The organism is Salinarimonas ramus (assembly GCF_014645695.1).
GTDB lineage: Bacteria > Pseudomonadota > Alphaproteobacteria > Rhizobiales > Beijerinckiaceae > Salinarimonas > Salinarimonas ramus.
In genome coordinates, this window is sequence record NZ_BMMF01000007.1 from 224,671 (window position 1) to 278,714 (window position 54,044).

Annotated in this window: 47 protein-coding genes, 2 tRNA genes and 1 pseudogene (1 of these 50 running past the window's edge); 28 read left to right on the plus strand and 22 right to left on the minus strand. The window is 69.2% G+C overall.

The window, feature by feature from the left end; genetic code table 11:
* On the plus strand, nucleotides 1-1,483 hold the end of the coding sequence (locus IEX89_RS13555) for a hybrid sensor histidine kinase/response regulator (RefSeq protein ID WP_188913766.1). The gene continues 2,078 nt to the left of window position 1, outside the view; the window shows 1,483 of its 3,561 coding nt (coding positions 2,079-3,561); its start codon lies off the left edge, out of view; the stop codon is at nucleotides 1,481-1,483.
* A gap of 112 nt (nucleotides 1,484-1,595) precedes the next feature.
* On the opposite strand, the gene IEX89_RS13560 is transcribed toward IEX89_RS13555, so the two are convergent.
* From IEX89_RS13560 to IEX89_RS13575, 4 genes are all read right to left on the minus strand, one after another.
* Nucleotides 1,596-2,711 carry a S1C family serine protease gene (locus IEX89_RS13560; RefSeq protein WP_188913767.1) on the minus strand — a complete coding sequence of 372 codons (1,116 nt, stop codon included), beginning with the start codon at nucleotides 2,709-2,711 and terminating at the stop codon, nucleotides 1,596-1,598.
* A gap of 128 nt (nucleotides 2,712-2,839) precedes the next feature.
* The gene (gene speC / locus IEX89_RS13565) at nucleotides 2,840-5,023 is read right to left on the minus strand and encodes an ornithine decarboxylase (RefSeq protein WP_188913768.1); all 2,184 of its coding nucleotides are present in this window, start codon (nucleotides 5,021-5,023) and stop codon (nucleotides 2,840-2,842) included.
* Nucleotides 5,013-6,377 (minus strand): MFS transporter, encoded by a 1,365-nt coding sequence (locus IEX89_RS13570; RefSeq protein WP_188913769.1) that lies wholly within the window; start codon nucleotides 6,375-6,377, stop codon nucleotides 5,013-5,015. Before IEX89_RS13570 ends, speC begins: the two co-directional genes overlap by 11 nt.
* On the minus strand, nucleotides 6,307-7,734 hold the full coding sequence (locus IEX89_RS13575) for a radical SAM protein (RefSeq protein WP_188913770.1): 1,428 nt from the start codon (nucleotides 7,732-7,734) through the stop codon (nucleotides 6,307-6,309). Before IEX89_RS13575 ends, IEX89_RS13570 begins: the two co-directional genes overlap by 71 nt.
* Before the next feature lie 447 nt (nucleotides 7,735-8,181).
* On the opposite strand from IEX89_RS13575, the gene IEX89_RS13580 reads away from it, so the two are divergent.
* From IEX89_RS13580 to IEX89_RS13590, 3 genes are all read left to right on the plus strand, one after another.
* The gene (locus IEX89_RS13580) at nucleotides 8,182-10,338 is read left to right on the plus strand and encodes a malate synthase G (RefSeq protein WP_188913771.1); all 2,157 of its coding nucleotides are present in this window, start codon (nucleotides 8,182-8,184) and stop codon (nucleotides 10,336-10,338) included.
* Between the two features lie 196 nt (nucleotides 10,339-10,534).
* Nucleotides 10,535-11,422, plus strand: coding sequence for an RsmD family RNA methyltransferase (locus IEX89_RS13585; RefSeq protein ID WP_188913772.1), 888 nt, complete (start codon nucleotides 10,535-10,537; stop codon nucleotides 11,420-11,422).
* A complete protein-coding gene (locus tag IEX89_RS13590) occupies nucleotides 11,419-12,243 on the plus strand; it encodes a TrmH family RNA methyltransferase (protein ID WP_188913773.1) in 825 nt (274 codons plus the stop codon). Before IEX89_RS13585 ends, IEX89_RS13590 begins: the two co-directional genes overlap by 4 nt.
* Here the strand turns inward: IEX89_RS13590 and IEX89_RS13595 are convergent.
* From IEX89_RS13595 to purL, 4 genes are all read right to left on the minus strand, one after another.
* The gene (locus tag IEX89_RS13595; RefSeq protein ID WP_188913774.1) at nucleotides 12,204-12,794 is read right to left on the minus strand and encodes a hypothetical protein; all 591 of its coding nucleotides are present in this window, start codon (nucleotides 12,792-12,794) and stop codon (nucleotides 12,204-12,206) included. The genes IEX89_RS13590 and IEX89_RS13595 overlap by 40 nt on opposite strands.
* 136 nt (nucleotides 12,795-12,930) lie before the next feature.
* Nucleotides 12,931-13,266: a Grx4 family monothiol glutaredoxin gene (grxD, locus tag IEX89_RS13600; RefSeq protein ID WP_188913775.1), complete on the minus strand. Its 336-nt coding sequence runs from the start codon at nucleotides 13,264-13,266 to the stop codon at nucleotides 12,931-12,933.
* 55 nt (nucleotides 13,267-13,321) lie between these two features.
* Nucleotides 13,322-13,558, minus strand: a complete 237-nt coding sequence (locus tag IEX89_RS13605) for a BolA family protein (RefSeq protein ID WP_188913776.1) — start codon at nucleotides 13,556-13,558, stop codon at nucleotides 13,322-13,324.
* Nucleotides 13,559-13,573: 15 nt separating this feature from the next.
* Nucleotides 13,574-15,790, minus strand: a complete 2,217-nt coding sequence (gene purL, locus IEX89_RS13610) for a phosphoribosylformylglycinamidine synthase subunit PurL (RefSeq protein ID WP_188913777.1) — start codon at nucleotides 15,788-15,790, stop codon at nucleotides 13,574-13,576.
* Between purL and IEX89_RS13615 the strand changes: the two genes are divergently transcribed.
* Nucleotides 15,765-16,991, plus strand: coding sequence for a pilus assembly protein TadG-related protein (locus IEX89_RS13615; RefSeq protein WP_188913778.1), 1,227 nt, complete (start codon nucleotides 15,765-15,767; stop codon nucleotides 16,989-16,991). The genes purL and IEX89_RS13615 overlap by 26 nt on opposite strands.
* 22 nt (nucleotides 16,992-17,013) lie before the next feature.
* On the opposite strand, the gene IEX89_RS13620 is transcribed toward IEX89_RS13615, so the two are convergent.
* From IEX89_RS13620 to rpoN, 4 genes are all read right to left on the minus strand, one after another.
* Nucleotides 17,014-17,400 carry a DMT family protein gene (locus tag IEX89_RS13620; protein ID WP_373290585.1) on the minus strand — a complete coding sequence of 129 codons (387 nt, stop codon included), beginning with the start codon at nucleotides 17,398-17,400 and terminating at the stop codon, nucleotides 17,014-17,016.
* Nucleotides 17,401-17,424: 24 nt separating this feature from the next.
* Complete coding sequence (gene ptsN / locus IEX89_RS13625) at nucleotides 17,425-17,889, minus strand: PTS IIA-like nitrogen regulatory protein PtsN (protein ID WP_188913780.1); 465 nt, start codon at nucleotides 17,887-17,889, stop codon at nucleotides 17,425-17,427.
* A gap of 126 nt (nucleotides 17,890-18,015) precedes the next feature.
* Nucleotides 18,016-18,609 (minus strand): ribosome hibernation-promoting factor, HPF/YfiA family, encoded by a 594-nt coding sequence (hpf, locus tag IEX89_RS13630; protein WP_188913781.1) that lies wholly within the window; start codon nucleotides 18,607-18,609, stop codon nucleotides 18,016-18,018.
* A 148-nt stretch (nucleotides 18,610-18,757) separates the two neighbouring features.
* Complete coding sequence (gene rpoN / locus IEX89_RS13635; RefSeq protein WP_188913782.1) at nucleotides 18,758-20,305, minus strand: RNA polymerase factor sigma-54; 1,548 nt, start codon at nucleotides 20,303-20,305, stop codon at nucleotides 18,758-18,760.
* A gap of 249 nt (nucleotides 20,306-20,554) precedes the next feature.
* Between rpoN and IEX89_RS13640 the strand changes: the two genes are divergently transcribed.
* Both IEX89_RS13640 and IEX89_RS13645 read left to right on the plus strand, forming a co-directional pair.
* Complete coding sequence (locus tag IEX89_RS13640) at nucleotides 20,555-21,100, plus strand: Fur family transcriptional regulator (protein WP_188913783.1); 546 nt, start codon at nucleotides 20,555-20,557, stop codon at nucleotides 21,098-21,100.
* A gap of 95 nt (nucleotides 21,101-21,195) precedes the next feature.
* Complete coding sequence (locus IEX89_RS13645; protein WP_188913784.1) at nucleotides 21,196-21,987, plus strand: tellurite resistance TerB family protein; 792 nt, start codon at nucleotides 21,196-21,198, stop codon at nucleotides 21,985-21,987.
* Nucleotides 21,988-21,999: 12 nt separating this feature from the next.
* On the opposite strand, the gene IEX89_RS24450 is transcribed toward IEX89_RS13645, so the two are convergent.
* A complete protein-coding gene (locus IEX89_RS24450; RefSeq protein WP_244645405.1) occupies nucleotides 22,000-22,239 on the minus strand; it encodes a DUF2798 domain-containing protein in 240 nt (79 codons plus the stop codon).
* A 201-nt stretch (nucleotides 22,240-22,440) separates the two neighbouring features.
* On the opposite strand from IEX89_RS24450, the gene IEX89_RS13655 reads away from it, so the two are divergent.
* The 9 genes from IEX89_RS13655 to IEX89_RS13695 all read left to right on the plus strand — a co-directional run bounded on the left by IEX89_RS13655 (nucleotide 22,441) and on the right by IEX89_RS13695 (nucleotide 34,923).
* Nucleotides 22,441-23,142, plus strand: coding sequence for a thiamine phosphate synthase (locus IEX89_RS13655; RefSeq protein WP_244645407.1), 702 nt, complete (start codon nucleotides 22,441-22,443; stop codon nucleotides 23,140-23,142).
* Entirely contained in the window at nucleotides 23,139-24,236 is a 1,098-nt protein-coding gene (locus IEX89_RS13660) for a tetratricopeptide repeat protein (protein WP_244645408.1), read from the plus strand. The genes IEX89_RS13655 and IEX89_RS13660 overlap by 4 nt, the downstream gene beginning before the upstream one ends.
* Before the next feature lie 268 nt (nucleotides 24,237-24,504).
* The gene (locus IEX89_RS13665; RefSeq protein WP_188913787.1) at nucleotides 24,505-28,797 is read left to right on the plus strand and encodes an SEL1-like repeat protein; all 4,293 of its coding nucleotides are present in this window, start codon (nucleotides 24,505-24,507) and stop codon (nucleotides 28,795-28,797) included.
* Nucleotides 28,798-28,934: 137 nt separating this feature from the next.
* Complete coding sequence (locus IEX89_RS13670; RefSeq protein ID WP_188913788.1) at nucleotides 28,935-29,873, plus strand: sulfite exporter TauE/SafE family protein; 939 nt, start codon at nucleotides 28,935-28,937, stop codon at nucleotides 29,871-29,873.
* The gene (locus tag IEX89_RS13675) at nucleotides 29,870-30,664 is read left to right on the plus strand and encodes a TIGR02186 family protein (protein ID WP_188913789.1); all 795 of its coding nucleotides are present in this window, start codon (nucleotides 29,870-29,872) and stop codon (nucleotides 30,662-30,664) included. The genes IEX89_RS13670 and IEX89_RS13675 overlap by 4 nt, the downstream gene beginning before the upstream one ends.
* A gap of 53 nt (nucleotides 30,665-30,717) precedes the next feature.
* Nucleotides 30,718-32,136, plus strand: coding sequence for an HD-GYP domain-containing protein (locus tag IEX89_RS13680; protein WP_188913790.1), 1,419 nt, complete (start codon nucleotides 30,718-30,720; stop codon nucleotides 32,134-32,136).
* An 87-nt stretch (nucleotides 32,137-32,223) separates the two neighbouring features.
* Entirely contained in the window at nucleotides 32,224-32,673 is a 450-nt protein-coding gene (locus IEX89_RS13685) for a DUF3429 domain-containing protein (RefSeq protein ID WP_188913791.1), read from the plus strand.
* Nucleotides 32,674-32,751: 78 nt separating this feature from the next.
* Nucleotides 32,752-33,270, plus strand: a complete 519-nt coding sequence (locus IEX89_RS13690; RefSeq protein ID WP_188913792.1) for a PRC-barrel domain-containing protein — start codon at nucleotides 32,752-32,754, stop codon at nucleotides 33,268-33,270.
* Between the two features lie 222 nt (nucleotides 33,271-33,492).
* Complete coding sequence (locus tag IEX89_RS13695; protein WP_188913793.1) at nucleotides 33,493-34,923, plus strand: MFS transporter; 1,431 nt, start codon at nucleotides 33,493-33,495, stop codon at nucleotides 34,921-34,923.
* A gap of 81 nt (nucleotides 34,924-35,004) precedes the next feature.
* Here the strand turns inward: IEX89_RS13695 and IEX89_RS13700 are convergent.
* Nucleotides 35,005-35,081: transfer RNA gene (locus IEX89_RS13700), tRNA-Pro, on the minus strand.
* Nucleotides 35,082-35,261: 180 nt separating this feature from the next.
* Between IEX89_RS13700 and IEX89_RS13705 the strand changes: the two genes are divergently transcribed.
* The 8 genes and pseudogenes from IEX89_RS13705 (at nucleotide 35,262) to IEX89_RS24690 (ending at nucleotide 41,684) form a co-directional block, all read left to right on the plus strand.
* Nucleotides 35,262-35,336 (plus strand) — tRNA-Gln (locus IEX89_RS13705).
* A gap of 147 nt (nucleotides 35,337-35,483) precedes the next feature.
* Nucleotides 35,484-37,736 (plus strand): DUF6538 domain-containing protein, encoded by a 2,253-nt coding sequence (locus IEX89_RS13710; RefSeq protein ID WP_188913794.1) that lies wholly within the window; start codon nucleotides 35,484-35,486, stop codon nucleotides 37,734-37,736.
* 457 nt (nucleotides 37,737-38,193) lie between these two features.
* Nucleotides 38,194-39,045 (plus strand): hypothetical protein, encoded by an 852-nt coding sequence (locus IEX89_RS13715; RefSeq protein WP_188913795.1) that lies wholly within the window; start codon nucleotides 38,194-38,196, stop codon nucleotides 39,043-39,045.
* A gap of 180 nt (nucleotides 39,046-39,225) precedes the next feature.
* A complete protein-coding gene (locus tag IEX89_RS13720; protein WP_188913796.1) occupies nucleotides 39,226-40,191 on the plus strand; it encodes a site-specific integrase in 966 nt (321 codons plus the stop codon).
* A 230-nt stretch (nucleotides 40,192-40,421) separates the two neighbouring features.
* Nucleotides 40,422-41,012 (plus strand): annotated as a pseudogene (locus IEX89_RS13725) (potassium-transporting ATPase subunit KdpA); the annotation flags it as partial.
* Nucleotides 41,013-41,038: 26 nt separating this feature from the next.
* Nucleotides 41,039-41,380, plus strand: a complete 342-nt coding sequence (locus IEX89_RS24780; RefSeq protein ID WP_373290586.1) for a potassium-transporting ATPase subunit KdpA — start codon at nucleotides 41,039-41,041, stop codon at nucleotides 41,378-41,380.
* The gene (locus IEX89_RS24625) at nucleotides 41,266-41,559 is read left to right on the plus strand and encodes a potassium-transporting ATPase subunit KdpA (protein WP_373290584.1); all 294 of its coding nucleotides are present in this window, start codon (nucleotides 41,266-41,268) and stop codon (nucleotides 41,557-41,559) included. Before IEX89_RS24780 ends, IEX89_RS24625 begins: the two co-directional genes overlap by 115 nt.
* On the plus strand, nucleotides 41,556-41,684 hold the full coding sequence (locus IEX89_RS24690) for a hypothetical protein (protein WP_308423836.1): 129 nt from the start codon (nucleotides 41,556-41,558) through the stop codon (nucleotides 41,682-41,684). The genes IEX89_RS24625 and IEX89_RS24690 overlap by 4 nt, the downstream gene beginning before the upstream one ends.
* 226 nt (nucleotides 41,685-41,910) lie before the next feature.
* On the opposite strand, the gene IEX89_RS13735 is transcribed toward IEX89_RS24690, so the two are convergent.
* Genes IEX89_RS13735 through IEX89_RS13745 form a run of 3 tightly spaced genes read right to left on the minus strand, consistent with a single transcriptional unit; the run spans nucleotide 41,911 to nucleotide 45,298 of the window.
* A complete protein-coding gene (locus IEX89_RS13735; RefSeq protein ID WP_188913798.1) occupies nucleotides 41,911-43,920 on the minus strand; it encodes an AAA family ATPase in 2,010 nt (669 codons plus the stop codon).
* 57 nt (nucleotides 43,921-43,977) lie between these two features.
* Complete coding sequence (locus IEX89_RS13740) at nucleotides 43,978-45,021, minus strand: hypothetical protein (protein ID WP_188913799.1); 1,044 nt, start codon at nucleotides 45,019-45,021, stop codon at nucleotides 43,978-43,980.
* A complete protein-coding gene (locus tag IEX89_RS13745; protein WP_188913800.1) occupies nucleotides 44,990-45,298 on the minus strand; it encodes a hypothetical protein in 309 nt (102 codons plus the stop codon). Before IEX89_RS13745 ends, IEX89_RS13740 begins: the two co-directional genes overlap by 32 nt.
* A 438-nt stretch (nucleotides 45,299-45,736) precedes the next feature.
* On the opposite strand from IEX89_RS13745, the gene IEX89_RS24260 reads away from it, so the two are divergent.
* Nucleotides 45,737-45,880: a hypothetical protein gene (locus IEX89_RS24260; RefSeq protein WP_210317633.1), complete on the plus strand. Its 144-nt coding sequence runs from the start codon at nucleotides 45,737-45,739 to the stop codon at nucleotides 45,878-45,880.
* A 37-nt stretch (nucleotides 45,881-45,917) separates the two neighbouring features.
* Here IEX89_RS24260 and IEX89_RS13755 read toward each other — a convergent pair whose 3' ends face one another.
* From IEX89_RS13755 to IEX89_RS13775, 5 genes are all read right to left on the minus strand, one after another.
* The gene (locus IEX89_RS13755) at nucleotides 45,918-46,271 is read right to left on the minus strand and encodes a molybdopterin-binding domain-containing protein (RefSeq protein ID WP_244645409.1); all 354 of its coding nucleotides are present in this window, start codon (nucleotides 46,269-46,271) and stop codon (nucleotides 45,918-45,920) included.
* 161 nt (nucleotides 46,272-46,432) lie between these two features.
* A complete protein-coding gene (locus IEX89_RS13760) occupies nucleotides 46,433-48,391 on the minus strand; it encodes a DUF3732 domain-containing protein (protein ID WP_188913801.1) in 1,959 nt (652 codons plus the stop codon).
* Nucleotides 48,388-48,873: a three component ABC system middle component gene (locus IEX89_RS13765; protein WP_188913802.1), complete on the minus strand. Its 486-nt coding sequence runs from the start codon at nucleotides 48,871-48,873 to the stop codon at nucleotides 48,388-48,390. Before IEX89_RS13765 ends, IEX89_RS13760 begins: the two co-directional genes overlap by 4 nt.
* Nucleotides 48,870-50,087 carry an ABC-three component system protein gene (locus tag IEX89_RS13770; RefSeq protein ID WP_188913803.1) on the minus strand — a complete coding sequence of 406 codons (1,218 nt, stop codon included), beginning with the start codon at nucleotides 50,085-50,087 and terminating at the stop codon, nucleotides 48,870-48,872. Before IEX89_RS13770 ends, IEX89_RS13765 begins: the two co-directional genes overlap by 4 nt.
* 115 nt (nucleotides 50,088-50,202) lie before the next feature.
* A complete protein-coding gene (locus tag IEX89_RS13775) occupies nucleotides 50,203-50,367 on the minus strand; it encodes a YegP family protein (protein WP_188913804.1) in 165 nt (54 codons plus the stop codon).
* A gap of 263 nt (nucleotides 50,368-50,630) precedes the next feature.
* On the opposite strand from IEX89_RS13775, the gene IEX89_RS13780 reads away from it, so the two are divergent.
* From IEX89_RS13780 to IEX89_RS13790, 3 genes are read left to right on the plus strand one after another with little or no spacing between them, the layout of a single operon-like run.
* A complete protein-coding gene (locus IEX89_RS13780) occupies nucleotides 50,631-51,185 on the plus strand; it encodes a restriction endonuclease subunit S domain-containing protein (RefSeq protein ID WP_188913805.1) in 555 nt (184 codons plus the stop codon).
* Nucleotides 51,185-52,744 carry a type I restriction-modification system subunit M gene (locus IEX89_RS13785; protein WP_188913806.1) on the plus strand — a complete coding sequence of 520 codons (1,560 nt, stop codon included), beginning with the start codon at nucleotides 51,185-51,187 and terminating at the stop codon, nucleotides 52,742-52,744. The genes IEX89_RS13780 and IEX89_RS13785 overlap by 1 nt, the downstream gene beginning before the upstream one ends.
* A gap of 17 nt (nucleotides 52,745-52,761) precedes the next feature.
* Nucleotides 52,762-53,946 (plus strand): restriction endonuclease subunit S, encoded by a 1,185-nt coding sequence (locus IEX89_RS13790; protein ID WP_188913807.1) that lies wholly within the window; start codon nucleotides 52,762-52,764, stop codon nucleotides 53,944-53,946.
* The last annotated feature ends 98 nt before the right edge of the window (nucleotides 53,947-54,044 follow it).

Below are 54,044 nucleotides of genomic sequence, written 5' to 3' on the forward strand. Positions count from 1 at the left end.
CTACGACCTCCCGCCGGAATTCGTGCGGGTCGGCGTCTCGCTCGACGAGATCGTGCGCTTCAACGCCCAGCGCGGCTCCTACGGGCCCGGCGTGATGGAGCAGCAGATCGCCGCGCGCATCCATTCCTTCGTGCACGACACGGCGCCGGTGCGCCTGCGACTCTATCCGCAAGAGCGCGTCATCGAGATCCGCACGACGCCGCTGCCCGACGGCGGCTACGTCACCACCTATACCGACGTCACCGAGGCGGTGATCGCCGAGGAGGCGCGGGCGAGGAACGCCATCGAGCTCGAGCGGCGCGTGGCCGAGCGCACCGAGGAGCTCACGCGCCTCAACGAGGCGCTCACCCGCGCCAAGGCCGAGGCCGAGGAGGCGAACGCCTCGAAGACGCGCTTCCTCGCCGCCGCCTCCCACGACATCCTCCAGCCGCTCAACGCCGCGCGCCTCTACGCCACCTCCCTCGTCGAGCGCGACCGCGAGGGCGGCGACGCGACTTTGGCCGAGAACGTCGACGCCTCGCTCGACGCCGTGGAGGAGATCCTCACGGCGCTCCTCGACATATCCCGCCTCGACACCGGCGCCATGAAGCCGCAATGGTCGAGCTTCCGCCTCGACGAGATGTTCCGCCAGCTCGCCCGCGAGTTCGAGCCCGTCGCCGCCGAAAAGGGGCTGCGCCTGCGCTTCGTCGTGCCCTCGCTGACCGTGCGCTCGGATCGGCGTCTCCTGCGCCGCCTGCTGCAGAACCTGATCTCGAACGCGATCAAGTACACGCCCTCGGGCACGGTCCTCGTGGGCGCCAGGCGCCGTAACGGGCGGCTGCGGGTCGACGTGCTCGACACCGGGCTCGGCATTCCCCAGTCGAAGCAGCGCATCGTCTTCCGCGAGTTCCACCGCCTCGACCAGGGTGCGAAGGTGGCGCGCGGGCTCGGGCTCGGGCTGTCCATCGTCGAGCGCATCGCGCGCGTGCTCGACCACAAGCTCGACCTCGCCTCCGAGAGCGGGCGCGGCTCGCGCTTCTCGGTGCTCCTGCCCGTCGTCGCTCCCCTGCCCGCGATGGCGCTGCCGGCGGAGGCGCCCGCCGCGCCGGCAATGCCGCTCGCGGGCCTGCGGGTGCTCGCCATCGACAACGAGCCGGCGATCCTGGAGGGCATGCGCACGCTTCTGGGCGGCTGGGGCTGCCGCATCACCGTCGCGGCCTCCCTCGACGAGGCGACGGAGCGCCTGCGCGCGGAGCCGAACGGGCCGGACGTCGTCATCGCCGACTACCATCTCGACGAGGGCACCGGCATCGAGGCCATCGTCGCCCTGCGCTGGAAGCTCGGCGACCTCCCCGCCATCCTGCTCACCGCCGACCGCACGCTGCCGGTGCGCGACGAGGCGGCGGAAAAGCACATCCACGTCCTCAACAAGCCGCTCAAGCCCGCGGCCCTGCGTGCCCTCCTCGCCCGCTGGCGCGCGGAGCGCCGCGCCGCCGCGGAATGACGGGGGCGGGTGGGCCGGCAGCGGGCCGTGCGGCGACCGGCTTCGGACCCCACCCCTTGCTCGCTTCGCGCGCTTTTCCCCTCCCCTTCAGGGAGGGACCGGGGCGCGCCCGTCACAACCGGCTGGAGACGTCCTGCGTCTCCACCACCACCTCCGTCGGCTCGCCGTTGCGCAGGATCAGCAGGCGCACGCTCTCGCCGATGCCGACGTCGCCGAGCGCGCGGGTGAGGTCGGGAAAGCTCGTCACGCGTTCGCCGTCCACCGCCAGGATGATGTCGCCGATCGTGCCGGTCTGCATGTCGATGCCGCGCAGGCCCGCCGCCTCCGCCGGCGAGCCGCGCACGACGCGCAGGACCACCACGCCCTCGATGCCCAGCCGCCGCGAGATCGCGTCCTCGCCCACGACGACGCCGATGCCGGGCGTGGGCACCGTGCCATTGCGGATGAGCTCGGGCACCACCTCGTTGACCACGTCGATGGGCACGGCGAAACCGATGCCCGCGGAGGCGCCGGACGGCGAGAAGATCGCCGTGTTGACGCCGATCACCCGCGCGGCGGAATCGAGCAGCGGCCCGCCGGAATTGCCGGGATTGATGGCGGCGTCGGTCTGGATGACGTCGGCGATCTCGCGCCCGCGCCCCGTGGGCAGCGTGCGCTGGAGCGCGGAGATGACGCCGGTCGTCAGCGTCTGGTCGAGGCCGAAGGGGTTGCCGATGGCATACGTCCATTGCCCCACGACGAGATCGTCCGAGGAGCCCACCGGGAGCGGCGGCGGGATGCGCGTGGGGCGGGCGAGCTGGAGGACGGCGATGTCGACGTTGGGCGCGCGCCCGACGATGCTCGCGGGCACGATCTCCCCGTCGGCGAGGCGCACCGACACCGCCTGCGCGCCGGCGATGACGTGGTTGTTGGTGACGACGTGCCCGGCCTCGTCCCACAGGAAGCCCGAGCCGGACTGCACGCCCCCTCCACGTCCGCCGAGACCTCCGCCGCCGCCCAGCCCCTGAATGGCCGCCGGTCCCTGGCCGAAGACGTGCACGACCGAGGGCGAGGCCTGCTCGAACACCTCCACCGCGTTCATCTCCGCGGCGCCGAGCCCCTCGCGCACGGCGACGGGCCGCGGCTCGTCGGCGGCGAAGATGAGGCGCACGAGATACGGCTCGGCCACGTACAGCGCGAAGAGGCCGAGAAGCGCACCGACGGCGATGCGAAAGAAGGCGGAGGTCACGGAGGCTCCTGCAGGGGGACGGCCCGCAGGGCGGGCGGGCGACGCACGGGGGAGGAACGCGGCAGTGGCGGCGACGGTTCGACCGGCAGTGGGCGTGCTCTCGGCGCAGTCGTGTGAGGCGACCGATTTCAGGCGTCCTCCGACAGCACGTGGACGTGGAGCCGCTTGCGTCCCGAGGCGTCGTCCACGGTATGCACGCCATGATAGAAGGGGGCGAAGTCCGGCGCTTCGTCGAGCAAGCGCTCGATCGCCTCGAAGAAGCGATGCACCGGTCCGTCCCAGACCTCCCCCGGCGCGATGCAGAAGATTCCCGGCGGATACGGCAGCGCGCCCTCCGCGGCGATCCGACCTGCGGCCTCCGCGATGGGGACGCGCTCGTACGCTCCTCTCACGAAGCGGTAGTGCGCATCCTGAACGCTGATACGCGCGCGCGGCAGGAACCGCGCCCGGAACATGTCGGCGAGGAGACCGGCCAAGCCCTCCTCGACGTAGAGCGCGTCGATCCGCCGGCAGAGATCCGCCAGGCCGCACGCGTAGCGTGCGGGATCGCCGGCGTGGAGCCCCGGCAGGACGAGGCTCACGGGATCGTTGGCGCAATGATGCGCCTCGAAGCGGACGAGCGCATCGACGAGCCGTTCCAGGTCCTCAGGCCGCGTTGCGGGCGTGAGCAGGAAGACGAGCGAGTAGAGGTCGCTCTTCTCCGGGACGAGCCCCTGCTCCCTCAGATAGGCCGCGACGATGCCGGCGGGCAGCCGCGGCCGTTCGACGCCTGCCGAAGGATGCGTATCGGCGGTCACCACCAGGAGCTTGCATGGATCGAGGCGCTGGACGGCGCCGTCGTAGCCGTCGAACCCGTGCCAGCGCGCGCCGACCTCGAACTCGAAGAAGCGGCGATCCGTGGCGATCTGCGCCGTGTCATGGTCCTGCCAGGCGCGCTCGCCCACCGTCGACGGCACGAACGGGCGCATGAGCCGGCAACGCTGGAGAATCCGTTTGCGGATCTCGATCCCGGTCTCCACCACCTCCGCCCACATCTGCGGGCCGATCGCGCCGTGCAGGCGCGCATTGACGTCGAGGGAGGCGAAGAGCGGATAGAACGGGCTCGTCGTGCCGTGCATCTTCAGCGCCGCATCGAAGGCAGCCTCGCCGTGCTTGTGCGTGCGCTCGCCGAGGTGGCGATCGCGGACGTGGATCTGCGACGTCTGCGAGAAGCCGGACATCTGCTTGTGGACGGATTGCGTCACGACGACGCCGGGCGCGCCGGGGCGAAGCTCCATGCGCAGCGGAGATGCGCGCTCGAGGAGCGGGATGAACTGCTCGTAGCCGACCCAGGCCGAGTCGAAGAGGACGTACTCGCACAGGTGCCCTATCCGTGAGACGATCTCATGAACATCGTAGATCGTGCCGTCCCAGGTCCCCAGCTGGAAAGCGGCCAGCCGGAACGGGCGCTCGGCCGCGGCGCGCTCGGGGTCGATCGCACGCAATCTGTCGCGAACGTAGCTCTCGTCGAAGCATCGGGATGGCACGCCTCCGATCAGGCCGAAGGAATTGCGCGTCGTTTCGAGGTAGACCGGCCGCGCGCCGGCCATCGCGAGCACGCCGTTGTAGATGGATTTGTGGTTGTTCCGATCGAAGAGGACGTAATCGCCAGGAGCCAGCAGAGCCGTGGCGACGATCTTGTTCGCCGTCAACGTCCCGTTGAGCACGAAGTACGTGCGGTCCGCACCGAAGACGCGCGCCGCGTGGGCCTCCGCCTCCGCGGGCGGCCCTTCCCTCCCGGTCATGTCGCCGAGCATGGGATCCGCGTGAGGCACGTCGAGCGCGAACAGGTTTCGCCCGACGATCTCGACGAAGCGACGCCCGACGGGGTGCCGCTCCAGGAAGTGCGAGCCCTGGTGGCCGGGGCAAGCGAATGTCGTGTTCCGGCGGGCGACGTAGCCGAGGAGCGCGGAGAGAAAAGGCGGCAGCTTCTCGTCCTCGAACCGCCGCGCCAACGTCTCGACGACACGGCCTATCTGCTCGGGTCGCATGCCGGCAGGGTCTATCGCCACGAAGGATCCATCCGCTTCGTCGGGCGGCCGGTCGCAGGCCTGGAGCAGAACCACCGGCACGTTCGGCTGCGAGAGGCGCGATCGCGCGAGAGCCGCCTCGAGAGATGCGAGGGATGCCACGACGTAGGCGGACACGGTCGCGTCCGCGGACGAGGTCTCGAGCGGCAGCAGCGGTCGAACGGTGGCGATCGCTTGGGCCGCGGCGCGATCGACCGCGATGGGTTCGATCCGGGCGTGGGAGGGCGTCGCGTCAGGCCTCATGGCTGATCTTCTTGGGCGGCAGCTTGCCGAGAACCGCGGCCGCAGCGAGCGCGATGGACGCGGCCATCGCGTGGAACGAGGCCGCACCGACGACGAACGCGAAGGCTCCCGCGACGAGCCCCGACACGGCATCGCCGGTATTCGCCACGGCCGCGTACAGACCGAAGTTGCGACCGACCTCCTCCTCTTCGGAAAGCAGCTGAATGCTCGTCATGATCGTAATGTCGACCATGGCGCCCGCGAAGCCCAAGGCGAGGAGGACGCACGCCGTCAGGTAGAGGTCGACGCTCATGGCGAGAGCGGCGCCGAGGAAGAGCACGCCGTACGCCATCCAGGCCTTCATCAGCACCGCGGTGGTCGGATCGGCCACGACGCGGGTGTAGAGAAGACCTCCGCACACGGTGCCGACGGCGATGATCGCAGACGCGTATCCGACGTAGGATTCGACCCCGTAGGTGCTCAGGACGGCCGCCGGGAACACGTAGCGAAGCACGGCGGAGGCGAACATCGCGCACACGGTCGTACCGATGATGACCGCGAAGAGCTCCGCATTCTTGCGCCGCAGGTTCACGGCGGTTGAGCGGATCTGCCTGAACGTCTCGACGAGCCCCACGCGGTCGGCGCTCTGCCGCGGGACGTGAGGGAGGAAGAGGAGGCTGATCATCGACAGGGCGAACAGCCCGGCGACGACGGCGAGGACGATCTCCCGGTCGAGCAGGGAGATGAGCGCGGCGGCCAGCAACGGCCCGAGGATGGACGACGTGTCCTCGAAGACCTGCACCGAGCTGTTGCCTTTGGGAATGTCGTTCCGTGCGACGAGGATCGGGATCGAGGCTCGGAAGCTCGGCTGATAGATGCTGTCGCCGACGGTGATCAGCATCGCCAGCCCGACGAGGACGTACACGTCGAGGAGATTTGCTTCGGCGAGGAAGTAGAGCAGAAAGAGGACACCGGCTCGGAAGCCGTCGCTGCCGATCATCACCAGCTTCTTGGAAGCCGCGTCCGCGATCGCCCCGCCGATCGGAGCCACGAACAAGTACGGGATCAGACGAAAGAAATAGACGAGGCCGATCTCGGCGATGTCGTAGTCCAGGAGCTCGATCGTGATGATCGCGAAGACGACCTCGAAAGCGAACTCGCCGGTCTTGCCGAAGAGGGTCGATGCCCACAACGGGCGCATCGCACGGTTGAATGTATCCCGTCTCACGCTGGCTCTCCACATGGTATCGCGAAGCAACCAAGAATAGAGCGGCATGTCCGCACCGCTCCAATTGTAGATTATCTTACTGAAAGACAACCTGCTCGGCAGTAACACGACGACCAGGCTGACGCAAGCTCTGCATGATGAGCGCATCGAGTATCGACTTCTGGGATGGTGGCATGGCATAGTACATCATATTGACGTACCATTCCCATCCATCCATGGTCAGCTCGTACCGAGCGCCTCGATCGACGACGAGCCCGGCCTCGATGAACTGTCCCAAGGCATCGAGGCAGTGCGTCGGCATCTCGTCCCAGCGCACGCGATCCTTCTCCAGGAAGCCGTGATACGGAAGGCGCGTGACGAGAGGACGAGACGCATCGATTTCCGGCCCGTGACGGCTCACCTGCGTGCCCGTTCCGCCATCGCGTTCGAGCATGTCCTCGATGTAGCGACCGCGATTGTTGGTGTTCGACAGTGTGAGCCGCGGGAGGATCGAAATGGCGTTGACGCCGAAGCCCACCACCGCCGTGTCGGCATGCCCATAGACGTGGTTGTGGTACTCGAAAGTGTAGGATTCCGAGACGATCGGGTTGAGCGCGAGCTGATGCTCGTCGGCACGCACGTATCCATGCCCGTTGTGCGGGAGGTATCCGTTCTCCCACATCCGGCGGCGCAGGAGGCGATTCATCTCGAAGCGCTTGTTCGCGGACGTCGGCTCCATCCCCGCGGCGATGAGCTTCCCGTGCAGCTTCACCTGAGTGACCACATTGTCGATCGGGTAGACGTCCACCAGGTCGCCGATACGCGTCGCTTCGTCGAGGTCGGCCATGAAATCATCGATCGTATGGCCGTCCATCGCGTAGAGAATATCGAACGAGGTCCGCGGGAGGATCGACCGGAACAGCTCGTTCGCCGTGTAGATCTGATCCAGCGATGCGGTCAGATCGAACATGTCACGCCAATACGGATTGAACGTCTGCAAGCCGTAGCGCGCGTTCGTGACGCCTATCTCTCGGAGGGCTAGGACCTTGTCTCGCGTCACGCTCTTCACTTCGCATTCGAACGAGAACTCGCGCAGCCGCGACAGGTCGAACGTCGCCTTCAACTTGTCGCCGAAGCGCAAGATCTCGTCAGCGGTCAGGAGCGAAGGCGTTCCTCCACCAACGAAGATCGACCGGACCGGGAGAGCATGAAGTGGAAAGACTCGGGACTTCTGCTCGATCTCGGACAGCAGCGCATCGAGATAGCGGGGGATGATCTCGCGATCTGCGAACTTACCGCGCGTGAACGGGCAAAAATTGCAGATCGTCTCGCAGAACGGAAAGTGGAAATACAAGGCGGCACTGCCGATCTCGGCAATGTCGACCTCGCGCATCGCCTCGATCGGATTGGATTGAGCCTCTTCCGAGCTCCCGTCCCACTGCATCGGATAGTAGATGTTGAAGACAGGCACCTGTCGATCGAACGCGTAACCCGGAAGGGACGGCGGCTTCAGCGTGAGCTTCATGGTGAACTCTCCCTCGATCGCAGAGATTGCAGTCACAGAGCAGCGGCACGACGAGCCGGCACGCACGGCAGGTAGCGCTGAAAAGTTCTGATGTTTAAGATAGTATGTTCAGTAGTTGCTAAATTCTGCTTACGTAGCGGAATTTTAACGCGAACCCTTGCTCGCCAAGGTTTCGTCGCGGGGGATCGTCGCCGCGAGACCGGCACGGATCAGCGCACTACCCCTAGATGCGGCGCAATGACGCGGGTGGCGTACGACGCAGCCGGCGCTCCGAGCTCTCGGATTACTGCGCAGCGATGCCTCGGTCCGACGCGTCTCCGCAAGACCGCCGGTCCATTCTTTCCCCAAACGAAAAGATCCCCTGACCGCGCCCCCGATTGATGCCCACCGCCTCGGCTGCTAGCTGCTACAGTCGAGAGACGAAGAGACCGACGGGAGGACGAGGTCATGAGCGAGCGGATCGATGCGTACGGGCTGAAGGTCGCCGGCGCGCTCCACGCCTTCATCGAGACCGAGGCGCTGCCGGGGACGGGCGTCTCCGCGGCGGCGTTCTGGAAGGGGCTGTCCGACATCGTCCACGAGCTCGGGCCGAAGAACCGCGCGCTGCTCGCCCGGCGCGAAGAGCTGCAGGCGACGATCGACGCCTGGCATCGCGAGCGCCGCGGCAAGCCGCACGACGCCGCCGCCTACGAGGCGTTCCTGCGCGAGATCGGCTATCTCGTGCCCGAGGGGCCGGACTTCACGATCGAGACCGAGAACGTCGATCCCGAGATCGCCGCGATCGCCGGCCCGCAGCTCGTGGTGCCGATCACCAACGCGCGCTACGCGCTCAACGCCGCGAACGCGCGCTTCGGCTCGCTCTACGATGCGCTCTACGGCACGGACGCGCTCGGCGATGCGCCCTCCGGCGGCGGCTACGATCCCGCGCGCGGGGCGCGGGTCATCGCCTACGCCAAGGGCTTTCTCGACGAGGTCGCGCCCCTCGCCCACGGCTCGCATGCCGGCGCCACGGGCTACCGCGTCGAGGACGGGGCGCTCGTCGTCACGCTGGAGGGCGGTGCCGTCACGCGGCTCGAGGATCCCACCCGCTTCGCGGGCTATGCCGGCGGGGCGGACACGCCAGAGGGCGTGCTCCTGCGCCACAACGCGCTCCACGTGGAGATCCGCATCGACCGCGGGCATGCGATCGGCAAGACCGACAAGGCCGGCGTCGCGGACGTGGTGCTCGAGGCCGCGGTCTCGACCATCATGGACTGCGAGGATTCGGTCGCGACCGTGGACGCCGCCGACAAGGTGCTCGCCTATCGCAACTGGCTCGGCCTGATGAAGGGCGACCTCGTGGCAGAGCTCTCCAAGGGCGGCCACACCATCACCCGCCGGCTCGAGGCCGACCGGGTCTACACCGATCCGGAGGGCCGCGAGCTCGTGCTGCACGGCCGCTCGCTGATGCTCATCCGCAACGTCGGCCACCTGATGACGAACCCGGCGGTGCTCGACCGGGACGGCAACGAGGCGTTCGAGGGCCTGCTCGACGCGATGATCACCGCGTTGATCGCCATCCACGACCTGAAGGGCACGGGCCTGCGCAACTCGCGAGCGGGCTCGGTCTACATCGTCAAGCCGAAGATGCACGGGCCCGAGGAGGTGGCGTTCACGAACGAGATCTTCGGGCGCGTCGAGGACGCGCTGGGCCTCTCGCGCAACACGCTCAAGGTCGGCATCATGGACGAGGAGCGCCGCACGACGGTGAACCTCAAGGAGTGCATCCGCGCGGCCAGGAACCGCGTCGTCTTCATCAACACGGGCTTCCTGGATCGCACCGGCGACGAGATCCACACGTCGATGGAAGCCGGGCCGATGGTCCGCAAGAACGACATGAAGGCGACCGCCTGGATCTCGGCCTACGAGGCGAACAACGTGGACGTCGGCCTCTCCTGCGGGCTTCCCGGCAAGGCGCAGATCGGCAAGGGCATGTGGGCCATGCCCGACCGCATGCAGGCCATGCTCGAGCAGAAGATCGGCCACCCCAAGGCCGGGGCCACCTGCGCCTGGGTCCCCTCCCCCACCGCCGCGACGCTGCACGCGACGCACTACCACCAGGTGGACGTGAAGGCCCGCTTGGCCGAGCTCGCCTCGCGCGAGCGGGCGAAGCTCTCCGACATCCTCACGATCCCGCTGGCCGACCGGCCGAACTGGTCGGAGGAGGAGGTCCGCTCCGAGATCGAGAACAACGCGCAGGGCATTCTCGGCTACGTCGTGCGCTGGATCGACCAGGGGGTGGGCTGCTCCAAGGTGCCCGACATCCACGACGTCGGGCTGATGGAAGACCGCGCCACCTGCCGCATCTCCTCGCAGCATCTGGCGAACTGGCTCCATCACGGTGTCGTGACGCGCGAGCAGGTGATCGAGACGATGCAGCGCATGGCCGCCGTGGTCGATCGCCAGAACGAGGGCGACGCGCTCTACGAGCCCATGGCGCCTGCCTTCGACGGCCCCGCCTTCCGCGCCGCCTGCGACCTCGTGCTGGAGGGCCGCGCCCAGCCCTCGGGCTACACCGAGCCGCTCCTCCACTTCTGGCGCCTGGAGAAGAAGAAGCGGGCGTGACGTGATGCCGGGTGGATCCTCCCCGAAGGCGAGGAGTCCGCGAAGCGGGCGGTGGGGGCGTATCGAGAGTTCTGCACGCCGGCCCGCCCCCTCCCCACCCTCCGACCCGCGGGTCGTCGTCCTCCCCTGCGAGGAGGTGGTGCCGCACGAGCGTCGCCGCATTGCCCCCCTCGCACCCCGCTGCTAAACCCGCGCCATGCGTCACGCGGATCTCCTCATCACCGACGGCTGGGACGACTATCGCCTGCTCGACACGGGCGAGGGGCGCAAGCTCGAGAAGTTCGGCCGGATCGTCATGGATCGTCCGGAGCCCCAGGCCATCTGGGCCAAGGGCGATCCCGGCCTGTGGGCGAAGGCCGACGCGGTCTTCGACGCCGCCGAGGAGGCCGAGCAGGGCGCCTGGCGCTTCAAGGGCGGGCGGCTCGGCGATTGGCCCGTGTCGGTGCGCGACCTCAGCATCCTGTGCCGGGCGACGTCCTTCCGGCACGTGGGCATCTTCCCCGAGCAGATCGTCCATTGGGACTGGATGGAGGAGCGGATCAAGGCCGATCCGCGGCCGATCTCGGTGCTCAACCTCTTCGGCTATACGGGTGTCGCGAGCCTCGTCTGCGCGCGCGCCGGCGCGAAGGTGACCCATGTCGACGCCTCCAAGAAGGCGATCGCCTGGGCCAAGGAGAACCAGGCGGCGTCCGGGCTCGACGACAAGGGCGTGCGCTGGATCCTCGACGACGCCGTGAAGTTCGCTCAGCGCGAGATCCGCCGCGGCAACACCTACGACGCGATCCTGCTCGACCCGCCCCGCTACGGCCGCGGGCCCAACGGCGAGGTCTGGCATCTCTTCGAGCATCTGCCGATGCTCATGGACCTGTCGCGCCAGCTCCTCTCCGACACGCCGAGCTTCGTCACGCTCACCGCCTACGCGGTGCGCCTCTCGTTCATGACGCTGCACGAGCTGATGCGCGACGCCTTCGGCGAGCGGGGCGGCGCCATCGCGTCGGGCGAGCTCGTCACCCGCGACCGGGCCAACGACCGCCACCTCTCCACCTCGCTCTTCGCGCGCTGGACGCCGGAGGCGCGGGGATGAGCGAGCATCCGCGCGTGCGGGAGGTGACGAGCCTTTCGAACGCCACCGTGAAGGAGCTGCGCGCACTGCACGACCGCAAGGGCCGGCGCGAGAGCGGGCTCTTCCTGGCGGAGGGCGCGCGCACGGCGCTGGAGGCGCTCGACAACGGGCGCGCGCCGGAGATCCTCGTCTACCATCGCGAAGGCCGCGAGCGCGACGTTGTGCGCCGCCTGCGCTTCGCCTGCCTCGAGGCCGGCGGCGAGTGCCTGGAGGTCGACGACGCCGTCCTCGCCAAGATCGCGCGCAAGGACAATCCCCAGAGCGTGGTCGCCGCCTTCCGCTGGACGCGCCGCCCCTTCGCCGAGGTGGATCCAGCCGCCGCGCGCGTCTTCGTGGCGCTGGACCGGGTGCGCGATCCGGGCAATCTCGGGACCATCGTGCGCACCGCCGACGCCGTCGGTGCCGGCGGCGTGCTCCTCGTCGGCGACACCTGCGATCCCGCCTCCGTGGAAGCGGTGCGGGCGTCCATGGGCTCGATCTTCGCGGTGCCGGTCTTCGAGGGTTCGGAGGCGGATTTCCTCGCGCTCGCGTCCCGCTGGCCGGGCAGCGTGGTGGGCACGGCGCTGCCGGCGTCCAAGCATTATCGCCGCGCGGACCTGCGCAGCCCGATCCTCCTCGTCATGGGCAACGAGCAGGCGGGCGTCACGGACGCGATCGCGGCCGCCTGCACCGATCTCGTGCGTATCCCCATGCAGGGGCGCGCCGACAGCCTCAACCTCGCCATCGCCACCGCGGTGGCGCTCTACGGGATCGCGGAGCCGGAGGATACGGCGCTCGGCTGAGGGCGGCGCTCCGCCTCGTAGCTCGCGATCTCGCGCGGGATGCCCTGCGCGTCCGCGAACGCGACGTAGTCGCGCTGGAGGATCTCGTCGAGGTGCCCGCTCGCGCGCACGGTCATGCGCCGGCCGCGGTCGAAGATCACGAGCGCGAGGCCGCCGGCGAGCGCGTTGCGCAGGATCGGCACGATGGCGGAGGATTTCCACAGGAGCGGCCGATCGGGATCGACGAAGACGACGATCGCGTTCTCGATCGGGTCTTTGTGGAAATAGGCACCCGCGTCCAGCGGATGCGGGATGCGGCGCCGGTCGGGATGCGCGGTGCGATGCGCCGTGTGGTAGGCGCATTCGTAGGCGCTGCAGGCCTCCGGGCGCTCCGGCCCGCCGAACACGCCGCAGCCGCCGGCGCGCCCGTCCCCGCCGACGAGATGCCGGCAGGGCCGGTACATCGGCTTGTCGAGGGCGACGATGTGGGAGAGCGTGCAGCACATCGTGCACGTCCCGCAAGGGGAGGCGCCGGTCGCGCCGCGCGTCGCCTTGCGTTTCGCCTCGCCCATCCTGCCTCCGAACCATGCCGGGTATGGCGGGGGCGGCCGCTTCGAGCCGGCCCGCCGCCCTCCCCACCCTCCGGCCCGTAGGCCGTCGTCCTCCCCTGCGGGGAGGTGGCGCCCTTCGTGCGAAGGGCGGCGCGCGTCAAGCGCCCTGCTTCACGGGCACGCCCTTCTCGGAGAAGAATTGCTGCAGCTCGCCCGACTGGAACATCTCGCGGGTGATGTCGCAGCCGCCGACGAACTCGCCCTTGACGTAGAGCTGGGGGATCGTCGGCCAGTTGGAATAATCCTTGATGCCCTGGCGCACGCCCTCGTCCTCGAGCACGTTGACGCCCTTGTAGGGCACGCCGAGGTAGTTGAGGATCTGGACCACCTGGCCCGAGAACCCGCACATGGGAAATTGCGGCGTGCCCTTCATGAAGAGCACGACGTCGTTCGACTTCACTTCCGCGTCGATCGTCTGATGCGCGTCGGCCATGGTCGTCTCCTTGCTCCGGCTCGAGGCGCCGGACCTCGATATGCGAGACCCGTCCTCAGGTCTCGGCGGGAATGGTGGTGAGCGCCAGCGCATGCAGCACGCCGCCCATGCGGCCCTGGAGGGCCGAATAGACCATCTGGTGCTGTTGCACGCGGCTCTTGCCCTTGAACGAGGCCGAGGTGACGGTGGCGGCATAATGATCGCCGTCGCCGGCGAGATCGCGGATCTCCACCGTGGCGTCCGGGATCGCCTCCTTGATCATGCGCTCGATCTCGCGCGCGTCCATCGGCATCGGGTCGCCTCTCCGTCAGGCCGGCTCGGCCGCCATGTAGGCGGGCAGCCAGGATTCGTGTGCGTCCTTCAAGGACGACACAGATATGGCCCGAGCGCCGGGCAGAATCAACGCATCCCCGCCGGTCTCGCCGAGCCGCGTGGCCGGCACGCCCGCCGCCTGCGCGCGGGCGAGGACGGTATCGAGGCGCTCCGCCGGAACGGCGACGAGATAGCGGCCCTGGTCCTCGCCGAAGAGGGCGGCGTGGCTCGGCATTCCCTCCGGCAGCACGTCGATCCGCGCCCCGATCCCGCGGCCCGTGCAGCACTCGGCGAGCGCCACCGCGAGACCGCCGTCGGAGAGGTCGTGGATGGTGTCGAGGACGCCCTCCGCGATCAGCGCGCGCACCAGCTCGCCCGCGCGGCGCTCGGCGGCGAGGTCGACGGGCGGCGGTGCGCCCTCCTCACGGCCGCAGACCAGGGCGAGGTAGAGCGAGGCGCCGAGCCAGCCGCGCGTCTCGCCAAAGAGCACGATCGCGTCGCCCTCGCGCCGGAAGGGGATGGTGGCGTGGACCGCGCAATCGTCCACGACGCCGACGCCGCCGATGGTAGGCGTCGGCAGGATGCCGCGCCCGTTGGTCTCGTTGTAGAGCGAGACGTTGCCGGAGACGACGGGGAAGTCGAGGGCGCGGCAGGCCTCGCCGAGCCCCTTCAGGCAGCCGACGAGCTGGCCCATGTAGTGCGGCCGCTCGGGATTGCCGAAATTCAGGTTGTCGGTGATGGCGAGCGGGCGCCCGCCGACGGCGCAGATGTTGCGCCAGGCCTCCGCCACGGCCTGCTTGCCGCCCTCCACGGGATCCGCCTCGCAATAACGCGGCGTCACGTCCGTCGTCAGAGCGAGGCCCTTGGGCCCCTCCAGCACGCGCACGATTGCCGCGTCGCCGCCGGGCGGCTGGACGGTGTTCGAGCCGATGAGGTGGTCGTACTGCTCCCAGACCCAGCGCTTGGAGCACAGGTCCGGCGAGCCGACGAGCCTGAGCAGCGCCTCCTCGTCGGGCACGGGCGCGGACACGTCCGCGGCCTCGATCACGGGGCGCGCCGGCGTCGGCTGCCAGGGGCGGTCGTAGACCGGCGCCTCGTCGCCGAGCTCCTTGATCGGCAGGTCGGCCTCGATGCGCCCCTGGTGCTTCACGACGAAGCGGAGGGTGTCGGTGGTCTTGCCGATGACGGCGAAGTCGAGCCCCCACTTGCGGAAGATCGCCTCGGCGACCTCGCGCTTCGTGGGCTCGAGCACCATGAGCATGCGCTCCTGGCTCTCGGAGAGCATCATCTCGTAGGCGCTCATGCCCTCCTCGCGGCAGGGGACGGCGTCGAGGTCGAGCTCGATGCCGAGATCGCCCTTGGCCCCCATCTCGACCGCGGAGGACGTGAGGCCGGCGGCGCCCATGTCCTGGATCGCGACGACGGCGCCCGTCGTCATCAATTCGAGGCAGGCCTCGAGCAGCAGCTTCTCGGCGAAGGGGTCGCCCACCTGCACGGTGGGGCGCTTCTCCTCGGCGCTCTCGTCGAAGCTCGCAGAGGCCATGGTGGCGCCGTGGATGCCGTCGCGCCCGGTCTTCGAGCCGAGATAGACGATGGGGTTGCCCACCCCCGTCGCCTTGGCCGTGAAGATGCCGTCGGTGCGCGCGAGGCCCACCGCCATGGCGTTGACGAGGATGTTGCCGTCGTAGGCCGTGTGGAAGCCGACCGAGCCCGCGACGGTGGGCACGCCGAAGGAATTGCCGTAGCCGCCGATACCCGCGACCACGCCCGAGACGAGATGGCGCGTCTTCGGATGGTCCGGCGAGCCGAAGCGCAGCGCGTTGAGCGCCGCGATCGGCCGCGCGCCCATGGTGAAGACGTCGCGCAGGATGCCGCCCACTCCGGTCGCCGCGCCCTGATAGGGCTCGATGAAGCTCGGGTGATTGTGGCTCTCCATCTTGAAGACGCAGGCGAGCCCGTCGCCGATGTCGATGACGCCCGCGTTCTCGCCCGGGCCCTGGATCACCCACGGCGCCGAGGTCGGAAGGCCGCGCAGGTGGATGCGCGAGGACTTGTAGGAGCAGTGCTCGTTCCACATCGCCGAGACGATGCCGAGCTCGGTGAGCGTCGGCTCGCGCCCGATGAGCGCGACGAAGCGCTCGTACTCGTCTGGCTTGAGGCCATGCTCGGCCACGAGCGCGGGGGTGATGGAGGGCGATGTCGCGTCGGTCATGATCGAGATCCCGGCTGTCGCGACGGCTGTAGACGCTGGGGCGCTCGGACGCAATCGCGAGAGCGGAGGTGAACGAGGTCTTACCGCGACGGCACGAAACGTCCCATTCCGGCACGGCCGCGATTGGCATGCATTTCGCGCAAATGCGACTCGAATGCGTGTCGAATCGTGGGAGTGTTCCATGGATCTGGTCAACCGTTTCATCTCGGACCGCCGCGGCGCGACCGTGATCGCCTTCGGCCTCTCGGTCGTGCCGCTGCTGGGGCTGGCCGGCGCGGCCGTGGATTACGGGCGGGCGACGAGCGTCAAGGCCGAGCTCCAGCGCGCAGCCGACGCGACCGCGATCCATCTCGCCACCATGTCGCTGCAGGGACGCCAGCAGGATGCGCAGGAGGTCTTTGCCGGGCTCCTGCTCCAGACGGGCGTGGACGTGCCGGAATTCACCGCGACGGCGAGCCTCGTCGGCACCCACCGCGTCCGTGTCGATGCCTCCGCCGCTATCCCGATGACCTTGGCGTCATTCCTCGTGCCGCAGGTGGATGTCGGCGTCACGGCGACCGCTGCCGCGAACCAGCGGACGACACCCTTCGAGATCGAACGTGCGAATCTCAGCGTCGAAGCGGCCGACTACAACGAGCTGCGGATCTACTGCTTCCACGAAGACCGCAGGGAGCGGCTCGGGGTGATCCACAGCGAGAGCGGCCTTCGCGAGGACGGGTTCCTGAAGATCGCCGACAACACCAACGAGGGCGTCGCCGCCGCGCCGGAGACGATCTCCGTCGAGTGCGGGCCGGGAGAGTCGCTGAGCTACCATCTCATCAACATCCGCAATGCGCGCACCAGCGCCGCCGCCCGGCGTACGAACGCCCGCTGGGATCACTATACCGACACGACGATGCGCGGCGGCGTCGCGCAGTACAACACCGAGTACCGCGACCTCATCGAGACGATCCGTTGCCGCACGGCCGAGGAGTGCGATCCGGATCATCCGGACTCCATCGTGCCCGGCAACGCGCAGCGCAATCGCACGCCCGCGCGCAACACCGAGGTCTGCAATCCCGGTGAGTACATGTACTTCGGCTGGGAAGATCGCCCGCCCTACATCGGACAGTGGACGGATCAGGATTACGACGACATTCGTGTCGTCATGCGCTGCGGTGGCGAGGAGCTGGGGCCCATGAACGTCGTGCTCGTCGACTGACGTCTCAGGCTCGTGCCCCCGCTCACAACGGCCCCTTGAAGACGAAGAAGGCGCCCAGCGCGATGAAGCCGAATCCCACGAGGTGGTTCATCGTCAGCGCCTCCTTCAGGACCGTCACCGAGAAGACGGCGAAGACGCTAAGCGTGATCACCTCCTGGATCGTCTTCAGCTCGGCCGCGGAATAGACGCCGTGGCCGATCCGGTTCGCGGGCACGGCGAGGCAGTACTCGAAGAAGGCGATGCCCCAGCTCGCCAGGGTCACGATCCAGAGCGGTTGGCTCGGGAACTTCAGGTGGCCGTACCAGGCGAACGTCATGAAGACGTTGGAGACGAGGAGCAGCAGGATCGGCAGCGTGGCCGCGGCGGGCATCGGGATCGGGCCTCGGGAAGGTGACGCCAAGGCCGCGATGCTAGCACGCGCCGCCGGCTCGTCTCACGCTGCCGCCGGCTCGGAATTCTCGGTCAGAACCGCGTAGATGGCGGAGGCGTCGTGGGCCGCGCGCAGGCGCTCGAGCACGCCGGGGCGGCGCAGCACGCGGGCGACGCGGGCGAGCGCCTTGAGATGATCCGCCCCCGCACCCTCCGGCGCGAGCAGCAGGAAGAGCACGTCGACGGGCATGCCGTCGATGGCGTCGAAGTCGATGGGCTTTTCCAGCCGCGCGACGAAGCCGAAGAGCCGGTCGAGGCTCGGCAGCTTGCCGTGGGGAATGGCGATGCCTTCGCCGACGCCGGTGGAGCCCAGGCGCTCGCGCTGGAGCAGCGTCTCGAAGATCGCGTGCTGGTCGAGGCCCGTGAGCGCGGCGGCGTGCGCCGCCAGCTCCTGCAAGGCCTGCTTCTTGCCGCCGACCTTGAGGGCCGGCGCGATCGCATCTGGGGAAAGGAGTTCGACAAGCGCCATGACGATCGTTCAGCCTCGGGACCGCCGGCGACCCGCAATGGTCCGCGGGTCGTCTATGCGACGTGACGTCCGAGATCGCAGCTCCTCGTGATCGGTCCCTTTCGGGGGCGGCTGGAGCGGCGCGCCTCAGCGCGCCGATTCGGGCGGATCGATCCAGCCGATCGCCCCGTCGTGGCGGCGGTATACGACGTTCATGCGTCCGGTGCCAGCGTGGAGAAACACGTGAAAAGCCGCACCCGACAGGTCGAGCTCCATCACCGCCTCCGACACCGAGCTGCGGTGCAGCGCGCGGGTCGATTCGGCGATCACGACGGGGCTGTACTCCTCCTCCGAGGCCTCGACGTCCTCGTCGACGTCCTCCGCCGGCGCCTCCAGGATGGCGTATGCGGCCTCGATCGGGGCGATCTTGTTGCCCTTGGCGTCGGATTGATGGTCGCGCAGCCGGCGCTTGTGCCGGCGCAGCCGCTTCTCGATCCGGTGCGCCGCCTGGTCGAAAGCGGCATAGGCGTCGTGCGCCATGCCCTGCGATTCGAGGGTGACCCCGGTGGGGAGGTGGATGACGCATTCCGTGCGGAACCCGGTGCCCTCCTTCTCGACGGTCACGTGCCCGGTGACCGAGCCGTCGAAATACTTGGCCACGGCGGCGTCGACGCGTTCCTGCACTTGTCCGCGCAGGGCCTCGCCGATGTCCATGTTCTTGCCGGAGATCCGCAGGGTCATCGTCTTCCTCTCCCCCTCTCTCGCGACGGGCTTCACGCACCGTTCCTTCCGTCCAGTGGTAGGGACGCGCGGCGCATCCGTCAACGAAGCGCGGGCCGCCGGGGTCCGCTCGTCCCCGGCTCGCGTTCGCGCGATCCCGCCCACGCCTCTAGCCGCCCTTGGCCCGGCGCCGCTCGATGGAGGAGGGAATGCGCAAGGATTCTCGATACTTGGCGACCGTGCGCCGGGCGATGTCGATGCCCTCGCCGCGCAGGATCTTGACCAGCTGATCGTCGGAGAGGATCGCGGTCGGTCGCTCGGCGTCGATGAGCTGCTTGATGCGGTGGCGCACGGCCTCCGAGGAATGCTGATCGCCCCCCGTGCCCGAGATGGCCGCCGTGAAGAAGTACTTCATCTCGAACACGCCCCGCTGCGTGCCGATGGACTTGTTCGAGGTGACCCGCGAGACCGTCGATTCGTGCATGCCGATCGCGTCGGCGATCGTCCTGAGGTTGAGCGGGCGCAGATGCGTCACGCCGTTGGCGAAGAAGCCGTCCTGCTGGCGCACGATCTCGGTGGCGACCTTGAGGATCGTCTTCGCCCGCTGGTCGAGGGAGCGGGTGAGCCAGTTGGCGTTCTGCAGGCATTCCGTGACGAAGGCGCGCTCGGTCTCGCTCTTCGCCGCGCGGGCGACGCGGGAATAATAGGCCTGGTTCATGAGCACGCGCGGCAGCGTGTCGGGGTTGAGGTCGATGAGCCAGGAGCCGTCGGGCGCCGGGCGCACGAAGACGTCGGGCACCAGCACCTCCACCGGCGCGCCGCCGAAGGCGCGCCCAGGCTTCGGATCGAGCGCGCGGATCTCTCGGATCATGTCGGCGAGATCCTCGTCGTCGACGCCGCACAGGCGCTTGAGGGCCGAGAGGTCGCGCTTGGCCAGCAGGTCGAGGCGCGAGACCAGCGCCTGCATGGCGGGGTCGAACCGGTCCTTCTCGCGCAGCTGGATCGCGAGGCATTCGGCGAGATCGCGCGCGCCGACGCCCGAGGGGTCGAAGCGCTGGATCGCGGCGAGCACACGCTCCACGAGCGCGACCTCGCAGGAGAGCCGCTCGGCCACGGCCTCGACGCTCTCCGCGAGCCAGCCGGCATCGTCGATGGCGTCGACGAGGAAGCGCCCGACGAGGCGCTCCATCGGGTCCGTGATCGCGAGGTCGAGCTGGGCGGCGAGGTGCTCGGCGAGCGTCGTCTCGCGGGTGAGGCGCGCCTCGAAATCCTGCTCCTCCCCGTCGAAGGAGCCGCCGGGCCCGACGCCGGTCCAGGGCCCCGGCGCGAGCGCCAGACGATCGCCCTCGGCGAAGGCCTGCGGCTCCGGCTGGGGGCCCACAGCCGCGCCGTCGGGATCGAAGGTGTTGTCGAGGGAGGTGTCGAGGTCGCTCTCGAGCGACGAGCGATCGGCGGTGAGCGTGTCCGCGTCCCAGGCCGGCGCCTCCTCGCGGGCGACGTCCGGCACCGGGTCCGGCCCGTCGAGGCGCTCGCGCGCGTCGGGGGCCTCGCCGCCCTCCTCGTGGCGCTCGAGCAGCGGATTGCGCTCGAGCTCCGCGTCGACATAGGCGACGAGGTCGAGATGGGAGAGCTGGAGGAGCTTGATCGCCTGCAGGAGCTGCGGCGTCATCACCAGGGACTGTCCCTGGCGCAGCTCCATACGTTGCGACAGACTCATGCGCGACCCCACGACCGCCCAGCCGGGCTCACCGGCATGGAATTTGCTTTGCAGTCGTTACGATCTTTATAAGCCGACGCGCTTTTCGTCAAAGCGTGCCGCGCCGCGGCGCCTGCCGCAAGGGTGCGCGAAAGCTGCGCTGTTGCGCAAGAGCAACGCGGCATCCGATGAAAGCACCCGAACCGCCACCTCCCCGCAAGGAAGGACGAGCCGTGGCACACTTCGTCATGCGATGCTATATCGTCACGCATGGCGCACGATCATTCGCACCACGATCATCCCCACGACCACGACGCCTCCTGCGCGCACGCGCATGCCCGCGCCGCCGCGCTTCCCGAGGCGCTGGCGACGGCGCAGGCGGCGTGCGCGGAGCGGGGCGTGCGGCTCACGCCGATCCGGCGGACGGTGCTCGAGGCGCTGCTCGAGAGCCACGCGCCGCTCGGCGCCTACGAGATCCTGGACGCGCTCAACGCCAAGGACGCCGACGACAAGCCGGGGGAGAGCAAGTCGGGGCGCGGGCTCGCGCCGATCGCGATCTACCGCGCGCTGGACTTCCTCATCGAGCAGGGCTTCGTCCACAAGCTCGAGAGCCGCAACGCCTTCACCGCCTGCCCGCACGCGCACGCGCCCCACGACCTCGTCGCCTTCCTGATCTGCGACGCGTGCGGGGGCGTGGACGAGGTCTCGCCCGCTCCCCTCGCCCAGGCGGTGACGCGGATGCTGGCGCAGGAGGGCTTCGCGCCGCGTCGGCAGGTGCTGGAGATCACCGGCACCTGCGCGCATTGCCACGGCTGAGCTCGTCCCACACGGTCTCGACCGACGATCTTGCGGCCACGCCGGCGCACGCCCATCTCCCGATCTACAAAGCTCACCATCCGGAACCCTCATCCATGCTCGACGCCAAGAAGCTCCTCGATCAGGTCCTCGGCTCCGCGCGCGCGGGCGATCTCTCGGGGCTGGAGGCGCAGGCGCGCCAGCTGCTCGGGCAGGCCGGGGGCGCCGCGAACGGCGGCGCCTCGCGCGGCGGCGGCAACGGCGATCTCCTGAAGGGCGCCCTCGCGGGGGGCGTCGTGGGGCTGCTGGTGGGCAACAAGAAGGCGCGCAAGTTCGCGGGTCGCACCGCCGGCACGGCGCTCAAGGTCGGCGGTCTCGCCGCGGTGGCGGGCCTCGCCTACACCGCCTGGCGCAATCGTCAGGCCGCGACGGGCGCGCCGCTCCCGCCGCCCGAAGCCGCCGCGGGCGCGACGCATCTGATGCCGGCGGGGGAGCCCGCGCTCCTGCCTCCGCCCTCGGAGAGCCCCTTCTCGCCCGCGAACGCCCCCGGCGGCGAGGATGCGCTGGCTCGCGCCGTCCTCGTCGCCATGATCCAGGGCGCGAAGGCGGACGGGCATATCGATGCCCAGGAGCAGAGCCGCATCTTCGCGCATGTGGAGGCGCTGGAGCTCGACGCGGAGGCCAAGGCCTTCGTCATGGACGAGCTCGCCGCGCCCCTCGACGTCGAGAAGGTGGTGCGCGCCGCGCGTACACCGGAGATGGCGGCGGAGCTCTACGCGGCTTCGCTCCTGGCCGCCGTGCCCGACCATCCGGCGGAGCGCGCTTATCTCGATCTTCTCGCCGCGCGGCTCGGGCTCGACGAGGAGCTCGCCGCGGAGATCGAGCGCTCCGTCCTCGCCGCGACCTGAGCGACCCCGCGCTCAGCCCGTCGGCGGCGGCTCGACGAGGCGCGCGACGATGCGGCGCACGAGGGGCGCGAAGGTGAGGACGCCGGGAAACGCGATCGCCCAGGAGATGACCCACGCGCTCATCCAGGTGACGAACAATCCCTCGAAGCCCACGGCGCGCGCCGTGGCGAGGCCCGAGACGATGAGCGACATGATCCCCGAGAGGAAGAGCGCGAACAGGAACGGGGCGGATCGGGCGGGGAGCTTGCGCACGGGCGGTCTTCTCTGCGGTTCGAGCGGCCGGCGCGGCCCGCGTCCTCCCTCGCCCGTCCACTCGCGACACCCTCTTGCGCCGGCGGTCGCGGGGCGGCAAGAGAGGACGCGGGCCGCGCGTCGCGTCGATAGCGCGCGCCGCACGCGGAGCCAAGCCGGCTTTCGCCGATGGACGGTTGCGCCAGAGCGCATGAGGCTTTCGTGACGCCGACCCTGATCACCCTCGTCACCCCGCTCGTCGCGGACCCCGCCGCCTTCGCCCCGCGCCTGCGGGAAGCGACGGAGGGCGGCGTCGTCGCGGCCGTGCTCCTGCGTCTGCCCGCGGCCGACGAGCGCATGCTGATCAACCACGTCAAGGCGCTCTCCCCGGTCGCGCAGGAGGCGGGCTGCGCCGTCGTGCTCGCGGTCGAAGGGCGCGGAGCGTCCGGCCAGGACGGCGCGGACGAGCTCGATCTCGCGCGCATCGCCACCCGCGGCGGCGCCGACGGCGTCCACGCGCGCGACCTCGCCGAGGCGCGGCGCCTGCGCGAGCGCCTGGAGAGCGAGCGCGTCGTCGGCGTCGGCGCTCTCAAGACACGCCACGACGCCATGACGGCGGGCGAGATCGGCGTCGACTACATCCTCTTCGGCGAGCCGCGCGCGGACGGCTCGCTGCCGGCGCTCGAGACGACGATCGAGCGCGCCTCCTGGTGGGCGGAGATCTTCGAGACGCCCTGCATCGCCTTCGCCTCGAGCCTCGACGACGTCGAGGCGCTCGCGCGCACGGGCGCGGAATTCATCGGGCTGGGCGAGGCCGCCTTCGAGGCGCCGGACGGGCCGGCGGCGGCGCTCGCGCGGGTCCGCGCGGCGCTCGACGCCGCCGATGCGGAGCGCGCGCGGCTCGCGGAGGAGACGCGCTCGTGAAAGCGGCGCGGCTCATCCTCGCGACGGCGCTCGCCGGGCTCGTCCTCGGCGTGGCGGCGCCGCGCGCGCAGGAGAGCGATGGGGCCGCGAGCGAGGCGCCGGTCGGGGACGTCCCGCAGGCGGTCGAGGTCGAGACGCTCGCTCCCGATGCCGGCGCGCCGCTCCTCTCTTCGCCCGCGACGGCCGAGCCCGTGCAGACGAGCCGCTTTCGCGACACCACCCTCGCCGCCCCGCCGCCCGTCGCGGCGGACGCGCCACCCGGCGCGGACCTCGCCTACGGCGCCTACCAGCGCGGCTACTACCTCACCGCCTTCCACCGCGCGACGCAGCGTCTCGAGAGCGCGCCGGACGACGCGGCCGCGATGACGCTGCTGGGCGAGCTCTACGCGCAGGGGCTCGGCATTCCCCAGGACGTGGCCCGCGCCGCGGACTGGTATCGCCTCGCCGCGCGCGAAGGCGACCCCAACGCCCTCTTCGCTCTCGCCATGATCGAGATCGAGGGCGCCACCGGCGAGGCCGATCCGGAAGCGGGGCGCGCGCTGCTCGAGCAGGCGGCCGAGGCCGGCCATCCGCGGGCGGCCTACAATCTCGCCCTCCTCCTCTTCGGCTCCGAGGCGGAGGCGGACCTCGCCCGCGCGGCGGATCTGGTGCGCCGGGCGGCCGAGGCGGAGATCCCCACCGCGCAGCATGCCTTGGGCGTGCTCTACGCCGAGGGCCGCGGGCTCGAGGAGAACCCCATCGCCGCCGCCGCCTGGTTCGCCCGCTCCGCGCGCAACGGCGACGTCCCGGGCATGGTCGAGTACGCCATCGCCCTCTTCAACGGCGAGGGCATCGCGACGAACGAGGAGGAGGCGGCGCGCTGGTTCCGCGAGGCCGCCTTCAACGGCAACGCCGTGGCGCAGAACCGCCTGGCGCGGCTCTACGCCACGGGCCGGGGTGTCCCCGAGGATCCGGTGGAGGCCGCGGCCTGGCATCTCGCCGCGTCCGCGCAGGGCCTCGCCGATCCCTGGCTCGACGAGGAGCTGGAGCGGCTCGGCGCCGACGAGCGCGAGCACGCCCGCAGCCTCGCGGAGAGCCGCCTCGCCGGTCCCTGACCGAAGGCTGCGGCCGCGGGAAAGCTCGGCCCCGAACGCCGGGTCATTAGCAATTCCGAAGGCTCGGTTAACCCGGTATTTACCTTGACCGGGAAAAGTCGAGGCGTCGGCGCATGCTCGCAACCGTCCATCAACCTCCGGAGGGAGGCGGGCGCCGCCGGGGCAGGCGCGTCGGGGCGGCGCCTTCCTCTCTCGGGCTCTTCGGCTCGACGACCGACATCGACCGTCCCGCGGCAATCCGGCCGGCAACAGGACCGAGAGCGCGGCGATGCGGCAGAACGTTTCACACTCCGCCCCCTGGGGCCTCGACGGGCTCGATCCGGACGTGCGCGACGCGGCGCGCGAAGCGGCGCGACGCGCGGGGATGAGCCTCGACGAATGGCTCTCCGTCGCCATCGCAGACCGCGCCAGCCGCGCCTACCAGGACGCTCCGGTGCGCCGACGCACGGCGCAGCCCGCGCCGCAGGCGCCCGCGCAAGCCGCGCCGCAGGGCGGCTACGACGAGCTCGACGGCGTCGCGAGCCGGCTCGGCAAGATCACCCGCGGCGGGTCGTCCGCCCAGAGCGCGCATGCCGCGCAGCCGGCGCAGGCGCAGGCGCGCGTGCAGTCCTCCACCCGCAATCTCGACCAGGTCATCGCCTCCCTCACCGCCGAGCAGGACCGCCGCGCCCGCGAGAGCGCCGCGAAGACGGCGGAGGCGCTCGATTCCGTCGCGCGCTGGATCGAGCGCGCCGAGGACCGCATGGCGGAGAGCTCGCGCTCGGCCGCCGAGCGGCAGGACCGCACCGCCGGCGTGCTCAGCGAGGCGCTGGGCCTGATGACGCGACGCCTCGACGACATCGAGCGGCGCGTGGCGGACGGGCACCAGCCCTCCATGAACGCCGCGCTCAAGGCCGTGGAGAAGGTCGAGCAGCACCTCGCCAAGCTCGAGACCCGCCGCCGCGAGGAGAACGCCGCCGAGCGCGACCGCGACGCGGCGCGCGATGCCGCCATCGACGCCAAGATCGAGGGTGCGCTGCGCGGCTTCGAGCAGCGCATCGCGACGATTTCCGAGCGCATCGCGGAGGCGAACGCCGCTCCGCGCGGCCGCCGCGGCCTCTCCGTGCGCGACGAGCTGAAGGAAGCGGTGGCCGAGATCCGCTCGCGCCAGCAGGCGCTGGAGGATCCGCAGAGTGCCCCCGCGCCGGCGCTGGCCGCGCGCTTCGCGCCGCGTCCGGACGATGCGCCGCGCCAGGATGACGCCACCCGTGCGGACGCCGCCCGTGTGGAGGCCGTCGTCCAGCGCCTGGGGCGCAGCCATTCCGAGATCCTCGAGGGGCTCCGCGCCGACATCTCCAAGCTGGCGGGCCAGCTCGACAGCGTGCGTTCGACGCCCGACGAGCCCGTCCCCGGCGTCGACGCCGTGCGCGAGGAGCTCTACCAGCTGCGCGAGACGGTCTCCGGCCTCGCCACCCGCGGCGAGGTGGGCGCGCTCGAGGACATCCTGCGCAGCCTCTCCCGCGAGACCTCCCAGGCGCTGATCCAGGCGAAGCTCGGCCAGGCCGGCGGGCCCGACGCCGCCGCCATGAGCGCGACGCTCGGCCGGCTCGAGACGGAGATGCGCCGCCTCTCCGACGAGGTGGCCCGCAACGCGCCCCACGGCCTCGTCTCCGCCGTCGAGGCGCTCTCCCACAAGGTCGACCTCATCGCGGATTCGGGCACGGACGCGCAGACCATCCAGGCGCTGGGCGGCGAGGTCTCGGAGCTGCGCGCGCTCCTCGGCGAGATCGCCGAGCCGACGCGGGTCGCGGATCTCGCCGAGCAGGTGGCGGAGATGTCGCGCCAGATCGAGCGGATCGGGCGCGCCCAGGTCGACCCGATCGAGTTCGCCGGCGTCCGCGCCGCGGTGGAGGACATCCGCGAGCACCTGACGTCGCCCCGCGAGGAGGGCGACCGCGAGGCGATCGCGGCGCTCGGCGGGCGCATCGACACCCTCGCCGACAAGCTCGAATCCGTCACGGGCCTGCTCTCGCGCGCCGATATCGGCGCCCTCGCGCAGCAGATCGAGGGGCTCGCCGGCTCCGCCGCGAAGCTGGAGCGGGCGGGCAGCGTCGCCGCGCCCGTCGACCTCGGCCCTATCGCGAGCCAGATCGAGGCGCTCGGCGCCCGGCTCGACGCGCTCGCCGCCGACAGGCCGGCCGTCGACGTGTCCCCCGTGGCGCGCCAGATCGAGATGCTGGAGGAGCGGCTCGGGTCGCGCCAGGAGGCGTTCGCGCCGGCGGCGCTCGTCGCGCGCCTCGACGTCATGGCCGAGAAGCTCGACGGCCTGCGCGACGCGAAGCCGGCCGAGCCGCCGCTCGACATCGACGGCCTGATGCGCCGTCTCGACAAGATCGACGAGCGCCTGGAGAGTCCCCGCGACGCGGATCGGCTCAAGCCGCTCGAGGCGATGCTCGCCGGCCTCGCCGCCAAGCTCGAGGAGCCGCAGCGCGAGGGATCGGACGCGCTGGAGGGGCTCGAGCGCCAGATCTCGGAGATCGCCGCGCGCCTGGAGCGCGGCCGCGATCCGGACCCCGCCCTCGCGACCCTCGAGCGCGCCATGGGCGATCTGATGGCGCAGGTCGACGGGCTCAAGGAAGGGCTCGGCAACGGCGCCCGCGAGCCGGCGCCGAGCGCCCTCGACGACGGCGCGCTCTCCGATCTCGTGCGCACCATCGAGGGTCTGAAGACGTCGCAGGCGGAAGCCGATCGGCGCAGCCGCGACACGCTCACCGCCGTGCACGGCACGCTGGAGGCGCTCGTCGGGCGTCTCGCCACGCTCGAAGCCGGCGGCGCCGCGCGCGATCCGCGCCCGCGCAAGCAGGCCGCGGAGGCCCCCGCGCGCCGGCCGAACCTCGACAAGGAGCCCGCCGCTGCGAAATTCGACGCCGCTCCCGCGAAGGTGGATGCGGAGGGCGAGGCGTCCGCAAAGCGCGGCTTCGACCTGTCCGCGTTCCGCTCGACCGCGCCGCGCACGCCCGAGCCGGACCCGGCCCCCCGCGAGGCCGCGCCCCGCGAGACGGCGCTCCCGCTCGGCGAGACCGACACGGCCGCGGCCGCGCTGCTCGGCGAGATGGACGCCGCGACCAACGCCGCGCTCGACGACATCCTGCTCGAGCCCGGCTCCGGTCGCCCGCAGCCGGCCAAGGGCCGCAAGGGCCGGGCCGCCGCGCCCGCGGAGGACGCCGAGGGCGGGGACATCAAGGCGAGCTTCATCGCCGCCGCCCGCCGCGCCGCGCAATCCGCCGCCGCCGAGGCCGCCGCCGTGCAGCGCGACGCGCCGCAGGCCGATGGACAGGGGGGCTCGCCCGCCGGTCTCGCCGCGCGCATGAAGAGCGTGCTCGAGCGCCGTCGCAAGCCGCTCCTCCTGGGCCTCGCCGCCATCGTGCTCGCCATCGGCGCGCTGCAGGTCTCCTCGATGCTCCAGCGCGGCGAAGCGCCGGTCTCCGTCGCGGAGCCTCGGGCCTCGATCGAGGCGCCGGCCGTTCCGGGCGCGCCCGGGATCGCGGCCGACGCGCCCGCGTCCGACCCCGCGCCCATCGAGGCCGCGCCCCTCCAGGCCGGGCCGACGACCACGCAGACGATCCCGCCGGGAGCGAACGCGGACGCTCCGCGTCCGACCATGCCCTCCTTCATGGGGCTGCCGGCCTCGCCGCTCTCCTCGGGCATACCCGCGAGCGACCTGGTCATCCCCGGCCCTTCATCGGACGCCGGCGGCGAGGTGCTCCTGCCTCCGCGCCGCGACGAGGCGACGGCCTTCGCCGCACGCGTGGTGCCGGGCGCGGGCGCCGCGGCCGAGCCGGCCGTGATCCCCGCCGGACCCGTCTCGCCCCTCGTCGCGGGCCTCGACGTCCCGGCCTCCGCCGCGCCGGCGCGCCTGCGCAACGCGGCGCTCGCCGGTGACGAGGCGGCGATCTTCGAGCTCGCCGCGCGCCTCTCGGAAGGCCGCGACGCCATGCGCGACCCGGCGCTCGCCGCGATCCTGTTCGAGCGGCTGGCGGAGAACGGCCTCGTTCCGGCGCAGTACCGGATCGGCCAGATCTACGACAAGGGCGTGGGCGTCGCCCGCGACCCGGCGGCCGCGGAGGTCTGGTATCGCCGCGCGGCGGAGAGCGGCAACGTCACCGCCATGCACAATCTCGCCGTCCTCCTCGCCGAGGGCGCGGTCGGCGGTGCGCCGGACTATACCGGCGCCATCGGCTGGTTCCGGCGCGCGGCGGAGCACGGCGTGCGCGACAGCCAGTACAATCTCGCCGTCCTCCTCGCCCGCGGGCTGGGCGCGCCGCAGGACATCCCGGCCTCCTACACCTGGTTCGCCATCGCGGCGGCGCAGGGCGATTCGGACGCGGGCGTGCGCATGGAGGAGCTCGCGCAGCGCCTCGACGAGCCTGCGCGGGTCCTCGCCCGCTCCGCGGCGGACGCCTGGCGGCCGGAAACGCCGGATTCCGACGCGAACGAGGTTGCCATGCCCGCGCATGGATGGAACGATCGTGCGGCTTTCCTGCCCGATCGTCGCGGCACCGCGTCGCGCCTGGCGGGGTGATCCGACGGATCGTCCGCACGAGCGGCCACAAGGCCGTCACGGATGACGGGCAGGAAGAGGTCCGCGGCTTCTCGCGCCGCGGGCCTTGTCGTATCGCGTGAGCGTCGGAGCCGCGGCTCCGGCACGAGGGACCGTCCGTGTCGATCTACCTGCCAGTCGCCGAGATGACGGTGAGCCTCTTCACCATCCTGGGGCTGGGCGCGGCGGTGGGCTTCATCTCCGGCCTCTTCGGCATCGGCGGCGGCTTCCTGATGACGCCGCTGCTGATCTTCCTCGGCATCCCTCCGGCCGTCGCCGTGGCGACGCAGACGGCGCAGATCGTCGCCTCCTCCACGACGAGCGGCCTCGCCGCCCTGCGCCGGCGCGCGATCGACCTGAAGCTCGGCGGCGTCCTCGTCGCAGGCGGTCTCGTCGGCACGGCGCTCGGCGTCTGGCTGTTCGCGGCGGCGCGACGGGCGGGCCAGCTCGACCTCCTCATCGTCGTCTCCTACGTGACGCTGTTCACCGTCGTCGGATCGCTGATGCTGCGCGAGAGCATCCGCGAGTTCCTGCAATCGCGCAAAGGCAAGCCGCGGCCGCGTCGGCGGGCGGGCGAGCACCCGGCCTATCTCGGCCTGCCGCTGCGCATGCGCTTCCCGCGCTCGAAGCTCTACGTGAGCGTGATCCCGCTGTGGGGCATCGCCATGTTCATCGGCTTCGCGGGCGCCATGCTGGGCATCGGCGGCGGCTTCATCCTGGTGCCGGCGCTGCTCTATATGTTCAAGGTGCCGACGAACATCGTCGTGGGCACCTCCCAGTTCCAGATCCTGTGCACCACCCTCGCCGCCCTCGTCCTGCACGCCGTGGCGAACCAGGCGGTCGACCTCGTGCTGGCTTTGATGCTCATCGTCGGCGGCGTGTTCGGCGCGCAGTTCGGCGCGCGCGCGAGCGCGAACCTGCGCGCGGACGTCTTCCGCTTCCTGCTCGCGCTCCTCATCCTCGGGGTGGGCCTGCGCTTCGCCGTCGAGCTCGTGGTGCAGCCCGACGAGCTGTTCTCGCTCTCGATCACGCAGGTCGGCGCGGAGGCGGTGGAATGATCCGCTCTCTCGCCCTCCTCCCCGCCCTCCTCCCCGCCCTCCTCCTCGTGCTCGCGAGCGCCGTCCTCGGCACGGGCGCGCGGGCCGAATCTCTCGTCACCTCGCTGTCGAGCCACCAGGTGGCGATCACCTCGAACTATACGGGCTCGCAGGTCGTGCTCTTCGGCGCCGTGCGGCGGGACGCGCAGACGATCTCGCGCACCGGGCCCTACCAGGCCGCAGTGATCGTGCGCGGGCCGATGCAGACGGTGACCGTGCGCCTGCGCGAGGAGCGCGGCTTCCTCTGGATCAACGGCGAGCAGCAGAAATTCGCCAACGTCCCCGCCTTCTACGCCGCCCTCACCTCCGCGCCCCTCGACGAGATCGCGGCCCCGGCCCTGCGGGACCGGCTGGCGGTGGGGCTCGACGGCCTCGGGCGCGATATCGGCGACACGGTCGCGCGCGGCGGGCGCGAGGCGACCTTCCGCGAGGCGCTGGTGCGGCTGAAGCGGCGGCTGGGCCTCTACGTCGAGAGCGACCGCGGCGTGACCTTCATGACGCCCGAGATCTTCCGCTCCGCCATCGTCCTGCCGGCGGATTCCCCGCCGGGCAATTACGAGGTCGAGGTGATGCTCTTCGCCGACGGCTCGCTGCTGGCCGTCGACCGGACGAATTTCGAGCTCGTGAAGATCGGCTTCGAGCAGCGGATCACGGCGCTCGCCGAGAACCAGTCCCTCGTCTACGGGCTGGGCACCGCCGGCACGGCGATCTTCCTCGGCTGGCTCGCGAGCGTGGTCTTCCGCCGCGACTGAGGGCCACGCCTTCCGTTAAGTCGGCCGCAAGGCGTCGGTGAGACGCTGGTCGCATGTCCGCCAGCCTCGCCCCCGCCGACGAGCCTCTCGCGCCCTCTGTCGCGTCCGAGCCGCTCGCGCTCCCCGCCCTGCCGGAGGCCGAGGCCGGCGAGCTCGCCCTCGCCGACGTGCTCGGCGCGCTCTCGCACGCCCTCGACATCACCGAGGGGCAGCCCCCCGGACACGCGTTGCGCTGCGCCTACATCGCCCACGAGATCGGCTGCCGGCTCGGGCTCCATGCCGCTACGGCATCCGACCTGTTCTACGCGGTCCTGCTCAAGGACCTCGGCTGCTCGTCCAACGCGGCGCGGATCTGCGCGCTCTACCTCACCGACGATCGCACCTTCAAGCACGACTTCAAGCTCGTGGGCGACAGCCTGCCCCAGGCGCTGCGCTTCGTCCTCGACCATACCGGGCTCGGACACGGGCTCGCGGCGCGCTTCTCGGCGGTGATCGAGATCGTCCGCAACGGCGGCGAGATCGCCCGCGAGCTCATCGAGACCCGCTGCGAGCGCGGCGCCGGGATCGCGCGGGCGATGGGCTTCTCGGAGACCGTGGCGCGCGGCATCCGCGACCTCGACGAGCATTGGGACGGCGGCGGGCGCCCGCGCGGCATATCGGGCGAGGCGATCGCGCTGCCAGCGCGCGTCGCGCTCCTCGCGCAGGTCGCCGACGTCTTCCGTTCCGCCCGGGGCGGCGCGGCGGCGCTGAAGGAGGTGCGCGAGCGCGCCGGCACCTGGTTCGATCCGCGGATCGTCGAGGCCTTCGCCGACGCCGCCGCCGCGCCCGGCTTCTGGGAGGCGCTCGCCGCGACCGATCTGGAGGCGACGGTCCTCGCGCTCCCGCCGGCGCGGGACGTGCGGCGTCTCGACGGCGACGGGCTCGACCGCGTCGCCAACGCCTTCGCCCAGGTGATCGACGCCAAGAGCCCCTACACCGCCGGCCATTCCGAGCGCGTCGCCTTCTTCGCGGGCCTCGTCGCGGAGGAGATCGGCTTCCCGCCGATCCGGCGCGCCTGGCTCGGGCGCGCCGCGCTCCTCCACGACATCGGCAAGCTCGGCGTCTCGAACGCGATCCTCGACAAGCCCGGCAAGCTCGACGACGTCGAATGGGTCGCCATGCGCAACCATGCCCGCGACAGCGAGCTGATCCTGGCGCGCATCGGCGCCTTCGGCGACCTCGCCCGCATCGCCGGCGCGCATCACGAGCGCCTCGACGGCCGCGGCTATCCCTACGGCCTGCGCGACCCGCAGATCGGGCTCGACACGCGCATCCTCTCGGTGGCGGACGTGTTCGACGCGCTCACCGCCGACCGGCCCTATCGCGCGGGCATGCCCGTGGAGAAGGCGCTCTCGATCCTGCACGCGGACAGCGGCAGCGCGCTCGACGGCGATTGCGTGGCTGCTCTGGAGCGGGCGCTGGCGCGCCTGTGAGCTTGCAAGCGCGGCCACGGGCGTTATGTCTGGCCGGCCGGGCGCGCGCTCGGCGCCTCCCCTCCAGAGCCGCGAGCCCGCACCCGCATGAAAGCCGACGCGTCCATCCCGCCCGTCCCGCTCGTCCTCGGGGCCGCGGGGCTGATCCCGTTCTACGTGCCGGCCGTGGCGCTCCTCGCGGGTGCCGATCTCGGCTGGGGCGCGGACGCGCTCGGGCTCGCCCTCGCGGCCTACGGGGCGCTGATCCTCTCCTTCCTGGGCGGCATCCGCTGGGGCATCGCGGTAGCGATGGAGGAGCAGGACGCCGCCCGGCGCGAATACGTCATCTCCGTCGTGCCCTCGCTCCTCGCCTTCGCGGCGCTGGCGCTGCCCGGCGAAGCGCGGCTTTGGACCCTGTGCGGCCTGCACGTGGCGCTCGGCCTCCTGGATTACGGCCTCGTCTGCCGCGAGGAGGCGCCGGAATGGTTCGGGCGCCTGCGCCTCGCCCTCGCCGGCGCCGCCGCCCTGGCGCTGGCGCTCGGCGCCATCGGGCTCTGAGCCGCGTCGACGCGCCCGGGAACGCTCGGCGCCTCTCGCGCATCCCCTCGTGAGCCGAAAGCCACGATGGAGTGATGAATGCGCAAGACCAGAACAGCCAACCTCACGGCCGCCCTCGTCGCGGCCGCCTGCCTCTCCGCCGCGCCCGCCCTCGCCCAGCAGGGGAGCGGCCCCGTCACCGGCGAGCCCGTCGAGACCTTGGGCAACCGCCTCCTCCCCGTGCCCGGCCCGGAGGATCGCGAATTCCTGGTCTCGAACCTCGAAGGCGCGCCCGTCGCGCTCGGCGACGACAGCCGCGTCGGCACCGTGCAGGACGTGGTGGTGGGGCTCGAGGAGCAGCGCAGCCTCGTCGTCGCCTACGACGATCGCCTCGGCGGGCGCACCGTGCTCTTGCCGCTCTCGGAGGTGATCGTGCGCAACGACCGCCTCATCGCGGCCTACACGCTCAACCAGCTGCGCGCGCTGCCGACGCTCAACGACTACGAAGCGGCGAACCTCTCCCCCATCGCCGAGGACGTCGCCATCCGCCTGCGCCGCTCGGACCTCGACTTTCCCGAGACGGAAGGCGCACGGGAGTACGACCCGACGGAGAACTGACGGAGGTCCGCCCCGGCGCGGAGAAAGCCGGCGCCTTCGCAGGGGGCTTTCGGAGGAATCGTCCGACGTCTTGCACATCGTCGAGCCGCGTGCATACTGGGTTGCGTGACCGCGCGCCATCCACGAAGACGCGGCCCCCTCGACGATGCGGCCGACGGCGCCCCGGCCGCGGCCCTCCCCGCGGACCATCCCGGCCCCGACGACCCGAAAGCGAGGCGCTCCATGTCGCTCCTCATCCGCGCCCGCGGCGCGTCCGCCCCCCGTGCGGGGGACGCGACGACGGCGCTCGTCCTCGCATTGGCCGGCTTCATCGTCAATTTCGACATCACCGCCGTCGTCGTCGCCATGCCGGCGATCAGGGCGGATCTCGGGCTCGACGTCTCGGGCTTCGCCTGGGTGATGGACGCCTACAGCCTCGCCTTCGTCGTGCTGCTGTCGAGCGCGGGCGCCCTTGCGGACCGCTACGGGCGACGACGCGTGCTGCTCGCGGGCAATCTCGTCTTCGCGCTGGCCTCGCTGGCCTGCGGACTCGCGACCGACGCCGTCACGCTCTACGCCGCACGCGCCGCGCAGGGCGTCGGCTCCGCGTTCGTCATCTGCGGCTGCCTCGCCCTTCTCTCCGAGCGCTTCCACGAGCCGGCGACGCGCGGACGCGCCTTCGCGCTCCTCGGGACCGTCACGGGCCTCGCCGTCGCGACGGGCCCGGCGGGCGGCGGCCTCATCGCGGAATATCTCGGCTGGCGCTGGGTGTTCCTGATCAACATCCCCATCTGCCTGTTCATCGCGCTCGCCGTCCCGCGCGTCGCGGCAGAGAGCCGCAATCCGGCGGCGCGCTCCATCGATTATGCGGGCGTCGTCGCCCTCTCGCTCGCGCTGACGAGCTTCGTCTGGTTTCTCCTGCACGGCACGGAGATCGCGGGCGTCACCATTCCGGTCGCGCTGGCGGTCGCCATCGTCCTCGGCGCCTGCGTCGCCTTCGTCCTCACGCAGATTCTGGGATCCGAGCCGATGCTCGAGCTCTCGCTGATGCGCGATCCGGCCTTCCTCGGCATATGCCTCGTGCCCGTCGCGCTCTCGATCGGGTACTGGTCCATCCTCGTCTACCTGCCGCTCTTCCTCGAGGAGGGCGCCGGGCTCTCGCGCGCGGCGATCTCGTGGCTGATGCTCGCTGCGACGTTGCCGATGCTGCTCCTGCCTTTCCTCGGCGCGCGCCTCCTCGTCGCGACGGGTGCGCGGACGTTCTTCGCGGCGGGGCTCGCGATCGTGGCTTTCGGCTGCCTCGTCCTCGCCTGGGCGGCCGCGGCGCAGGGCTCGATGGCGCTCGCGCTCACCGGCATGCTCGCCTGTGGCGCGGCTGCGGCGGCGCTGAACACGCAGGTCTCCAGCGTCATCATGACCTTCGCCCCGCGCGAGCGGGCCGGCATGGTCTCGGCCATCGCCACGATCCTGCGCCAGAGCAGCTTCGCGGCGGGCATCGCGCTGCTGGGCGCGTCGCTGGCGCGATCGGGCGACGCGACGACGCTCGCCGACCCGAGCCGCTTCGTCGCCCTCTTCCTCGTCGCCGGCACGACCACCCTCGTGGGCGCCGCAGCGGTGGCGATTCTGCTGCCGCGGGCGGGCGGGGAGAAGGAGGTGGAGCGGGGTGGCGCGTGAGACCGCTCGGACGAGCGCGCGTTTCGGTCCGCGAAACTGTCCACGGGTGGTGGGGTCGAAGTGTCTGATGATAGGAGTGTTTGGTCGGAGTGGCAGGATTCGAACCTGCGACCCCCTCGTCCCGAACGAGGTGCGCTACCAGGCTGCGCTACACTCCGGTCCCCTGGTGAGGCCGGTGATATAGCGGGAGGGTTCGCCGGGTGCAAGCGCTGTTTCGCGGGTGCGAGGAGATTTCTGCGGGCGGGTGCGTCGCGGGCGAGATCGCGTCCGAAAGGCGTTGCCTCGGGCGGGAACCCGCACTATGGTCCGCCTCCGCCGCGCGGGGTGACCCGCGGGATTGGGGCGTAGCCAAGCGGTAAGGCAGCGGTTTTTGGTACCGCCATTCCCAGGTTCGAATCCTGGCGCCCCAGCCAATCCTACCCAAGTCCCTGAACCAGCAGGCTTATCTCGCCGGCTGGGTACGTCGTGCCCCGATCGGGGCACAGGACCGGGACACGGGGGTGGGACACGGGCCGGAACGAGGCCCCGCAACCTCCCCGCACAGGCGGAGGTTCGGCGAGATGGGGCTAACGGTCAATCTCGAGCGCCGCGGCGCGGTCTATTATTGGCGCCGGCGTCTGCCGCAGGCCTTCGCTCGCGCGCACGGGCGAATTCAGCTACGCTTGTCGCTCAGGACCAAGGAGCCGGGCGCGGCGCGCTACCTCGCAGCCCAGCTCGACGCGGAGGCGCAGATCGTGTTCAGGGAGGCCGATCCGGCGGTCGTCTCCGGGGAGCAGCTCGCCGGGCTGTTCGCCCGCGCGCTCGAGGCGCACCGGCACAAGCTCGAGACGCTCTGCGCCCTGGAGCGCCAGGACGGGACGCTTTCCGAGCGGGTGCGCGAGGAGGAGCGGGCGATCGGCATCGCCTTCCGGGCGATGGCGCGCTTCGGCCCGCACGCCGCCCTCACACCCGAGCGAAGCGCCGTCCTCGCGGCCGAAGGCCACGAGGCGGCGGCAATCCAGGCCGGCGCTGCCGCGCTCGCGGCGCTGCAGGCCACTGGCCTCGCCGGCGCCTCCAAGGCGCGGCTCGCCGACCTGCTCGGCGCGGTCGGGGCGGAGCCCACCCCCGGCAACGTCGCCCGCGCCGAGCCCGTCTACCTGCGCGCCGTCGCCGAGGCGCTCCTCGCCGGTTCCGCTCGCCACGACCGCGACCCGTCCGGCCTCGCTGTTTTCGGCGACACGCCCTGCCGTGCCGAAGGCGGTCGCGTAGCGCCGTCCCCCACCGACTCGGCTCCCTGCACACCGAGCTCCTCCGTGCCGGGCTCGTGCGCGCTGATCCCCGTCGCGCCGACGACTTCCGCGCCGACCTCGTCTGCGCCGACGATTCGCGTGCCGACGGCCTGTGCGCCGATGCCGGCCGCGGCGCCTCACGTTGCGCCAACGGCCGTCCTCGCCCCCGCGACCGCCGACGCGGCGGCGTTGTCCCCGACTTCGTCGTCCGCACCCGACGCCGCGCCGTCAACATGCGCCCTCGCCGGCACGCCGCCGCCCGCGGTGGCCGGCCGCGGCTCCACATCCGAATACCGCCCGGAACCGGGCGCTGCCTCATCCGCCGCAGCGCGGCCCGCGTTCGTCCGGGCCGACGCGTCGAGCAACGAAATCGTGGCGCTCGGCGAGCGCCTCGTCGCGAGAAACGTACAGGACGGGCGCTGGAACCCGAAGACGGAGCGCCAGGCACGCATGATCTTCGGGCTGTTCGCCCGTTTCCTCGCCGAGACCGAGGGGATCGTCTCGATGACGGCCCTGCGCCAGAAGCATCTCGATCACTTCGACGCCTTCCTGCGTGAAGTCCATCGGGATTTCGGCAAGAGCCGGCGCGACGCCGCGCGCAGCATCGCCGAAATCAGGCGCATCTCCCGCGCCAAGCCCATCGAGAAGCGCGGGCTGGAGCCCGGGACGCGCAACCGGCACCTCACCTTTCTCGGCCAGCTCGTCGTCGCCGCGCGGCGGTCGGGCTGCGCACCGGCTCCCGAGGTCGATACGAGCGCCTTTCGTGTCGCTCAGACGAAGCGAGGGCGCGAGCAGCGGGTCAAGCCCAAGCTCGAGCAGGCACAAGCCTTCTTCCGCTCGCCCGTCTTCGTCGGCTGCCGCGACTGGCGCGCGCCGGATGTGCCGGGCGAGCGGATTTTCCACCGCGCGGCGTATTTCGGGCCGATGCTGGCCCATTACCAGGGCCTGCGACGCGAGGAGTATTGCGGTCTCGCCGTGGCCGACATCGTCACCGAGGCTGGCGCGCCGCCGCATGTTCTGGTTCGCCCCAACGGCTTTCGCGGCCTCAAGAACGTCCAGTCGGAGCGCACGCTGGCCCTGCATCCCGAGCTGATGCGCCTCGGGCTACTCGAATACGCCGCAGCGCTCGCTGCGCTCGGGCACGAGCGGCTGTTCCCGGATCTCTACTCCCCCTCCTCGAAGAGCCCGCTCGGCGACCGGCTCTACGACGAGCTTACGCCGGCGATCCGTCGTGCCGGCCTCACTCCACATCAGGTCCGGCACTTGTTCGGCAACGTGCTCAAGCAGCGCGGGGTCGCAGCCGAGATCCGTGCGGATCTGCTCGGCCACGGAGGAACGGACGAGACCACCGAGCGCTATTGCGACGCAGCCGAGCTCAAGCTGCAACTCGTCACGCTCGCGAAGCTGCCCATCGTGACCGCGCACCTCGAGCGCGTGCCGATCACGCTCATTCCATGGGTCGAGCGCCGCGAGGTGGCGCCCTGGTCGCGCGCCTCGTCACAGCCGGTACGTCCGGCGCGCCGGCCGAAGGCGGGCGATCGGTGACGCATCGAGCCCCGTGCGGAGGGCTACCGCTCCGATCGAGCAAAAGCGTGCCGTGAGCGGGATGACCGGCCGCTACAGCACGAAGAAGGAGCCGAAGCCGGTCGCAAGCCGTAAGTTGGACGAGGCAATTCCAAGGCTTCGATAGCCATTCCTCACCGGTGTGCGCAGTCTTCCGAGCGGCGCATGATGAGAATGCTCCAGCACTCACGATTTCGTGAACAGCGCCTGTCGCCTCCGCGAATAGGCGCTACGCGGGCTCGGGCCGCTGCGAGTCAGATTCCGCCAAATCTGCGGCTAGACACCCTTACACGGGCTTTGCGGACGCTTCTGGACCAAACAAAAGCCGTGACACTGACCGGGAAAATATATGTCGTATAGATAACAGTGCAGAGTCAAAAATCTGGTTTTCTTCAGGTGCATTCTGGATCAAAATTATTCCGTCTGATGGAGACGTGAGATGACGACACTGAATCAAGACTCGCTTGCAGATAAAAACAAATTATATCGTAAAAATTTGCGAAGCTTGGATCGTATGATGATTGCCGAAGGTAAGAAGAATTTGACCTTCGCTGCATCATGCCTTCTTCCGATATCTGAGCTGAGTGATCCGGCCTTATGCTTGGGTCTGATGGAGCATTGTAAAAAAATTCTGTCCAACCAGAAGCGCGTTGCTGAACTGCGGCTCGTCGGGCAGTCGATGCTCCAGGTGGTAGAAGAGACGGCTAGTGAGGACCGCGAGATCTACGTTGTACGCCTGCCCCAGGCACCAGACGCCCACGCGGTTCGCGCACTCACCGCTGCCGGGGTTCGTCGTGCGGCCGATCCGAGCGGGCGAACGTTCGTCGGCCTGGCGACAAAAGAACGTATCGTGCCGCTCGCGACTCGTCTCGGCGGTACGCTGACCCGCGTGAATGATCCGGAAACGCAGCACGTCGGTGAGGTAGCGACCGACGAGAACATGGTGCCGGATGTCGAAATCGCCGGTGCCCCCGAGAACTCTTCCGCGCAGCACGAGCAAGCGGACGAGAACAACGGTGTACTAGCCGGCTGCGACGCCGAAGGCACGGGTGGTTCGTTGGCAGCCGGCGAGCTGTCGCAGATCGCGTCAGAGCATGCCGCTCCCGTTCGCGAGCCATCCTCCACCACCAGCCTACGCCTCCCGCCGTCACCGCTGCCGCGACCGCGACCGATGGAAAGACCGCGATCAAGCGAAGTGAGCATCGGTGCTGCCAGTTCTACACTGCACGCGAGTGCGAGCCGCGACACCGGTGGCGCTGAGTGGCACGACGACGTTAATCTCCTCCGCTGACACGGCTACCGGCTTATGCCACCCGATATACAAAACGGTCGTAAAGCTACGACTTGGAAAACTTACTACCAAAAAGGGCGGCGTCACCTGAGACGAGCGCTGCACGCCTATCCGCATCTATGTCCGACGGACGCCCTGCTGGCAGAGGCTCGCTCCGAAGGCAGGCTGCGACCGCGCACGGTGAGATTGTATCGACACGAGTTCCGGACGGTAGCTGAGATCGTCGCCTGGGGGTGCCATTTTTCAACTGAACGAACGTCGCAGTACCTTTCTGAGATCGACGATGCTCTGCGTGCACGCTCTACCAGAAATCTGCAGGAACGAACATCAGCAAAGAAAGTTATTGATCCAACGAAAGAAGAAGTTGTCGCGTTATTTAATGATCTGAAGTCGTGGGCTTTGGGTCGTAACAGCATCGACGCTGCTTCTGCGGCGCTTTATACATTGATTGTGCCGCGGATCGGTTGCCGGGTGATCGAGCTGCAATCTGGTAGGATTGAAGGCGGAATTCTTGTCCTTGAGAACGCGAAGCTGAAGGACGGTTCGTGCCGCCATATCGATTTACGTTCCTTCGATCTCCTGTTTATCGAAGCACTCAAACTATTATTGCTTGAAATGCCAAACTCTCCAAAGAAATTTAAGCGATGGCATGACCGTATTGCCAAGCAAATGTCGAGAGCATGTGCTCGTATTGGTATTCGAAATCTCTGCCCCTATAGCTTCAGGCACATTGCAATCGCCACTTGGAAATCTGCTGGTTTCTCCGGCGATGAAATTGCCTCGCTTGTCGGACATCTTCAGTCACGATCAGCTGCAGTGCATTACGCCAGTGCCGATGTCGGATGGACTGACGAATATTCGATGGCCCGTGCAGCCCCTCCGCCAGTTCCACAAGACAGAGAGGAGACAGAAGTTAATCACGGCCGAGCGATACATCACAATCTGGACGAAATATTTGAAGAACCACCGATTCCACTAGAGAAAGTCGATGCTAACTCGAAGGTGTCTGGAAGCGAGCTATACTCGCGTTTCGTCGATGCTCAAAAGGTCGAAATGAAAAAATTGCTACGCACAGCCGAGAGTAAAACCGAGTGCGACCGAAAAGTTGATGGCGGAGATAACGCCAGCGTATCCCTTGACCGTTGAGCTGGCCCTGTTCTCCACGTCTGAAGCCGAGTGCTGCAGCAATGCACGTCACGGACCGGTAAACCGCAATCCGAGTGCGTGGCGCTGGTGTGCGGTCCGATCGATTGACCCCGTCCCCGGCGGGCAATGTCACCTTCGATTTCCTGCTTCGGCGGCCTCGCCGCCGGCGGTCTCGCCGCCTACGTCGTCCGCCGCGCTGTTGCGGCCCGAGCGTTTCCGAGGAGGCCGCGATGAAGTTTTCCGACTGGTGCCAGATCCTCCTCTTCATCGCCGTGGCGAGCGCCGGCGCGATCCGGCTCCGGCGCTACGCTTCCTCCGTGTTCGAGGAGCGCGTGCGCCTCCTCGCGCTGGTCGAGACCGGTTTCTACAAGCTTGCCGGCGTCGATCCGGCGCGCGAACAGGGTTGGTTCGGCTACACCTTCGCGGTGCTCGCCTTCAACGCGGCCGGCTTCGCGCTCCTCTATTCGATCCTGCGCCTCCAGGACATCTTGCCGGCGAACCCGCAGGGCTTCGGGGCGGTCGACGGCGATCTCGCCTTAAACACGGCCGTGTCGTTCACGACGAACACGAACTGGCAGGCCATTGGCGGCGAGACAACGCTCACCCACTTCACCCAGATAGCGGGGCTCAACACGCAGAACTTCGTCTTGGCCGCAACCGGCATCGCGGTGGCGATCGCGGTGACCCGCGCCTTCGCCCGTTCCTCGGCCCGCACGCTTGGCAATTTCTGGGTCGACCTCACCCGCGGCACCCTCTACCTGCCCATGCCGATAGCGATCGTGGTGGCGCTGGCGTTCATGGCGCTCGGCGTGCTGCATACGCTGGACAGCTCCTTCGTGCGCAGACGGTGGAGGGCGCCGAGCAGGTCGTCTCGGTCGGACCGGCGGCGAGCCAGTTCGCGATCAAGCAGCTCGGCACCAACGGCGGCGGCTTCTTCAACGTCAACTCGACGCATCCGCTCGAGAACCCGTCCTACTGGACCAACGCGCTCCAGCTCTGGGCGAGCGTCGCGATCCCGCTTGCGCTTGCCGTTACGTTCAGGCGCATGACCGCGCGCGCGACCGGGACGGCTACTTGCTCCTCTCCGTCATGGCCGGTGCCCTCCACGTCGTCTCCGGTCTCGCCTACTGGGCGGAGAGCGCGGGCAATCCGATCGTTCAAGCGCTCGGCGTCGCGGGCGGCAACATAGAGGGCAAGGACGTCCGCTTCGGCGAGGCTCTATCCACGCTATGGGCCGTCTTCACGACCGGCGCCTCCAGCGGCTCGGTCAATTCCATGCACGACAGCTATACGCCGCTCGGCCGTCTCGTGCTGCGCCCAAGGAAATCGAGTTCCTCGCCTTCCTCGTGCGCCACGCCGGGCGGGTGATCACACACGGCAAGATCCTCCGCGCCGTCGGGGGACCGCCGCATCTCCACGACACGCAATACCTGCGCGTCTACGTAAAGGCGCTGCGCCAGAAGCTGGAGGCCCCCCCCGCGCTCCGGCGCTGATTCTGACCGAGCCGGGAGTCGGCTTTTGCATCGCCGCCGCGGGGGCCTAGGCGGGCGACGAAGGCTCCAGATGACCCGGCCACTCGTTAGTCGACGGCTTTTTTCGACAGAGCTCCTCATAAAATCGCGGTTTGACCAAGATCTGCAGTGACGATGATCCTTCTCGTTGGGCAGCTGGTGGCCGTACTCGGAAAAGAGAAAATCGGCGCCGGGCGGAGGCTCGCCTTCAACGTCTGCATCGTCGTCTGCAGCAATCGCGGCGGCTCTCCGCCCCGACCCGGATGCGCGGCTTCAATCGCCTCACGATCTCCGCGACCTCCGCACCGCTGAGCATACGACGCGACAGCAATGCGTCGCGAACGGCGAGCACTGCATCCCGCCAAGTGCCGACGATCCGCTCCGCATCACGCATGAGCTGCTGGAGGTCCGACTCGACACGAGCAGCGAGCGCGGGATCGTGCAGGAGGAGATGAACAGCGTCACTCGGATCCGCACGGACGACGAGGGTGCCGGCGAGGCCGAGCGAGGCGTGTGCTGCCGTCAGCCCGCTCGTGGCGTCGCGGAGATCGGCGGCGGCACCGCTGCTGGCACCACTCCCGAGGACGACGTCGGCCGCGCGTCCCGCGAGAACGAAGACGATATGGCGCTCGATGTCGGGAAGGTCGATCAACCCGCCGGGCGCCACCATCGTCGAGCCCGCGCTGGCGCCCGCCTGCCTCGTCGTCACTTGTATCAGATCTCGGCCGAGCACGATCGCGGCGACCGCGTGGCCGGCTTCGTGAAGCGCTATCGCGCGAACGAGTAACGGATCGCGCGTTTCCGGTGGCAGGATCTGAGCGACCAGATCGTCGATCGTCAGGTCTCGGTCGCGAGCGTCGGCGCGCGCGGCTCGCACGTAGCCGGCGAGCTGCGCGCCGGTGGCGCCATGAGCGAGGCGCGCGAGCGGTGACAGGTCGGCATCCAGCAAATCGCGGCCGAGGTGCTGCCGGAGGATCGCCTCACGCGCCGCCAAGTCGGGCAGGCCGATGAAGAAGCTGCGATCGAATCGGCCCGGCCTCAGCAGCGCCGGGTCGATGTGTTCGACATGATTCGTCGCGGCGATCAAGACAACGCCCTCCTTGCGGAGCGCCTCGACCCGGAGCAGGACATGCGTGATTACCGGCGTCCACCAATCCCGCCCTCGCGCGTCGAGATTGGCGCGCGACGGCAGGGCGTCGAGTTCGTCGATGAAGCCGATCGCGGTGCCCGACTGCGCGGCGTCGCGCCGCGTGCGGAGGTCGGAGACGAAAAGATCGCAGGCCTTGATGACGCCGTCCAGGTGCCCGCTGCTCGACGAAAACCACTCCGAAATCGACGTCTCCAGGAAGGGAACGCCGGCCGCGGCGGCCACGGCGCGGGCGATCGTGGTCTTGCCCGTACCCGGCGGGCCGTGGATCACGGCCGACTCGAGGGTGCACGGGGAGATCTCACCGGCGGCGACCCGCCGGACGGTGTCCACGGTCTGCATCGCCCACGCGTGCGCCGCACCGTATCCCACCAGTGTCGCGAGGTCGGGCGCATCGATCGTGGCCGGCGGCTGCAGACGCGTCGCGCTGGCGCGCCGGAGACGCTCCACGCACCGGCGCGGGGATGCGCCGACGCGAAGCGCAGCGACGAAATCGGGCAGGTCGAGCCCTGCAATGTCGCTCGCCGTAAGACCGATCGGGCGTCGGCTCCCACACCAAGCGCGGACCGCCCGAGCGATGATGCCGGGTCCGGGTCGCGGCAGCGTCACCAGATGGTCGGCCGCCGCAAGCACGAAGTCGGGCAGCCACGTCGGATCGGGCGTGACCGCGATCGTCGGGCCGACGCGCCAGATCGATGTGGTCTCTGCGAGGCTCGGTCGAGGCTTGGCGTTGACGACGATCTTGTGGGCGCCTTCGGGCGCCTGCATGGCGAGCGTTTTGGCGACGACACCGGTCCAGCTCGCCGTCGGCACGACGATCACGAGCACGTCCGTTCGGCCGCTCTCTAGGGCGTTCCGCGCCTTCGCGGGGATTGCCTCGGCGAGGAGGAGGCCGGCGATCAGCACCGCCGGCGATGCCGAGCGCAAATCCTTGCGCTCGGCCTGCGACGCAGAAGAGGGGTCGTCGGACCCGTTGCTCTCCTGGTCGTATCGCGGCACGTCGAGATCATCGATGTCCGGGAGGTCCGGAGTGGAGGTCGAATTCAGGTGTGACAAGGGGGACGCCGGCATGTGAATGCCTCATGCAATATCGAGGAACGGTTCGTTCGGAAGTGGCTGCGCGGCGCATTACGTCGGTCGCCACGCGTCGGCGCTGGCACCGTTGGTGCCCGTCACGACCCGCGCTGCGTTCGTGAGCGAGGGCAGGCGCACGGCCCTCGTCAGGCGGAGGACGTGCGGGTCGGACGTCGGGACGAGGATCCGCTCGCGGAGCAGTTTGGAGCGCTTGCGCGCGATACACGGCTGGACGCTCGCGGTTTCGACGGCGCAGACGAGAGCCCCGGCCTCGACGATCACGCCGACATCGCCGACGGCGGCGGCCGACGCTCGTGCCCCGCGCCATTCGAGCCGGTAGTGCAGCGCATCCGGCCAGGTCACGGCCGTCGCGACGTCGAGCGCGTATCCGGCACCGATCGGGCGCAGCGGGGATCCGTCGGCCGGCGGGCCGGACGAGCGGCGCGAAATCGGCTGGAGAACGTCGCCACGACGCTCGAACAGCGGGCCGATCGCGGCCGTGAGCATCGGACGAACATCCATCTCCCATCGCGCCAAGACGGCGGGATCGGTGGTGGCCAGCGTCGACGCGACCGGTATCGCGCCGACGACGTCACAGCGCCCGGCATCGCGCGCCAGACGGTCGAGCATCGCCTGGAGGGCAAGCGTGGCATCGCGTCCGCGGTAGACGCCACCCAGATGGGCCACGATGACGACGAGGTCGGCGGCGAGGGGCGGAGCGGCGCGATGGTCCGCCCAGCGAGCCGGCATGTCGAGCGACTCGCCGACGCGTACGGCGTGGGGCCAGTCTACGAGCATGTATGCGGTGGCGCCCTCGAAGAGGGACTGGTCGAGGAGGATGTCGACCTGCCCGACCGGTGCGACACCGACGACGAGGGGGCTCGCCGGCGAGAGGACGATTCGGGCCCCGGCCGGATCGGCGGTCAGGTGGCGGACATAGGAGGACGGCTGGCCGGAGGCATGCGCCTCGGCCGAGATCTGGGTGTTCATGGTTCGATCTCGCGAATGAAGGATGACCGCGCCGGCCGTGCCGGCGCTTTGCTGGCTCGCAGAGGTGCCGAAGTGGCTACCGCGCCGGGCGCCAGATCTGCAGGTCACCGTCGAAGGGCGCCTCGGCATCAGCCGCGAGGAGGCCTGCGGTCACCAGCGACCAAATCGCGCTGATCGGGCGTGGATGCCCGGGGATCGCGCAGGCCAAGTCAGCGAGCGAGATCTCGCCCGCGTCGGCAACAGCCGAAAGCAATGCAGCCTGATCGTCGAGATCGAGGAGGGGGTGGGTGTAAGGCGCGGCGAAAGTGAGCGCGGCGCGTTCGGCCTCAATGGAGATCGGACCCTTGCAGACGCACGTAGGCCCGCCGTAGATGGGGGTAACCATTGTGAACTCCTGGTGCTACAGGATTCGAATGGCCAGGCCGCTGGCGTGGCGCCAACCACGCTGGCGGCCGCTCTCAGGAGCGGTCACCGGATCTGGCGTCGTGGGCATAAGGCTCGCGACGGATCTCAGATTGTGCATGCCGGCCAGAAAAACAAGTCGGCTGGTGCGCTAACCGCTCCTCTTCCTGCCATTATGGTTAAGGCGTAAACTGTGCACCCGGCGCTCCTTACCTCCAGGCTGCCGCTGCGTGGTCCTGGCAAGCGACAGCCGGAAATGCCCCCTTGTCACAAGGAGCTCCCCCCCCCCCCGGCTGGTTGATGTGGTGACGTGGGTTGCGACGGCCTGGCGCCGATCGCCATCGCGACGTTGGTAGGCGTGCCCGCCTACCTGAACGGCTAAACGGCGCTCCCGCTCGAGTCGGGGCTCGTCGAGCAGGGCATGGCGCCCGGCGCGGGGCTGGCCTTCCTCGTCGCGGGTGGAGTCTCCTCCATCCCCGCGGCGATCGCCGTCTTCGCGCTCTATCTCGGCTACGCCCTCGTCGGCTCGTCTACGGTCGGCCTACCGTTCCAGGCCTGGGCTTGATCGGGACGTGTGCGCCGTGCTCGCGCGGCGCACGCTACTACAGGCCCAGCCCCCGCCCTGTGGCGAACGGGTGGAAGACGACCCGGTCCCCGGCGCGGACCGGTGCGTAATTCGGGGCGATCTCCGCCAAGCCGTCAGCCTCCGCGAGCGGGCGCAGGCGTGCCGAGCCGCCGCGGCCGACGATGGCCGCCGCGAGCCCGTCCGCGGTCTCGACGAGGCAGGCGGTCGCGAACTCGGGGCGTCCGGGCCGGCGCGCGAATGGCTCGACGAGGCGCAGCGGGTAGCCTATTCGCGGGCGCGCCCGGCGGCCCTCGAGCGCGGCGAGCGCGGCCTCGCCGAGCAGAAGGAACGAGACGAGCGCGGAGACCGGGTTGCCGGGCAGGCCGAGCACCAGCGAGCCGCCGATGCGCCCCAGGACAGCCGGCTTGCCCGGCTTCAGCGATCTTCAGAGTCTCAGAGGCATCGCCCGCGCCCCGGATCGCCGCAGTCCCGCAGCGTGTCGATCCACAGTCTAAGGCGCATCGGACTTTGATGCGCCTGCGCAGCGTCCCCTCATTCGTCGTCCCGCGTCGGCCAATCGAGCGGGATCAGCGCCCGCCCCGAGGCGCGCGTCCACCTCTCCCGGGTCGCGCCGACGTAGCGGGCATCGTCCGCGAAGTAGGCGTGCTCGATGAGGAGGACCTGCAACCCCTTTCGGCGGGCCGTCTCGGCGAACAGGAAGTCGATGTGCTGACGCATCGCCTGCACGTCCTCGTCCTCCTCGCGGCCTGAGATCTCCGCTTCGTCCTCATCCTCTCCGCTCTGCGGAAAATAAGGCCGGCTGATCTGGTCGAGGACAAGCACGCCCGGCACCGGCGCATTCACAACCTCGAAGTAGCGCTGAAGGGCGAAGGACAGCGCGATATGAATGGCGAGATAGTTCTGGTCCGAGCCGACGTCGGGCAGGCGAAGCACGGCTCCGCTCCCCGCCTCGATTACGGTGACCTCGGGCTGGCGCGACGAGAAGTCGAGCTCCGAGCCGACGCAGGGCGCCACCGTCGGCAGGGCCGCAAACGCTTCCGAAGCGAACTGCGATATCTTCGCTTCCGCCCGCTTCAGCTTGATGTCTTTGGCTTCTCGATCGACCCGGGCCTCAAGCTCGTCGATCTCGGCGCGGAGCACGCCGAGGTCGCGCGTCACCTGGCGTGGCTCGTCGACACTCGCCTCCAGGAAGAACGAGATCCGGCCAAGGAGGTGAGCCCGAAGCTGCCCGAGGTCGGCCAAGCGGCGGGTCTCCTCGCTCTGCCGCAGCCAGGACTGGATCTGATCATCGACCCGGCGCAGCTCGGCGTTCAAGCGTGCGACTTCGTCCTCGAGTGCCCGGTCATACTCGACGAGGCGGGGCCTGACGCGTTCCACCGCGACGCTCTCGGCACGAACCTTGGTCAGCGTAGCTTGGAGCGCCGCCGCGGTCTCCCGACCCCGCTCGGAGGGCGCATCGCACACGGGGCAGACCCCGGCGACCTCGTCCAGATGCAGGTGTTCCGCCAGCTTTAGCTTGTCGCGCTGTCGCGCCACCGCACCCTGAAACCCTGTCGCTTCCCGCAGCGCCGTACGCGCGGCCTGCGAGCGCCGGCGTAGTGCGCCGAGCTCGGCCAGAATGTCCCGGCGACGACGGTTCAGCGCGCCGAGCTCACCCTCGCTCGGGTAGACACTGGCCTCGAGCTGCGTCTGGGAAACCGTGGTCAGCTCTGCCAGGAGGGCGGCTTCGGACGCCTCGGCCGGGGGCGCGGCGGCAACTCCGATCCGGTGCGCTTCCTCGAGCAGGCTGGTGGCACGCTGCTTGAGCGCCGTCTCAGCCGCAGCGCGGGATCGGGCCCGCGCTTCTTCCTTCTCCAGCGCGCGCTGGAGCTGGCGGAGCCGCCGCTCGTCCATCGCGCTTGCCTCATCGGTGACGCGCAGGAAGTAGGGCATGGCCGCGATGATGTCGCGCGCCTTGTCGGCCTTCTCCAGGCCGTGGAGAAGGGTCGACTCGCTGTAGATCACCTCCTTCGTCACGAACATGTACGGGGTGACGTGCCGGACCGTTGCCCGTCCCCGGGCTCCAGCCGCATCAGCCTCGCCGATCAGATCACCGATCCCGAACGCCCGCTCGATGAAGGCCTTGGCCGCTTCCAGCGTTGTCGCACCGTCGAAGTCGTCCACGGCCTTAGGCAGCGGGAGCTCCCGTCCGCTCGTCGTGAACATGCGCGTGCTGGTGGCCTGGCCCACTGGCGGGATGAGACGGCCCACGATCATCTGCGCGTCTCCGGACACCCACCGGACGCCAACCGCGAGGCTACGGCGCCGCACATGGGCGGGCAGCTCGCACCTGCTCGAACCGAGGCAATAATCGACGGCCTTGATGAGCGTCGATTTGCCGGTCCCGGACGCGCCGGTGATGATGTTCAGCGTGTCAGCCTCGAAGCTGACGTCGCGTCGCTGACCGGAGACGCCAAGAAAGAAGATGGTGCCGATGTTCCACCGCGTCATACCGTCAGTCCCATCATGTCGAAGATCGTCCGGGTCGTGCCGGCGGTGGAGAACCAATGTCCGAGGCGGCCCGAGCGCTTGATCGATTGCGCTGGCTCCTCTCCGAGCGCGCTGACGGCGCTGGCCTTCAGCTTCTTTCCACCGAGCTGAAGCCGCGCTCCCTCAGCCATCACGAGAACCTCCGCGAAGCAGGCAAAGCGGATCGCGTCAGACACGATGTCGAGCGACGCGTTCACCCGATCGGCAAGCCCGACCTGGACCTGAGGGCTGCGCTCCAGCCATTCGAGCAGACCGGTGTTCTTGTTTGTGCCATCGAAGGCGCCCGCCAGCTCTCCAGACAGCGCTACCGGCAGCGCCAGATACGCCAGCGGCGTTTCCGGCCCCTCGGGCTTCGCTGAAAGATACGCCTTCGTGAACTCGATCAGTGCTGCCGCGCAGAAGGCCGGATTCGTCTCGGCATAGACATCGTAGGCGACCCTCATTCCCCGCCCCCCAGCAACGTTTCATAGTCGGGGTGCCAGCCGACCTTCAGGTTGATCGCCAGCACTTGGTAGCTACCGCGCACGTAATAGGGCGCGCCCCACCCCTCGGCGATCGGGCGTACAACCGTCGGCGCCTCGTAGTGCGTCCACCGCAGCAACTTCAACCCGGACTCACACTTGCCGTCCTCTTCAAGAGAGGCGCAAGCGTCGACCAGCTCTGCGTGACGGTCCGACCAGTGCTCGCGAAGGACGGCGTCGTAGGCCGTGATCTTCGTCGCCATGGCCGGATTATCGGCGAGCCAGCGGGCGCGCTGCTCGCGGGCCTTCCACTCCTCTCGGATCGCCCGCTCGAGATCGTAGGGCTTGCCCTTCACCAGTCCGATCTGGCGGGCGAGCATGCCGTCGGGCTGATAATCCTCCGGGTGGCTGACGGTCTCGAACTCGGCCACGAGCTTGCCCTGCTCCAGGTCCGCGACCACGGCCATTATCTGACTCTGCAGCTCGGCGCGCGTGATCACTCGATCGCGCTCGCCACACAGCGAATAGACGATCTGGCGGTCCCACCACTCGATGAGTCGCTTCGCTACGGCGGGGCGATGCTCGGGCAGCACGAACTGAAAGTGCCCGGCGATCTTCTGCTCGATCTCGGCGACCGTCGGGCTGTCGGGGCGGATGACCGTACGCCGCAGCAAGTTTAGGCGCTCGGGCTCGCTGAGCGCCAGGAAGGCTCGGCACCCGTCGACTCGGTCGGGAAAGGGAAGCGTCTTCTTGGCTTTCGCGGCCGCCTCTCGCGCTTCGATGACCCGTTCGGCTTCGGTCGTCATCGCCGCCATGAGGTCGGCGCGATCGGCATCAGGGTCGGTCAGCGCTCGGAGCGGGCTGTCAGATGGAATAGGCCCGACCGCGATCAGGTGCAGCGTGGTCTCCGCCAGGGTCAGCCGAGGCAGAGCGTCGATCCAGACCTTGACCGTTCGCCAGAGCGACCGCGACTTGATCGTGATCGGCGGCGGGCTGGCGCTGATCGAGTGCTTCAACTGGTAGAGCAGCGTTTGCCCGTCAGCCTTCAACTCGACATCGTCGAGCTGCTCGATGCCGATAGCGGCGTCGTCAGTGACCAAAGATACAAGCGTCAGGAGAGCGAAGTAGGCCTGAAACCAAAAGCCGAGCGCGGAGCCCTCGGCGGCGTGCGTTCCACTCGTCTGATCCTGGTCCATACGGTCGCGATCCAAAGATTAGGTTTAGACGTCGGTTCGTTGCCCTAAAACTCCGTGTGGGCGGGAACTCGGCCGAGAAAAGGGGGCGCGGACATTGCCCACGCCCCATTCCTCGTCAGCCCCGGCGAACGGGAGCCGCCGACGACGCCTTGTTGATCTCGATCGAACGATCACAGTCGCTCTCGGCTACATACGCCTCGCTTGAGACGGAGATGATGCGGCCGTTCGAGGCCACCAGGCGCCAGCGCCAGCCGTCGGTGCGGTACTTCTCGTAGTACATGTCAGTCCTCATGGTTCACGCGGCTTGACCAGGCACGAAGCGCGACGCACATAGGGGGAGTCCAACCACCCATGCGTCTGCGGCCCCCAAAGCCGCGGCTGGGGACCAAAGGGCCCGGCGCGCCAACGCCGGGCCCGTTTTCGTTTCACCACCATGAACCCTCTCCCGCACCGTTGCAAGTTCGTTTCGGCGTATGAGGTCGCCTCTAACTGCATTTCCCTTGATCTTGGACGGCGATTGAGTATGATGGCGAAATGGTCGCTTTGTCCGAAGTCGCCTCTGTCAGCAGCGGTGTCGCCCCTGAAAACGTACGCGAGGATCCTGTGCGCTTCGTTCAGATCCGCGATCTGACGGCGCAGATCCGGCAGCTCACGATTGGAGATCGCCCGCTCGTCGCGCGCGCGCTGCCTATTCGAGCGGGCGATATCCTTATCGCCGCGCGCGGGGACCGGACCTTGGCGGCCGAGGCCGACGAAACCCTGTTCGGCGCCTACGCGACCCTCGACTTGTACCTGATCCGCCCGGATCCTGCGCGGCTCGACTCATCGTTCCTCCTGGCGGTCCTGCTGTTACCCAAAACAGGCGCGAAGCTGCGCGCGTCGACGGCAGGAGCGTCCCTGCCCCGTATCGCGCGCGACGAGTTGGCCAGACTCGAGCTGCCCGACATCCCGCTAGCGCGGCAACGCTCGATCGGCGAGTTGGCGCGCGCCCACCGATCGTATCGCGAACTTCTGCTGCGGCTCGCCGACCGCCACGCCGCCGCGGCCGACCTTCAGATCAACGAAGCGCTCCGCGCATCAAACGAAAGATCAAGCTGATGCCCACCCTCGACGAAGTTAAGAGCGCCGTCTGGTCGGCTTGCGATACATTCCGCGGCACCATCGATGCGACCCAGTATAAGGACTACATTCTGGCGCTGCTCTTCTTGAAGTACATCAGCGATCTTTGGAAAAAGCACTACGACGAGTTCGCAGAAGAGTACCGCGACGATCCGGCGGCCGTCAGGGAGCTCAGAATTAGGCGCAAGCTTGAACGCGAGCGCTTCGCATTGAAGGAGGTCGAGGTCCGAAACAGGGACGGCAAAGTCACCGATCGCTTTCTCAGTTCGTTTGACAGCTTGTTCGAGCGCCGCGCCAACGACAACATCGGCGAGCTGATCAACATCGCGCTTGATGGCATCGAGCAGGCCAACGACCCGAAGCTTAAGGGGGTCTTTCGTAACATCGACTTCAATTCCGAGGCCAATCTCGGCCAGACGAAAGACCGGAACCGCCGGCTCGAGACCCTACTGAAAGACTTTGGCAAGCCTGCTCTAGACCTTCGCGATGTCAAGGAAGACGTGATCGGCGAAGCTTACATCTATTTAATTGAACGCTTCCATTCGGACGCGGGAAAAAAAGCCGGGGAGTTTTTCACACCACGTCGCGTGTCCGAACTCGTGGCCAAACTCGCAGCCCCGAAAGACGGCGCTCGGATTTGCGACCCAGCCTGCGGGTCGGGCGCCTTGCTGCTGCGCGCAGGCGAGGAAGTCGGGAGCAAGAACTTCCGCCTGTACGGCCAGGAGTCGAACGGCCAGACCCGCGCGCTCGCCCGCATGAACATGTTCCTGCATGGGCAGGACAGCGCTCGCATCGAGTGGGGCGACACCCTCAACAACCCCCTTCTTCTCGAAGGCGACCACCTAATGCGCTTCGACGTGGTCGTCGCAAATCCGCCGTTCAGCTTGGACAAGTGGGTGGGCGACGGGGTGAAATCTGACACCCATCGGCGGTTCACGCGTGGCTTGCCGCCGCAGACGAAGGCCGACTACGCGTTCATCTTGCACATGATCGCAGCCGCTCGGCCGGCGGAGGGGCGTGTGGCGGTCGTCGCTCCCCACGGCGTGCTGTTCCGCGGCGGAGCTGAAGGTCGCATCCGTGAGAGCCTAGTCCGGGACAATCTTCTGGACGCCGTGGTCGGACTGCCAGCCCAGCTGTTCCCCACCACCGGCATCCCCGTATGTATCATGGTTTTCGACCGCGCGCGGGAGGCCGGCGGCCTCCGCGAGCATGAGAAGGACGTGTTGTTCATCGACGCGAGCCGAGGCTTCACGCCCGGCAAGAAGCAGAACCAGCTCGACGACGACCACATCGCAGCGATTCTGGATACCTACCGTACCCGAGCAGAGGTCCCGAAATACTCGCACAAGGCCGCGTTTTCGGAGCTCGAAACGAACGGCTTCAACCTCAACATCCCGCGCTACGTAAACACCTTCGAGCCCAAGGCAAAGATCGATCTCGCTTCCGTTCAGAAAGAAATACAAGCCATCGAGCAAGACCTTGCCGCCACGCGCAAGGTGATCGATAGCTGCCTCGCTGAACTCGGGGTGCGGGCATGACGCGCGCAAGAGCGGCCTTGCCCGGCAAGCTGGGCGAATACTTCGACAATCGGCAGGAGCCCGGTCGCGCCGGCCTGCCGGTGATGTCGGTGACGCAGCACGATGGCCTCGTTCTTCGGGAGACCATCGATCGGCGCACGGAGTCGACCCTTGCCCCCGAGCAGCATCTTCTCGTCCGGCCGGGCGATATCGCCTACAATATGATGCGCATGTGGCAAGGCGCGTGTGGCCTGGCCGACCGCGACGCTATGGTCAGCCCCGCTTATGTCGTCTTGCGGCCGAAGCCGAACGTCGACCCGACATTCGCCTACCAGCTGTTCAAGTCCGAGCGCGTGCTTCACCTGCTTTGGGCCTATTCGCACGGCCTGACCGAAGACCGTCTACGCCTCTACTTCGACGATTTCAGCTCGATTCCCCTGACTCTGCCCGAGCTCCCGCTACAGAGGAGCATCGGGCGCGTCCTGCAGCACTGGGATACCGCAATCGCCCAGGCGCAACGTCTTGGTGAGCTGCGGGAGCGACGGCTCTACGGGCTGCTCGCTCATCTCATCGGCATGCACCAGTCCGGTCCCCTCGAACCAGGGTGGAGCCGCGAAGAGCTCGGCTCGCTCAGTCAATTCAAGTCGGGCGGTACCCCTGACCGAAGCCGCGCCGCCTTCTGGGGGGGAGACGTGCCGTGGGTCTCCGCGAAGGATCTGAAGAGCTTTGATCTCGCCACCTCGGTGGAGCAGCTGACCTCGGAAGGCGCTGCGAAGATCACGCGCGTGAAAGCTGGGGCGGTTCTGATCCTGGTCCCCGGCATGGGACTGTTCAAGGATCTGCCCATCGGCGTCGCCGCGCGCGAACTAACTTTCAACCAGGACGTCAAGGCGCTGCTGCCTAGGCGAGGCCTGGACCCGCGGTTTCTCGCTTATGCTCTCAAAGCAAGCCGCAAGACCCTGATGGACCGCGTCGACAGCGCCGGCCACGGCACCGGCCGGCTCGCGACGGACGTTCTCGAGGGATTGCCCATAACTTTTCCTGCGCCGCCCGAGCAGCAGACCATCGTGCGCGTCCTCGACGCTGCGACGCAGGAGCTGCGCCAAGTGTCCCGCCTCGTCGAGGCGCTTGCCAAGGAGAAACGCGCAGCACTGCAGCGCCTCCTTCCCGTGGACGGCTTCGACCATAGTGCCGACTGCTCCCGCGTGGGGGCGCTCGCATGAGACACCCCGTGTCCACCTCTGTTTTCCTATGCAGCGCATTTTTGCGCGGCGAGATGGCGTGCGGGGTCGTAGTCGGCTCGATCTCGCCAGGCATGCCA

Coding starts and splice junctions, on each gene's coding strand:
- speC (WP_188913768.1), bottom strand. CDS start 5,023: ATGAGGCCTGACGCGACGCCCTCCCACGCCCGGATCGAACCCATCGCG.
- IEX89_RS13570 (WP_188913769.1), bottom strand. CDS start 6,377: ATGCGCTCATCATGCAGAGCTTGCGTCAGCCTGGTCGTCGTGTTACTG.
- IEX89_RS13575 (WP_188913770.1), bottom strand. CDS start 7,734: ATGAAGCTCACGCTGAAGCCGCCGTCCCTTCCGGGTTACGCGTTCGAT.
- IEX89_RS13580 (WP_188913771.1), top strand. CDS start 8,182: ATGAGCGAGCGGATCGATGCGTACGGGCTGAAGGTCGCCGGCGCGCTC.
- IEX89_RS13585 (WP_188913772.1), top strand. CDS start 10,535: ATGCGTCACGCGGATCTCCTCATCACCGACGGCTGGGACGACTATCGC.
- IEX89_RS13590 (WP_188913773.1), top strand. CDS start 11,419: ATGAGCGAGCATCCGCGCGTGCGGGAGGTGACGAGCCTTTCGAACGCC.
- IEX89_RS13595 (WP_188913774.1), bottom strand. CDS start 12,794: ATGGGCGAGGCGAAACGCAAGGCGACGCGCGGCGCGACCGGCGCCTCC.
- grxD (WP_188913775.1), bottom strand. CDS start 13,266: ATGGCCGACGCGCATCAGACGATCGACGCGGAAGTGAAGTCGAACGAC.
- IEX89_RS13605 (WP_188913776.1), bottom strand. CDS start 13,558: ATGCCGATGGACGCGCGCGAGATCGAGCGCATGATCAAGGAGGCGATC.
- IEX89_RS13615 (WP_188913778.1), top strand. CDS start 15,765: ATGGAGGGCGATGTCGCGTCGGTCATGATCGAGATCCCGGCTGTCGCG.
- purL (WP_188913777.1), bottom strand. CDS start 15,790: ATGACCGACGCGACATCGCCCTCCATCACCCCCGCGCTCGTGGCCGAG.
- ptsN (WP_188913780.1), bottom strand. CDS start 17,889: ATGGCGCTTGTCGAACTCCTTTCCCCAGATGCGATCGCGCCGGCCCTC.
- hpf (WP_188913781.1), bottom strand. CDS start 18,609: ATGACCCTGCGGATCTCCGGCAAGAACATGGACATCGGCGAGGCCCTG.
- rpoN (WP_188913782.1), bottom strand. CDS start 20,305: ATGAGTCTGTCGCAACGTATGGAGCTGCGCCAGGGACAGTCCCTGGTG.
- IEX89_RS13640 (WP_188913783.1), top strand. CDS start 20,555: ATGGCGCACGATCATTCGCACCACGATCATCCCCACGACCACGACGCC.
- IEX89_RS13645 (WP_188913784.1), top strand. CDS start 21,196: ATGCTCGACGCCAAGAAGCTCCTCGATCAGGTCCTCGGCTCCGCGCGC.
- IEX89_RS13665 (WP_188913787.1), top strand. CDS start 24,505: ATGCGGCAGAACGTTTCACACTCCGCCCCCTGGGGCCTCGACGGGCTC.
- IEX89_RS13675 (WP_188913789.1), top strand. CDS start 29,870: ATGATCCGCTCTCTCGCCCTCCTCCCCGCCCTCCTCCCCGCCCTCCTC.
- IEX89_RS13680 (WP_188913790.1), top strand. CDS start 30,718: ATGTCCGCCAGCCTCGCCCCCGCCGACGAGCCTCTCGCGCCCTCTGTC.
- IEX89_RS13685 (WP_188913791.1), top strand. CDS start 32,224: ATGAAAGCCGACGCGTCCATCCCGCCCGTCCCGCTCGTCCTCGGGGCC.
- IEX89_RS13690 (WP_188913792.1), top strand. CDS start 32,752: ATGCGCAAGACCAGAACAGCCAACCTCACGGCCGCCCTCGTCGCGGCC.
- IEX89_RS13695 (WP_188913793.1), top strand. CDS start 33,493: ATGTCGCTCCTCATCCGCGCCCGCGGCGCGTCCGCCCCCCGTGCGGGG.
- IEX89_RS13710 (WP_188913794.1), top strand. CDS start 35,484: ATGGGGCTAACGGTCAATCTCGAGCGCCGCGGCGCGGTCTATTATTGG.
- IEX89_RS13715 (WP_188913795.1), top strand. CDS start 38,194: ATGACGACACTGAATCAAGACTCGCTTGCAGATAAAAACAAATTATAT.
- IEX89_RS13735 (WP_188913798.1), bottom strand. CDS start 43,920: ATGCCGGCGTCCCCCTTGTCACACCTGAATTCGACCTCCACTCCGGAC.
- IEX89_RS13745 (WP_188913800.1), bottom strand. CDS start 45,298: ATGGTTACCCCCATCTACGGCGGGCCTACGTGCGTCTGCAAGGGTCCG.
- IEX89_RS24260 (WP_210317633.1), top strand. CDS start 45,737: ATGGCGCCCGGCGCGGGGCTGGCCTTCCTCGTCGCGGGTGGAGTCTCC.
- IEX89_RS13760 (WP_188913801.1), bottom strand. CDS start 48,391: ATGACGCGGTGGAACATCGGCACCATCTTCTTTCTTGGCGTCTCCGGT.
- IEX89_RS13765 (WP_188913802.1), bottom strand. CDS start 48,873: ATGAGGGTCGCCTACGATGTCTATGCCGAGACGAATCCGGCCTTCTGC.
- IEX89_RS13770 (WP_188913803.1), bottom strand. CDS start 50,087: ATGGACCAGGATCAGACGAGTGGAACGCACGCCGCCGAGGGCTCCGCG.
- IEX89_RS13775 (WP_188913804.1), bottom strand. CDS start 50,367: ATGTACTACGAGAAGTACCGCACCGACGGCTGGCGCTGGCGCCTGGTG.
- IEX89_RS13785 (WP_188913806.1), top strand. CDS start 51,185: ATGCCCACCCTCGACGAAGTTAAGAGCGCCGTCTGGTCGGCTTGCGAT.